Origin of the sequence: Mycobacterium sp. AZCC_0083 (assembly GCF_014202335.1) — a bacterium.
Classification (GTDB): domain Bacteria; phylum Actinomycetota; class Actinomycetes; order Mycobacteriales; family Mycobacteriaceae; genus Mycobacterium.
Genome location: NZ_JACHGP010000003.1, coordinates 1 through 57671 on the forward strand (window position 1 = coordinate 1; position 57671 = coordinate 57671).

Below are 57671 nucleotides of genomic sequence, written 5' to 3' on the forward strand. Positions count from 1 at the left end.
TCCGCCACCACAGCACCTACGACGAACACACCGCCTGGGCACACCGCCAACCCGCCAAAGCCGCTTGACACCTTACGAACCTGGGATGTCTAACCAGATCGGCGGCCGGGGTGCGGAACAAGATGTCGGCGGTAAGGGTATACACCGGCCGGTCATAGCCGAACCGTTCGTAGAAGTCGACGGCGAAGACCGGCATGTCCATTGCGATCACGCCCCCGGAATGGTTCGACACCACCAACGCTCCACCGGGCGGAATCGATTCCAGGCCCCGCGCCTCGGAGCGATGCCATCGCTTGGCAAGCGGTCGCACGATATTCATGAAGCGTTGAGTCAGCTCTGGGTCCGATTTGGCGATGTCGCCTTGGGCGGCGCGGGTGCCGCTCATCCTCGCACCCCCACGTCGCCCAGCGCCGGTTCGGTGACGAAGTCTGCCAACTCCGCATCGTGGGTCTTCAACCAGTAGTCGACGACGCGGTACGGCGAATTGTTGACAACCCGTCCTCGCTTGTTTCGGTAGTAGGTCGTCATCCCCGGATGGCTCCACACCATCTTCGAATGCGCTTCGTCGACCTCGTTCACCCAACCGTCGTGCGCCTCAGTTCGGCATTCCACTGCGCCGATGCCACGTTCGATCATCTTCGTGATGACATCAATGATGTAGCGGCCCTGCGATTCTCCGATGAAGAAGTATGAGCCGCCTGCACCGGAGTTCGTATTGGGGCCATACATCAGGAACAGGTTCGGAAAACCCGGCACCGTGATGCCTAGGTACGCGGTCGCGTCGTCGTCGCCCCAGATGTCGCGCAGCCGCTTGCCGCCTCGCCCGACGAACTCGATCGGCTGTAGGTAGCGGGTCGTTTCAAAACCGGTGGAGAACACCACGACATCGGTCTCCACCTCATCACCGCTCTGGCTGACGACACCGCGATTGGTAATGCTGTCGACACCTTCGGTAAGCAGTTCGACGTTGTCACGCTTGAGCGCAGCGAACCAGCCGTTGTCGAGCAGCATGCGCTTTCCGAACGGCGGGTATTGCGGTAGGCACTTCTCGATCAGCTCCGGCCTGTCTGCGAGCTGGCCCTCGAGATAGCGGGTGAAGTAGCGGCGATGGCCATCGTTGACGGCGTTGAGTGAGCGGCCCGAATGCTCCCATTGCGGGTCGATTTGCAATGACGGATGAACTCGATCGTTGAAGACCCACGCGAGCCGGAAGCGATACCAGGCCTGGTAGTACGGCACGTGGTCCATCAGGTAGTGCACATCCTCGGGTACGGGTGCGAAGTATTCTGCGCACGGTCCGACCCACTGGGGAGAGCGTTGGAACACGGTTACCTGTGAGACCTTGTCGGCAATCGCCGGCACCACCTGCATCGCGCTGGCACCCGTGCCGATCACCGCGACACGCTTCCCGGTGACGTCCAAGTTCTCCGGCCAGTTCGCCGTGTGGAACATTGGTCCGGTGAAGCGCTCCATGCCCGGGATGTCGGGGGTCTTCGGTTTGTTGAAGAGCCCGACGGCGCTGATGAGGAGGTTGGCGGAAACAGCACGCTCCGAGCCGTCACTGTCACGGGATGTGAGCTCCCATGTTTGCGTTGCTTCGTCGTACACCGCCCTGGCGACTTCGGTGCCGAAAATGATATGGCGCCGCAGATCGAAGTGATCGACAGCGTCTGCGATGTACGCCGCCATCTCGTTGCGCTTGGCAAAGTGGGTCGACCAATGTCGCGGGAAGAAGGAGAACGAGTACAAGTAGCTGGGCGTATCGACGCCTGCGCCGGGGTAGGTGTTGGTGAGCCAGACGCCGCCGACCTCCTGCTCGCGTTCGAGGATGACGAACGGGATTCCCAGCTCGCGCAACCGGACCGCGGCAATGATTCCCGAGATTCCCGCACCGATGATCGCGACCCGGAAGTCCTTGGGGTGTAGCGGTTTCGGCGGCACTGTTGGGACCAACCCCATCTCGTCACGCATGACCCGTTCATATTCGTCCGGAATCTCCTCGGCCATGCAGATACTCAACATCCGGCGCAGCAGTTCGGGATTCGGTATCGACACGGCCGCGGCCCGGCCGATGGACCAGGCCATGATTGCCGACGCGGCGGACGCGCGAATCTCTTCGGCGATCCCGGGCGGAAAGCCACCCGCGTCATTGGGACCCAAGCCCGAGGAGCGCACCGGGCGAAAGGGATCGTCGAGCCAACGCTGATCGCCAGTCAGCTGAAATAGCACCATCGTCAGCGTGGGCAAATTGGCAACACCCAGAGCCCGCTTCAACCGCGCTTCATCGACCGGGCAGTGCGGCTCAATCATCGACATGGCACGCCTTCTCCTCCGGTTGCCTGGGCCCGACCGACGGCCTCAGGTGCCTAATTTCAGTTAGATTTTACATTTATTGACGGTAGAGGACAACACGCTAATTGACGACTTTGGTCGTCCTATACAGGTGCTTTTCGTCACAGAACAACCACCTAGAGGACAAATCAGTCGTAGAAACCGGTGGTGTACTCAGCGGGACGGGTGGCCACGCGTCATGTGGGCCACGCGACGACACTCCAGCGGTCAACGCCCCAGTCGGCGCCGCCAGTCGTGGGCACCGAGCAGGCGCACCAGCTTGGCCTGGATCTTGCTCTTGCGAGGTGCATACGGGTACCAGTGCGGCTCCGCACTGAGATGGACCCGCTCGGAGACCACAGACTGTTGTCGGCAGAACTTGAGGATGCCGGCGGCACCGCCGGAGCGGCTGCCCACACCCGATTCCTTCCAACCACTCATCGGAATGGTCAGTTGAAAGGTGCTCATCATGACGTTGTTCTGGTTGACCGCACCGGCCTCGAGCTGGCGTGTGATCCGGTCGCAGCGTCGTGAGTCGCGCGTCCACACGCTGGCACTCAACCCGTAACGCGAATCGTTGGCCAGCCTCACCGCTTCGGCTTCGTCGGCCACCTTCATGATCGGCAGGGTGGGACCGAAGGTTTCGTCGCGCATGCACTGCATGCTGTGATCCACGTCGACGAGGACGGTCGGTTCGAAGAACTGACCGTCTCGGCCGCGCTTTCCGCCGGTGAGCACCCGCGCGCCCTTAGCCACCGCGTCGTTGACGTGTTCTTCGACGATGTCCAGTTGAGCCGGCGTACACATGGCCCCGACGTCAGTGCTGAAACTGCCGTCCTGGTCCATGCCTTGACGAAGGCTCTGCACCTTGCCGGTGACCTTTGCGACGAACTCGTCGAACACCGGGGCTTCCACGTAGACGCGCTCTACCGAGATACAGATCTGGCCCGAATTCCACATGGCGCCCCACGCTGCGGCGCTCGAGGCGCGATCGATGTCGGCATCGGACAACACGATCATCGGATCCTTGCCGCCCAGTTCAAGACTGCAGGGAATCAGTCGCTCACCCGCACGGGCGGCAATCTTGCGTCCCGTGTGCGTCGAGCCTGTGAACATGACCATGTCGACTTCCTCGACGACAGCCGCGCCGGTCTGTGGGCCGCCGGTCACGTTGGCCAGGACGGGGGGTGCCCCGATGTCCTCCAGCCAGCCTCTGGTGGCCTCCCCCCACGTCAATGGGGTGAACTCCGATGGCTTGAAAAGCACTGCTGCGCCTGCCATCAACGCTGCCACACCATCGAGCATCGGACCGCCCAGCGGGCCGTTCCACGGAGTGAGCATCCCCACGAGCTGATACGGGCGGGCAAAAACACGCAGTTTCTTGGTCAAGCCGCCAGCTCCCCAGCCAGCGATCTTGCGGTCGGCGAGGAATTCGGCGGCATGCCCGCTGTAGTAGTTGATCAGGTCCACCGCCATGGAAATCTCAAGCGAGGCGTCACCCCATGACTTGCCGGTCTCTTCCTGCATGATGCCGACCAGACGGGATTCGTTGTCCAGGATCCAGTCCAGGAAATTACGCATGTGGATCGCCCGTCCGTTCGGGCCGAGCGCCTCCCACGCTGGCTGGGCCGCCCGGAGTTGTGCGGCAGCGGCAGCTACAGCGGCGGGACCCAGATCGGGGACACACCCCACCACCCGCCCGTCAGCGGGGCAGCGAACCTCGATGACTGCGCCGTCGCCGGCGAGATCGCCCTCTCCGGACCGGGGATCTGCTTGTGTTGTAGCCACTTTCAACTCCTCTGCTATCGACATCACTGGCTGGCTTGGCTGGCGCAGAGCACCAAAGCGGCCCGCCGCGCAGTACAGACAGCTTCTCCCCGCTGGTTGCGGCCACGGTGCTCGAACGTCACCACTCCCTGGCCCGGTCGTGAGGTGGACAACCGTTTGTCGACGATCTCGGTCTCGGCCGTCAGGGTGTCCCCGGTGAAAACCGGTGTGGGAAAGCGGATCTCGGAGAAGCCAAGATTGGCGACAGTGGTTCCTTCGGTGAGGTCGGCGACGCTGAGGCCCACCACGGTCGACATGGTGAACAAGCTGTTGACCAAGCGTTGGCCGAACTCCTGGGTTTGCGAGAACGCCGCATCCAAGTGCAGGCTTTGGGTGTTCATGGTCAGGGTGGTGAACAGCACGTTGTCGGCCTCAGTCACGGTGCGGCCGGGTCGGTGCTCGTAGACGTCGCCGACGATGAGTTCTTCGAGATATTTGCCTCGGCGACGGTGGACGGTCACAACATTGCCTCTTCGTTAGATGCCAACGCCTGCCGGTGGTCGGGATGGGCGATGGCAATCAGTGCCTGTCGTCGCTCAGCCAAGCTTCGACCATCGAGGCGAGCAACTCCGTACTCGGTCACCACGATGTCGACCATCGATCGGGGGATGGTCACGGTGCCGACAGCGGCGACGATGCGTGACCGGGACCCGTCGGGTGTCGTTGATGGCAGGGCGATCACGCGCATACCGCCGGGCGAGCGGGTGGCTGCGTCAATGAAGTCGAGGCTGCCGCCGATGCCCGATATCTGGCGCCCACGGATCGTCTCACTGTTCACCTGACCGAGAATATCCACCTCGATCGCGGTGTTGACCGACACGAATCGCTCTGTCCGCCCCAGACCAACGGCATCGTGGGCGATCGAAGAAGGGTACACAGCCACCGCAGGGTTACGGTCGGCGAATCGCATCAGTCGCTCAGTGCCCATCAGTTCCGGGGACATGATCGCGGGCTGATCACCGCTAGCCTGGATGATTCCCTGATCGAACAAGTCCACCATCTCATCGGTGGCCATCCCCATGAACCGGACGCGCCCGAGATCCGCCTCGGCCAGTGACGCCACCACCGCCTCAGGAATAGCACCGATGCCAATCTGCAGCGTCGGATTGCTCGGCAACAGGTTCACCACATGTTCTGCGATGCGATCGCTGACGGCGCTGGGCTTGGCCGAAACATACTGGGGCGTAGGGTCGGCGGTGTCGACAAGGGCATCGAAGATCGATTCGTGGACCATGGTGTTGCCGAACGTCCACGGCAGGTCTGGATCGACCTCACCGATACGCACGCGCGCCAATCGGAGCGCATCGAGTCCGTATCCAGCGGAAGGCCCCAGTGAGTGGAAGCCGTGCCGGTCCGCCGGGGTGACCCGTACCAGCGCGACGTCCACGCCCCACGTTGCGAGCAGCGCCGCGATCCTCGAGGCTCGAACCGGCACGAAGGTGACGACGCCGTCGGCGACCAGTCCCTTGACCGGTGCTGTGACGTGCCATGTCCGGTACTGCAGTGCCCCACTGGTGACGGACCCGAGGAAGGGGTAGTCGCCCAGGAGCAACCCTGAGCTCAACGTCCACTCCCGCCCGGGGGCTTCCTTGTCGACTGTCTGGAGCATCGTTGTCGGCGCACCGCAGCCGGGCGCGGCGACGATATGTGCACCGTCGTCGACCAGCGTCATGGCTGTGACAGGGTCGACGGTGCGAGCGGCGGCGCGACTCATTACGGCCTTGCCGTTGCCGCCGCAACGGCGTCCTCGGAGAACGCCTCGTCGAAAGCAGTTCCGTCGAACTGGAATTCGTCAACCTCGATCACCCGACCGCCCGCAATCCGATACACCAGGCACTCCCGAAGCCGAACCGAGTTTTCGCCTACCTGAACGATGCCGTACTGATAGGCGGCGGCATAGTCAGCGCTGGCGGTGATGTCGATGACGTCGAATTGGGCTGGGCCGGTGAAGATTCGCTTCATCTTGCCGAAGAGGGTCAAGATCGCGCGGCGACCCTCGTAATCGCCGGACAGCACGTTGTGACCAGGCACCCGCCACACGCAGTTCTCATCGAGGACTGCTTCGATTTCATTGCGGTCCTGGTTCGACAACGCAGCCATTAGCCGGCGCACGACCAGGGCGTTGGGATGTTTAGTCACAGTGGCCTCCGATGAGTCAGATGCGGGCGCTGGCGCTGCCCGACAGCACGGTGACGCCGTGCTCGTTGGTGGTGACGATGTCGATCTCGGCGAAGCGGGCGTCCGGCGCATCACGCAGCTCCCGCACCGTCGCGACCGCGTGCAATGAATCACCGGGCCAGACCGGGTTTACGAAGCGGACCCCATAGCGAACCAGCCGCTCGCGGCCTATCCACTCGGCGAGGACTAGTTCGGTGGCAGCCATGGCTAGCATCCCGTGAGCCATCACACCGCGATAGCCGGCGCGTACCGCGTATGGCTCGTCGGTGTGGAGCGGGCTGTAGTCGCCGGAGGCGCCGGCATATTGCACGATCTGGGTGCGAGTTACCTCAGCGATGACCGTGCGTTGGCGGGTGGCTCCGACGACCAGATCCTCGCCCACAGACGCGGCCCCACCGCTCACTGTTCAACCTCGCGGACAGCGAACTCGGTCTCCACCAACACCATTCGTGATCGAAGTACGAGTTCGTCCGCGGCGTCGCGGTAATCCTTGAGGATCTCCCGGAATAGCAGGTCGCCCGCACGGCGGCTGTGCTTGCGCCAGGTCGCGTTCTCGTACTCGGTGACGGTCAGGTGGTCACCCACGCGCACGTGTGCGAAGTACTCAAACTCCTGCTCCGCGTGCAAGACGCTGCCACCGATGCGTGATGTGGTGTCAGCCAGTGCCCCGGACGCCCGCAGGCCGAGCATGTGTGTCGGGTCGAATTGCGCTGCGGTACTCGGGAAGGTAACCGGAATCACCGTTCCCGGTGCCGGTACGCCGTCGCCCATTTCTTCGTCGCCGACGGCGCGGGCAAACACCATGACATGACCCGGTTCGACTCGAAAAGTGCAGGTGCCCATTACGACTCCGACACCGTCGGCCGGAATCGCGGCAGCGCGCCGCCACCACCGGTGTCGGAGAACACCACCTCGACTCGCTGCCCGATGGCGAGCCCGGCTGGATCGCAATCGATAATGTTGGACACCATCTTCGGGCCTTCGTCGAGCTCGATCATTGCCAGGACGTACGCGCCTGCGTTCGCATACTCCAGAATCCCGCGACTGGTGACGGTGTAGCTGTATATGGTGCCCCGCCCCGATGCCTCGAAGTCGATCAGGTTGGTGGAGTGGCATTGCGGGCACACGTAGCGCGGGTAGTAACACGCCTGCTCGCAACCACCGCAGCGTTGCAACAGCAGGGTGCCGGTGAGGGTTGCCGCCCAGAACGCCGCCGTTTCCGGAGCGATCTCGGGAGTCGGTGCGGGCAACTGTGGGGTGCTCACGCGTCCTCCCGCCCGAGAATGACGGTGGCATTACCCATCCTCGTGGAGAGCCAGCCGCCGGTGCCGTGCGCCAGTGCCAGGGTGCAGTCGGGAACCTGCACTGCCGGATGCGCTTCGCCGCGAAGTTGTCGCACGGCCTCGATCATCTTGGTCATCCCGCCACGGTTGGCTGGGTGGTTGTTACACAGTGAGCCACCGTCGGTATTGAAGGGCAACCGACCATGCGGGGCTTGCAGAGCACCGTCCAACACGAACTTGCCACCCTCACCTTTCGCACAGAAGCCCAGATCTTCCAGGGCCAGCAAGACCGTGATGGTGAACGAGTCGTATAGACCGACGTAATCGATGTCGGCAGGACTTACACCGGACTCGGCGTAAGCATCCGCACCCGAACGCACGCCGCCGGTCACGGTGATGTCTTGCCAACCGCCCCTGGTGTGTTCCACGGCTTCCCCATGGCCCAGCACCTTGACGCAGTGCCGGTCCAGCTCCTTGGCGACTTCTTCAGCGACGATGACGAGCGCACCGCCGCCGTCGGTGACCACGCAACAGTCCAGCCGGTGCAGCGGGGAAGAGACCATCGGGGAGTTGACCACATCGTCGACCGTCACGACGTCAGGGAGCATGGCGTTCGGGTTGTGTTGGGCGTGTACCGAAGCAGCGACCTTGATCTCGGCCAATTGCTCACTGGTGGTGCCGTATTCGTACATGTGCCGCTGGGCGGCAAGGGCATACAGCGCGCTGACGTTGGCGCCGAAGATCGGCTCGAAGGCCTTTTCCGGGGGTTCGCCCATCAACTGTCCGGGCGCCCGCAGTGACGTCGTGCGTGGGCGGCCGCCCAGAGTGATCAGCGCGACCCGGCACTTGCCTGCGGCGACTGCGGCCGCAGCGTGCCCGACGTGTGACATGTAGACCGACCCGCCCATATCCGTGCTGTCCATATGACGCAGGGTCAGCCCGAGATAGTCGGCCATGGCCAGGCCGCCAAGGCCCGGCGCGTCCCCGCCGCAGAAATAGCCGTCTACGTCGCCAAGCCCGAGTCCCGCGTCGGCCAGCGCGCCGAGAGCGACCTCGGCGTGGATCTGCGGGATGGACGTGTCAGGAAGCTTGCGCCCCGGATGTTCGTAAGCCCCGGCGATGTAGGCCTTGCCCCTGATCGACATCAGGCAAAGGGGTTCGGCGGTGCGGCGTCGGTGATGGGCCGGAACTGAGTTTCGACTTCTTTGGCCAACCTTCCGAGGTCCCATGGCCCGTCAGAGGTCGTAGTGACCAGCGGCTGTGGATCGCTGTACAGCGACAGCTCATACCCACGCGCATGGATGACGTGCCCGTTGCACCAACCGGACTGTTCAGAGGCGAGGTAGGCGGCGATCGGTGCGATGCTGTCGGGCGACAGCTCGTCAGCCCCCGAACTGTACGCGTCGGCGTCCTTGAAGGTGGCCGTCATCCGCGTGGCCGCTGCAGGCGAGATGGCGTTGGTGGTCACTCCGTATTTCTTCAGTGCCACCGCACACGAGTAGGTCAGCCCGACGATCCCCATCTTCGCCGCCGAGTAGTTCGGCTGGCCCGGGGCTCCGTGCAGGCCGGCCCGCGAGGTGTAGTTGATGATCCGGTTCTGCGCGTCCGGGTCGCCGATCTTTCGCCAATGCGCCGCCGCCGGTTTGATCGTGTTGAAGTGCCCCTTGAGATGAACCCGGATGACGGCGTCCCACTCTTCCTCGGACATGTTGAAGATCATCCGATCGCGCAGGATGCCAGCCACGTTGACGAGGATGTCGAGTTTGCCGAACCGCTCGATGGTCCAGTCGATGAGGTCTTTGGCGGCGTTGTGATCCGAGATGTCGGAACCGTCGGTCACCGCGGTACCACCCGCTGCCTCGATCTCGGAAACAAGTGCGGCGGCTGGACTTTCGTCTGCTTCCAGCCCGCTGAGCGAGGCACCGATGTCGTTGACGACCACGGTGGCCCCCTCGGCGGCAAAGAGTTTCACCACGGCACCACCAATCCCGCGCCCACCGCCGGTGATGATCGCCACGCGTCCGTCAAGGGTTCCCATATCAGCGCTCCACACGGATCGGGAGGGCCACCGGCCCCCTGGCGAAGGATGGCCGATACTTGACCTCATGGCCGGGTTCTAGATGGAAGACCGCCAACTCACTGATGGCACGAACCGCGGCCTTTATCTCACGGCGGGCCAGGTGGTTGCCCAGGCAGCGATGAACACCTGCGCCGAATGCCAGGTGCGCCGAAGCGTTGGGCCGCTCGAAATTCAAGGTGTCGGGATCGGCGAATTTCTCCGGATCACGGTTGGCCGCAGCCCAATTGAGGAGAATCCGGTCACCCGCTTTCATCGGGCAACCCCGTAGCTCCGTGTCGGCGGTCAGCGTGCGGCCAGCGGTGGGAACCGGCGACTCGAAGCGCAGGAACTCCTCTATGTGGCGATCGACCACCTTTTCCGGCGCGTCGCGCAAGCTCTCCCGCAGAGTGTTGTCCGTGGCCAGAATGCGGGCGACGCTCGCCAATCCGCCCATGGTTGTCTCCATGCCGGCCATGATGGTCATGTTGAGCGTCTCCATCCTGGTCCGGTCGTCTAGCTCGAGTCCGTCATCGAACGTGCCGGTGCCCAGGTGTGCGATTACGCCTGCGAGATCGTCCGTACGACCTTCGGTGCGGCGCTTGCCCAGTAGCTCGGCACAGAACATGAACAGCTTGGGCGCTGCTTCCAGCGCCTTCTCGGGTTGCGTCATCAACACGTCAAGAACCTCGAGGACCCAGCCGATGTCCGACGCCTTCTGATCGAGGAAGGTCTCGAAGAACACGATCGGTGGCAGCTGAGAGGTGAAGGCGCCAACGAAGTCCACCGGGCTGTGCTCGACGCACGTGTCGATCAGGCCGTCGACCGTCGTCCGAATACTCGGCTCGGCCGCGGTCAGCGCCTCCGGCGCGAAGAACGGGTTCAAGGCCTTGCGCACACCGCGATGCAGCGGTGGGTCGGTTTCCAGCGGAACCATGCGCAGGATATCGAGGTCGAACTGAACGGGCGTTGCCCCCTCGGCGCTGCTGTAGCCGTTCCAGTCGACGGCTGCGTCCATGACTTCTTTGTAGGTGTTGATCACCCAGAATCCTGAGTTCTCGGCGCTCCAGTGTGCTGTGCTTCGCGCGACGGGGCACTTCTCCCGAAGCCCATTCACCCGCGGCCAGTAGTCATCGGCCAACTCCGGGTCCAAGGGATTGAAATCAACGGTCGGCGAACTATCCACCGAGGCCGACGCGACGACGTCGTGATCATTCATGATGCGGCTCCTGTCTGGACTCAACTCGCCGAGCGCACTAGCGCTCGGCCGGATCCGCCGCACTGCCCGGGCGTGCCCCGCGGCGGATCTAATTCTGCGTCGGATTAGAACTATGCCGTTTGTATCTCGCCTCCCCATAGATGTCAAGCACATCACACTTGTTGCGGTATTGACGCAGGACAAGCTATTTGGTGCCGAGCACGCATCACTGCAACCGCTGCGGCGCGCAGAGAATCCGATGGACAAAAATCGGTTTCGGTTTAGACTAGCCAAAAGCAGGAGAGGAGGGAGCGAGCCCGTGGTGAAAGTGACCTACCTGCGGCCAGGCGGCGAGGTAACCATCGTCGAGGTCGCCGAGGGGACCTCGGTGATGCAAGCGGCCACGGCCAACGACATTCCCGAGATCGTTGCCGAATGCGGCGGCACCCTGGCGTGTGCAACCTGTCACGTCTATGTCGACGACGATGACGTCAGCCACCTTGACCCGCCCAGCGCGGACGAAGAGGAAATGCTCGACTACACGGCATCGCCGCGCGAATCGAATTCCCGGCTGAGCTGCCAAATCACCGCGGGACCCGAGCTGGACGGGCTCGTGGTGCGAGTACCTCCGACGCAGTACTGATGTCGACTTCTACGGTCATCATTGCCGGTGCGGGGCAGGCGGGGTCCCGCACTGCCGCAAGTCTGCGGGAGCTGGGTTTCGCGGGTCGGATCGTGCTGGTCGGCGACGAACCACACCCGCCCTATCAGCGACCGCCGCTGTCCAAGGCTCACCTCACCGGCGCGGCCGCGCGCGACACCCTGTGGCTACACCCGAGCAGCTTCTACGAACAGCACGACATCGAGTTACTCCTCGGCGAATCGGTGCGCCACATCGATCGCATCGAAGGCCGGGTCGGGCTCGATGGCGGCGCGTTGCTCGACTACGACCATCTGGTGCTCGCGCTGGGTGCCCGCAACCGCACGCTGCCGCTGCCCGGAGCCGAGCTCGACGGGGTCGTTGGTCTGCGCACCCTCGCCGAAGCCGACGACATCCGCAACCGCATGGGAAGCGCTCGTCACGTCATCGTGCTAGGCGGCGGCTTCATCGGACTGGAGGTGGCCGCGACGGCGGCCAAACTCGGTCTCCAGGCCACCGTGGTCGAGATCTCCGACCAGTTGATGGGGCGGGTGCTATCTGCGGAAATGGCGGGCTACATCCTCGACGCACACCGTTCCCGCGGGCTTCATGTCGAACTCGGCACCAGCGTGGCCGCCGTGACCGGCACGTCAGGCCGGGTCAGTTCGGTAACCACGACCGATGGCCGCGAGTTCCCGGCCGACCTGGTTCTCGTCGGCGTCGGCGCAATACCGAACACGGGCATCGCCGAGGACGCTGGCCTTGAGGTCGATAACGGGATCGTCGTGAACGAGTACCTTGCCACCGACGACGAGCAGATTTCTGCGGTCGGCGACTGCACGTCGTGTCCCAATCCATTTGCCGGCGGCCGCCGGGTGCGGTTGGAGTCGGTGCATAACGCCACTGCGCAGCCGCGTTCTCTGGCCGCCCGGCTCGTCGGACGCCCCGAACCCTATGACAGTGTGCCCTGGTTCTGGAGCGATCAGGCCGATCTGAAGCTGCAGATCGCCGGGCTCGGCACGGAATCGAATGACACCGTGCTCCGCGGAGACGTTGACGGCGGCCGCTTTTCGATCTTCACATTCCACGACGGTGTGCTTGAAAGCGTCGAGTCGCTCAACCGGCCCGGTGACCACATGGCGGGGCGCAGGCTGCTCGCACTGAGAGATGGCCTCACGCCCGAACAGGCCGGAGACCCCGCTTTCGATCTCCGTGCCCATGTTGCGGCACAGTCGGGCGCACCGGTCGCGGCCGACCGTCGTGCGCCAACGCCGGGCTGAAGAGAATCAGGTCAGCGCGTTCCGATGCGGTTACCCGCCTGGACGCATGGTGGCAACGATGCGATCGCGAGGCGCGTTGGTTGCGCCAGCGCGGACGATGCCCGAACTCGATTTCGTCGCGTGGTTTCGTGGCTCGTCGTGCACCGCTACGTGCTCACGACCGAACGCTTCGTATGCGGCGATGATCAGCTGGGACGAGGCGTCGGGGTGAGCCTGCGCGATGGCTGATATCGCGTTGATCGTGTGCGGGCCTAGGCCCGTCGCCGTGATCACGACGCGGCCGGTCGTAAGCGAGTGATGCAACGACAACCGGAACTGCTCGCTCAGGTTAGTGGGCATGGCTGAAGCCAGCACGGCTCGTGCGGTCACACCGCGGGGAAGGAGGAATGCTCGGCTGGGCACGTCGAGCACGTTGCAGTTCGGCCATCTTGGATGCCTGTGAGACTTCAACGCCTGCGGCGGTCGGAGCGCGCTACCACGAGACCGAGTTTGTCGAAGTCGAGAGTGGTCGCGGTGATACCACGTTCGCGCAGCTTGAACTTTTGCACGCGACCGTTGACGTTGGCCGGCAATGATTCGAAAACCTCGAAGTAGCGCGGAATCGCGTAGTACGGCATCGACTTTCGGAAGAATTCGAACAGCTCCCGCGGTTCGATCTCCTTTCCCTCCACCAACACCAAACACGCTTTGACGTCGTCCTCACTGAGGTCGGACGGAACGGCGTGCACTGCCGCCTGTGCGATCGAGGGATGCGCACAGATCGCGGACTCGAGTTCGATCGAGGACACGTTCTCGCCGCGGCGGCGCAACGAGTCCTTCTTTCTGTCGGCGAACCAGAAGTACCCCTCCTCGTCGACGCGACCGCAGTCACCGGTGTGGTGCCAGAGATTTCGGAACGTGCGCACTGTCGCAGGGTCGTCGTTCCAGTACCCGGAGAAGAGGCGGAACGGTTCGTCGGGCCGCACGACGATCTCACCGGGTTCACCTGCCGCGACCTCACGATCGTGGTCATCGACGATCTTCACCTGCAGGCCACTGGTCAGCTTCCCCATACTCCCGGGGTGACGTTTGTCGCGCGGATCGCCCAGCAGCACCGGCCAGCATTCCGACTGGCCGAACACTTCGGCGAATGGGGCGATGCCGAAGCGCTTTTCAAATTGCTCGATGAACTCGGCTGTCGAGGGCATGAACGTGATGTGGCGCAGTTTGTGGTTGCGGTCGTCGTCGCTGGGCGGCTGCGCCATGATCACCATCCCCATCGCGCCCATGCCCATCGCGGTCGTTGCGCCGGTCTCGCGAATACGTGCCATGTACGTAGTCGCGTGGAAGGCGGGTTCCACGATGGCTGATCCGCGAACGGCCAACGCCGCTGCGACTAGCCACGTCTGGCCGCTGAAATGAAACAGCGGATTGGCCCCGAAGATGATGTCGCCCTTCTCATACCAGCCGTATTCGATGAACACGTTGATGAGATTGCAGTAGTAGCCGTGGGTGATGGTGCAACCCTTCGACGGACCGGTCGTACCCGAGGTGTAGATGATCGTGCATACATCACTGGGTTCGATGTCGGGCTTTGTGAAACCCGCAGGGGCGTATTCCAACTGGGTGTACAAGAGGTCGGGCTGCAGTGTTGGGCGCTCCTCGGGCTCCCCCACCAGAACCAACCGCGGCCGCTCGGTCAGAGTGGGAAGGATCGGCATCAGCAGGTCCAGCGCCGCACTGTCTCCGATGTAGAGCTTGGGGGTGGTCTGGACTAGCTGATGGCGAAGGAAATCGCCACGCAGGTAGGTGTTGAGTGGCACCTGGATGGCCCCTGCCTTGGCAACGGCGTAGATCAGCACGATGTACTCGAGGCGGTTGGGCAGATTGATCGCGACCCGGTCACCCTTTTCCACGCCTGCCGCGTGCAGCGCCGCAGCGACGCGGTCGGATCGCGCGTCCAGTTCGCCGAGACTCACCCAATCGCTGTCGCATTGGACGAACGGCCGACCGGGGTCAAGTCGGGCCTCGGCGGTGAGCCACGCGCCCAGGGTCAGACCGGGCTCGGAATCGTCGTCGGCCATCACATGCTCCGTTCGGGCACTCGCCGCGCACCGAGGATCAACTCGGCAGCGCGTTCACCGATCATCATCGACGGGGCGTTGGTGTTGCCTCGAGTGATTCGTGGCATGACACTGGCGTCCGCGACTCGCAGGTTCTGGATGCCATGCACCCGCAGTTCGGGATCGACCACGGCAAGGTCGTCGATCCCCATCTTGCAGGTGCCCACGGGATGATAGGACGGCACCACCGTCTGGCGTACGTACTGTTCCCAGTCGGCGGCGGTGCGGCATTCGGCCTCCGGCGCCAGCTGTCCATCGGTGATGGCAGTCATCGCCGGTTGCACCATCACGCGCTGCACTTCCCGCAGGCCGCGCACGCAGTCGCGTAGGTCGTCGGGATCGCTGAAGAACTGGTGCGCGATGCGAGGCATCGATTCCGGCGACGAGTCCCGCAGCGTGATCGAGCCACGAGCGCGTGGCTGCAGGAAGGTCGACGAAGCAAGGAACCCCTGTTCCCTGGCTGGCTGCACGTTGAACATGCCGTTCTCGTCGACTCCACGGGTGATGGCGAACGGAACGAACTGCAACTGCAGATTGGGTGCCTCCAGGCCAGGCTCGGTGCGCGCCATGCATTGGACCTGCACCATCGTCAAGGCCAGCAGGCCGCTGCCGTTGCGCAGATAATCGACCAGTCCCTTCGCCGCGGTTTCCACTCGCATCTTGTTGATGGTGGGGATCGTTGCCCGCCACCGCTGCATCAGGTACGGATGTTCCTGCAGGTTCTGCCCGACCCCGGGTAGATCGAGCGTGGTTTCGACATTGGCATCGGAAAGTGCTGCATGTGAACCGATCCCGGATAGCTGCAGCAGGCGCGGCGACCCGATGGAGCCCGCACTGAGCACGACCTCCTCGCGTGCCCGCACCTGCGTCACAGCGCCGTCGTGGCGATAGACGACACCAACCGCTGTCAGGCCTTCGAGCAGGATTCGATGGACATGGCTTTCCGTGCGCACGGTTACCTTGCCCTTGGGTGCGACGCGGCGCAGGTACTCGCGCGACGCTTGAGAGCGGGTGCCGCGGCGATGGTTCACCTGGGCGAGTGCGACGCCGTCCTGATAGGCGCCGTTGTAGTCGGGGTTGCGCTGGTAGCCCGCCTGCACGCAGGCGTCCAGATACGCCATGTTGGCCTGGCCGCGGTTGGTCTGCACGTTCACCGATATGGGACCGGAATTGCCGCGGAACTCGTCGGCGCCGCCTTCCCAGGTCTCCATTCGCTTAAATGAAGGCAACACCGAATCGTAATCCCAACCGGCACAACCCTGCTTGGCCCAACCGTCGTAGTCGGCCCGGTTGCCGCGGACGAACACGCATGAGTTGATCGAACCGCCCCCGCCCATCACCTTTCCGGCCATCCACGCCTCGGGACCACCGGTGCGGCTCGGGTCCGGCTCGGCCGGGTATTTCCAGTTCACTTTCTGATACGCGATACCGACCGCGGCCGGAATCCGCACATCGATGCGCCGATCGCTGCCACCGGCTTCCAACAGCAGCACGTCGGCGCCGCCCTCGGCCAGTCGGGCCGCGACCACCGATCCCGACGACCCCCCACCGACGACGATGTAGTCGAAAGTCTCACCGCTCTTGGTCACCTGTCGGCATCCTTCCTGAATAATACTGGGGCTAATAGCTTTTGGGCAGGCCGAGCACGTGCTGGCTGATATAGGCCAAGATCATCTCCTGTGGAATCGGCGCGATCTTCATCAGCCGCGCTTCGCGCCAGTACCGTGCGATGTGATACTCCTCGGCATAACCGAATCCACCATGTGTCTGCATGGCCGTGTCGGCGGCCTGGAAGCCTGCGTCGGCCGCCAAGTACTTGGCCATGTTCGCGTCTGGACCGCTGGCCAGCCCGCGGTCGATCATCCAGCCGGCCCGCCGCGTGATCAGTTCGGCGGCCTCGAGCCGGGCGTGGGCCTCCGCCAGTGGAAACGCGACACCCTGATTCTGGCCGATAGGCCGGCCATACACCACGCGTTCGTTGGCGTAACCGACTGCGCGTCTCAGCGCCGCCTGGCCGGTACCGATTGCCTCCGACGCGATCAATACCCGTTCGGCGTTGAGCCCATCAAGAAGGTAGTAGAACCCCTTGTCCTGCTCGCCGACCCGGTCAGCGACCGATACCACGACATCGTCGTAGACCGTCTCACACGAGGACACCGCGTTGCGGCCGGCCTTGGCGATCGGAGTGATGGTCACAGCGGGATCGTGCAGATCCACCATGAACAGGGTGAGCCCGTCGGTACGACGCTTGCATTCCTCGGCTGGCGTTGTTCGTGCCAGCAACAGCACCCGGTCGGCATCCTGGGCCTTGGAGGTCCAGACCTTTTGTCCCCGAATGACATACGAGTCGCCGTCTCGGACAGCGCGGGTTTTGATCGCCAGTGTTTCGGTGCCTGCGTCGGGCTCGGTCACTCCGAACGCCACATGCAGGTCCCCGGAAGCGACGCTAGGAAGATACCTCTGCTTGATGTCCTCCGAACCGTGCAGGACGAGCGGATGCATTCCGAAGATCGACAAGTGGATGGCGCTGCAGCCGTTCATCGCCGCGCCCGACGCGGCAACCTCCTGCAGGATGACTGACGCTTCCAGCAGCCCGCGGCCACTGCCGCCGTAGGCCTCGGGTATCGCGATGCCGATCCAGCCACCATCGGCGAGCGCCCGGTAGAAGTCCCACGGGAACTCGTGGCGTTGATCGCACCCGGCCCAGTAGTCGTCGTCGAACTTTGTGCAGATCGCGCGGATGCCTTCGCGAATGAGGTCAAGATCGGTGTCAGCGGCGAAGTCCACCAGCAGTTGCCTTCCCGGTCACGAGTCGGCCGGCGCTTGCTGCACGGCCTTGAGTTCGTAAAATTCAGCAAGGCCATGGTGGCCCAGCTCGCGCCCGTTGCCGGACTGCTTGTAGCCACCGAACGGCGCGAGCACGTTGAAGAACGAGCCGTTGATGTCGACCGCACCGGTGCGCAGGCGTTTCGCCACGTGCAGCGCGCGGTCGCGGTCGCCCGACCAGACAGCGCCGGCAAGGCCGTACTCGCTGTCATTCGCGATGTCGATCGCCTCGTCCTCGGTGTCATACGGCAGAATCACCAGTACCGGGCCGAAGATCTCCTCGCGCGCAATGCGCATATCCCGGTTCACATTTGAGAACGCTGCCGGCGTGACGAAGTAGCCACCCGGCACGTCGGTCGGCTGTTCCGCGCCGCCGTAGATCAGCTCGGCGCCCTCGTCGATTCCGGTCCGGATGTAGTCGCGGACTTTGTCGCGCTGCGCAGCAGAGGCAAGCGGACCCATCGTGGTGGCCGGGTCGAGTGGGTCCCCCAGCGTGTACGTGGCCAGCCGCGCACGCACCAGATCCTCCACCTCGGCAAGCCGACCGCGGGGAACCAACATCCTTGTCCAAGCGGTACACACCTGACCGGTGTTGGTGAAGCAGTTCGCCACCCCCACCTTGACGGCACGCGCGAGATCAGCGTCATCGAGGATCACGTTGGCCGACTTGCCGCCCAACTCCAGGGCCACCCGCTTCACGGTCTTTGCGGCTACCTCCCCGATCCGGCGACCGGCCGCTGTCGAGCCGGTAAAGGTGATCATGTCGACGTCAGGATGGGCGACCAATCGCTCACCAACGACCTGTCCGAGTCCTGAGATCAGATTGAAAACACCTGGTGGCAAACCGATTTCATGGATGATGTCCGCAACGATGAACGCGCTCAGCGGTGCCACCTCAGAGGGCTTGACGATAACCGTGCAGCCGGCCACCAGTGCTGCGCCTACCTTGCCGATCACCTGCTGTAACGGAAAATTCCATGCCGTGATCGCCCCGACGACGCCAATGGGTTCCCGCAATACCAGCGATTGGCCGATCTGCTCTTCCAGCGGGAAGTCGTCCATCAACTCGCGGTAACTGTCGAGCACCCGGCTTGGCTGTTGCACCTGCACCGGGCCCGAGACCCGCAGCGGGGTACCGACCTCCGCGCTGATCAGTCGGGTGAGTTCGTCGGACCGTTCGTCGAGCTTTTTCGCCAGTTGGGCCAGGACATCGAGCCGAATGTCGATCGGTGTCTGCGACCACGCCGGAAACGCTTCGCGCGCAGCCGCGACCGCGTCGTTGACGTCGTCGACCGTACCGTCCGGGATCCAGCCGAGCACCTCGCCGGTGATGGCCGAATTGACCTCGATAGTCCCGCCGGCCGAGTGCCGCCATTTGCCGCCGATGTAGATCTCGTCGCGACCATAGCTGCTCATGACGTCAGTCCCGGTGTCTTGGCGTGCAACCTGCGCATCTTCGCGATCCATTCGTCATAGTCGGCGGCCTTGCCGCGGAAGTACTTCTCTACCAACGGATGAGTGAGGATCAGGAACTGCTCTTTACTCATCCCGTCGACGACGCATTCGGCTGCTTCGTCGGCCTCGATCGCGCCCGCCACCGCGAACCATTCACCCTGCGCGCCTCGGAGCATGTCCGTCCGCACGCCTTCGGCAACGATGCATGACACCCGAATTCCGTTGCTGCCGTAGTGAATCGACAACCATTCTGTCAGCCCCAGCACGGCGTGCTTACTCGTCGCGTACGGGGCGTTCCCCAGTGCGGTCAGCAGCCCCGCCGCCGATGCATTCTGGATCAGATACCCCGATCCCCGCTCAAGCATGTGCGGCAACACAGCGCGGGCCGCATAGACCTGCGGCATCACGTTGACGTCCCACACGCGCTGCCATGCGGCGTTGGACGCCCAAGGGTTGCCCCGCTCGTGCAGCGGCGTCACCCCGTCGTGCGGTTCCCCCCACAGCACACCGGCATTAGACACGAAGACGTCGATCCCGCCGAGTGCATCCAGCGTCTTCTCGACCAGGCCGATCACCTGGGATTCGTCGGAAACGTCGGCGACGATGCCGAGGCCGCCGACCTCGTCGGCAACGCTCGCCGTGCCCGACGCGTCAACATCGGAGACGACGACCGACGCGCCCGCGGCGGCGAACCGCCTGCACATCGCCGCGCCCATACCGGCAGCACCGCCGGTGACGACGATGACCTTGCCTGCGGGGTCCACGGCGCTAGACCAGCTTCGTCAGTTTTACTGCGTTGTCCCACATCACTTTGCGCTCCGCGACCGGATCGTTGAGTTCGGTGGCCACCTTCTCGTACTGCCGGGGCTCAGCCAGGCCCTCTGGATGGGGGTAGTCCGAGCCGAACAGGACCTGATCGGCCCCGAGGTGACCGACCACCTCGACGAGGTCGTCCTCCCAGAACGGCGACACCCACACGTGCTGACGGAACTGCTCGACGGGGTCGGACGCGAAATACCCGGGACGCTGGAAGCCCGCCCGGTTGAGCCCCGAGATCAACAACGGCAGGAACTCCGCCCCGTTCTCCACCGACGCGATGCGCAGATCCGGGAAGCGCTCGAACAGCCTGTCGCAGGTGAGCGCCGCCAGGTAGTTGGCGATGGCCCGCTCATGCCCGACCGCGATCTGCAGCGGTGAGGCGATGTCGCCGATGATGTTGCCGTGGTAGTCGGTGTACTTGTCCAAGCCGGAGCCGCCAACCTCACCGACATGCACGACCACCGTCACGCCGGCCTCCTCAAGCCGCGCCCAGATCGGATCGAACAGTGGGTCACCCGGCGAACGCCAGGCTCCGTCGGTGTAGGTGGCCTGGGCCCGCACCACGAAGATCCGGGCATCGTTGGCCAGCCCGTGCTCGACTTCGCCTAGCGCCAGGTTGATATCTCCGAACGCCAGGTACGGCGAGCTGAAGATGCGGTTCTTGTAGTTGTAACCCCAGTCATCGAGCAGCCACCGGTTGAACGCCTTGAACGCCTGCCCCGCCGCCTCGGGGTCGAATTGCATGGCCTCCTCGTAACCCATGCCCACCGAGGGCAGCATCCACACCGCTTGTAGACCCTGCTCGTCCATCTTGGCGATCCGCGCGTCGCGGTTGCGGTAGTGATCGGGGATCGGCTCGCGCTCGGACAGGATGTCCAGCAGCGACCGCTTCTGCGGATTGCCGCGGAAGTAGTCGGCCATCGCGCCCGGCTTGACGATGGGGTCGAAGGTCGGGTTGGTGACGGTGTTGTTGATGACCCCGCCGATGATCTGGCGGGTGCGGCCCTCGATGACGGCGGTCTGCACCGTGCGCTCGCGCCATTCCTTGGGACGGTGACGGGTGAATGCGTCCAGAGGCTCGTAGTAGTGCTGGTCGACGTCGAGCACGGGGGGTGGGTCGATGGCGGTCACGTGATCCTCCAATTGTTGACGGGCTTTGGCATGCGCATCGCAGCGCGTCGCGTTCGCTGCGATACCGCTCTTTGTTATCTAAATCTACTAAGAATTTGATTGTTGGACAAGAGCTGGCACCGCTGCTCGGATGCACAGTGCGTCAACGACTGTGCCGCCGTTCTTGTCGACGATTGCGGGGTTTATCTCGATCTCTGCCAGCTTCTGTTCGGTGAGCAGATGACCCATCCGATTCAGCGTTTCACCAATCCATGATTGATCTACCGGGTCGCTGCCACGGAAACCGAAAAGCAATTCGGCTAGTCGCAGCCGGGTCAGCGCCTTGTGCAGGGTGTCGGGATCGCACGGCAGCGGAACATGCTCGACGTCACGGTGTATCTCCACAGCCGCGCCGCCAATCCCTACGGTGCCGAACACGCCGAGGTCGTCGGCCATGCGCACGGTCAGGATCAGCTCCACTCCCCCGGTCACCATCTTTTGCACGAGCCAGCTGGGGTTCGGGGCCTCACAGCTAGCGGCCATTCGTGCCACCGCATGCCCCACTTGGCCGGCGTCAGACAGGTTGACCGCCACGAGGCCCAACTCGGTGCGGTGCGTGATGTCCTCGTCGGCAGACTTCACGACCACGGGGTAACCAAGCGCCTCAGCGGCAGTCACGGCGTGTGCGCTGTCGCACACTGTCATCGGCGCAACGTCCAGGCCGTGGTCAGCCAGCAATTGCAGTGCTTGAGCGCCACCGATCGTGGCCGCACCCGCCGCCGACTCGCCATGGGCGGCCGGTGCCGTGTCCAGCACCCGTTGGGACCCCAGCAGCGCCCGAACCAGTCGACCTAGGTCCGACGGGCTTTGGGCAACCAATACCCCACCCTCGCGTAGCTCCTTGATGTAGGGATCGACGGCGCGGCCCCCGTACCAGAGCACAACAAAGGGTTTCCCGGTGTCACGGCGCACCGCCAGGATGTCGGCGACGCTTTGCGCATTCCATCCCCGGGCACCCATCGGCAGCGGCACGCACACCGCCTGGACGGCCGGATCCTCGGCCACTGCCGCGAGGTAGCCGCCGAAGTGCACGGGCATCGACCCCGGACCGACATCGAGCGGATTGGGAATGGATGCGAAGCTCGGCAACTGCTCCTTGAGTCGTTGAGTCGTCGCGGTCCCGAGCGGCGGAAACACTACCCCGGCACTGGCCAACTGTTCGGTGGCCAGCACCGCCATGCCGCCCGAGTAGGCCACCATGCCCCAGCGCCGCGGGAATTGCTGCTGTGCGGGCGCTGTCATCGCACCCAGCACCCACAAGTCGTCGGGATCGTCGACGACGGTCACGTCAAGCGCGCGTAACAGCGCCAGCTCGAGCGCGCCCCGGCCGATGATCTTGCCCGTGTGACTGGCCGCCGCCTGTTCGCCCGCGGCCGTGCGGCCACCAAGATAGGTGATCAGCCGCTTGTTCGCGGTGTGCAGCTCCTCGACTGCGGCGGCGAAGCGCCCTCCGTCACGAATCGATTCCATGTACAGCGCGACGGTGTGGACCTCGGGCAGCCCCGCAAAGTAGGAGATGAAATCGGGGATGTCCATGTCGCGCTGATTGCCGGTGCTGACGATGTGAGAGATACCGACCCCGGCATCGCGCGCCCGTTCCACGACGGTGCTGCCGATCGCGCCGCTTTGCGCGATCACCGCGATCCCACCGGCAGTGATCGGCACGCCCTCGGTGAGCACCGAGGTCATGCTCATGGCGAGGCCGGTGCGGACGTTGACCAGCCCGGTGCTGTTAGGCCCAACGACGTTGATGCCGTTCTGCTTGGCATAGTCGAGCAACGTGCGCTCCAGCGCGTGCCCGGTCTCACCCATGTCGGCGAATCCGGCCGTGAGGATCAGCGCCTGACGCGCCCCGACGGCGGCACACTCCTCCAATACGCCCAGCACCGCGGCCGCGGGCACCGCGATGACCACCACCTCGGGCACAGAAGCCATCGCGCTCAACGACGGCACCGCCGAGCGCCCGTCGACTTCAGTGGCGGTGGGATGGATCACCGTCACTTCGCCGGCGTAGCCGTAGATCCGTAGATGCTCGAGTACTGCCCGCCCACCGGCCTTGTATGCCTGACCGCTGCTGGTGGACACCCCAACGATGGCGACCGACGGAGGCTCGAGGAAAAGCTTCGCGACGTGCGCCCGGGGGGGCGCCAGCTCCAATGACTCAGTCACGCCAGGTCCTGAACGGAAGCACTGACAGGCTTCGGGTCTGACCGCCATAGGCGGCGAGTTCGGCATTCTCCGGCACCGAGAAGCGCGGAATCCGCCGGAAGATCTCCTCGAACGCGATCGCCAGTTCTAGGCGCGCAACGTGGGATCCGAGACAGCGATGGCTACCGGCACCGAAGACCATCGACTGCCGCGGTGCCCTGTCGATCTGTATCTCGTCGGCGTTGGGATACGCACCTTCGTCACGGTGCGCTGATGCCAGTGGCACCACGACCCGGTCCCCGGGTTGCAGTTCAACGCCGTTGATCACGGTGGCCTCGGTGACGGTGCGACTGGCGTGCACGATCGGCTCGTAGCGCAGAAGTTCCTCGATAGCCGCGGGGATCAATGAGGGATCTGCAGCAAGGCGGTCCTGAAGATCGGGCCGACGGGCTAGGTGCAGGATGCTGAAGCCGATGGCGGTGGTCACCGTGTCCAGTCCAGCGAGGACGAGCACATACGCGAAATTCAGGATCTCGCGATAGTCCAATTTGCGCTGGCCGGGCATTTCGGCAGTGATCAGATACGAGATGATGTCGTCGCCGGGATGCTCCAGCCGGTCATCGAGGAGCCCACGCAGGAAATTGTTCAGCTCTTTTCCCGCACCCAGCCTCGCGGCCGTCTGGGCCTCGACGTCGCCGTGTTCGGCTCCGTTGGTGGTGGTGTGCAGGATGGTGCTGGCCCAGTGGCACAGCTGGTCACGCTGCTCGACGCTGGACTCCAATCCGACCAAGCGCAGGAACACCGCGCTGGGGAAAGGCTGGGCGAACTCGGCCATGAAGTCGAACTCGCGCTTTTCCAGCATCCCGTCAACCAGCTGGACTGCATGGGCGCGGACCGAATCGGCTATGTACTCAATGGCTTTCGGCCGGAACAGCGGGTCGACGATCGTGCGGTAGCGACGATGCTCGGGTGCATCGACTTCGAGTGGGATGAGCGCTCGGGTATGGCCCGGAGTCGGCGGGGTGTCGGCCGGCCACGACGAGAAGGTCTTCGCGTCGTGCAGCACCGTCGAGATGTCATCGAACTTCGTCATCACGTAGAAGCCGCCGTAGTTGTCCGTATGCGCCACAGGGCATTTCGCGCGCAACGTCGCATAATCGGCGTGCGGGTCGAGCGCGAAGGCGGGATCGTAGTGGTCGTACTCGTGTCCCAGCGCTTGCAGCGCAGTGCAACCGCTACTACGGGGTGTGGATGGTTCATCACTCATGTGAGCTCACCTCGATCGTTGAAGTGGTGGGCAGGGACGAGTCAGCCCCGGCTGGGGTGAGGTTGTGGTCGTCGCGATCGCGGCACAGCTCGGCCAGCGCGCTGGGATCCTTGTAGTGCACGTCGACGCGCACGATCTTGCCCTCGCGCAGACGGTAGATGTCGACACACTGGACGGGCATGCTGCGTCCAGTGCGCCGCGATGCGAACGTGCCGTGGACCACGACCGCGACCCAATCGTCAATCCCGGCGATCTCCGGTGGCTCCAGATCTACCAGGAAGTCGCGGCCCACCGAGCGCAGCAATTGGCGGAACCCGTCGACGCCGACGTAGTCACCGCCGAACGGCAGGCTGGCGGCCTCGGAAAACACGTTGGCGTCGTCGAGCAATGTGCCGCAGACGCCGATATCCCCGCTACGCAAACCGTCGGTAAACCTGCGCACGATGTCCACGTTGTCTTGCCCCGGCACCAAACCACCTCTCATGACTTGCTCGATCCGGTTGATCATCCTGTTGACAGCTTTTTCTACACAGATTTTGGTAGTTAGTCAACGGTCACAGCCCCTCAATGAGCAGGATAGTCTGTGCTAAATTAGGTTGAGCTTTGAGGACGGGAGAACACCCTTGACGTTCGCGCTCACTGATGAGCAGCACCAACTGCAGCAGCTGGTGCGCAAGTTCTGCGAGTCCAAATCGCCGATCGCCGAGGTGCGACGGTTGATGGAGACCGAGGACGGTTTCGACCCCGCGGTGTGGGATCAGCTCGGCAGCGAGCTGGGGATCCAGTCGCTGGCCATCCCCGAGCGGTTCGGCGGCGCCGGCTTCTCCTTGGTCGAACTTTGCCTGGTGATGGAGGAACTCGGCCGCGCGTTGCTATGCGCGCCGATCCTGTCATCGATTGCCCTGGGCGCCAACGCAATCCTGATGGGGGGCACCGACGAGCAACGCGAGTCCCTGCTGCCCGGCATCGCCTCCGGTGACGTGCGCGCCGCTCTCGCCTTCGCCGAGCGAACCCACTCATGGGCTCCATACGACGTCGCCACCGAGGCCATTGCCGACGGCCCGCACTACCGGCTGCGCGGGACGAAAACCCTTGTCGTCGACGGTCACTCCGCCCAGCTGCTCGTCGTCTCAGCACGGCGGCCCGACACCGCGACGGTGTCCCTGTTCACAGTGGATGCGTCCGCCGCGCAGGGCCTGCGGCGTACGCCGCTGCCGACCCTGGATCAGACCCGCAAGCTGGCCGAATTGCAGTTCGACGACACACCGGCGCAGCTCCTGGGCAGCACCGGCGATGACGGCGCCGCGACATTGCGCCGCACCCTAGAGCACGCACTGGTGTGCCTGGCCGCTGAGCAGCTCGGCGGGGCCGCTCACTGCCTGGATACCTCGGTCGACTATGCGCGGATGCGGACTCAATTCGACCGGCCCATCGGCAGTTTCCAGGCGATCAAACACCGGTGTGCCGACATGCTGGTAGACGTTGAATCGGCGCGCTCCGCTGCCTATTACGCGATGGCCGCGGTCGCCGACGACACCGATGCGGCCCTCGCGTCTTCGCTGGCCTACGCGCACTGTTCGGAAGTGTTCTCCCGGGCAGCCGGCGCGATGGTCCAGATCCACGGCGGCATCGGATACACCTGGGAACACGACGCGCACCTGTATCTGAAGCGAGCCGCGGCCTCCGAGGCATTGTTGGGCGGCATCGGCTACCACCAGGACGTGGTGGCTGACTCGATGAATCTGTGAACTGACTACCTCGGGCGAGACAAAGTGCGCCTCACGTCCATTTCGGCGGCCGTCGTTCCTGGAACGCCAGCATCGCCTCGCTGACGTCGCCGGTGTACGTGCTGAGCACCTGAGTCCGGTTCTCGAGCTCCATCCCGGCCCGCAGGCTTCCCACCTCGAGTTGGGCCCACATGACCTCCTTGGTCATCCGCACCCCCCAGGGGCTGTTCGCCGCTATCAGCGCGGCGGTCTCCAGCGCTTCGTCGAGCAGCTTGTCCTCTGCCACCACGCGGTTGGCCAGCCCGATCGCGACCGCCTCGTCGGCATCGACCTTCCGGCCCGTCAGCATCAGCTCAAAGGCGCGTCCGGTGCCGACGGTGCGCGGCAACAGCCAGGACAACCCCAGGTCACAACCCGACAGACCGACCTTGACGAAGGCCACGACGAAGCTTGCGCGCGTGCTGACGATGCGCATGTCCGCGGCGACCGCCAGCGCCATCCCGCCACCGGCGGCAGGCCCGTTGACCGCGGCGATGACCGGTACCGGCAGGTCGATCAATGCGGTCACCGCAGCGGCCAGGTGTTGCTGGACGGCGTAGTTCAGCCGCAGTTCACGGGGGTCCTCCCACCCCCGCGGCGTGCCGTATCCCTCGAGGTCAGCTCCGGCACAGAATCCGCGACCTGCCCCGGTGAGCAGCACAGCGCGACAGTGCCGGTCGCGACGGACGGCATCGAGGGCGTCGAGCAGCGCGTCGATGAGCTCGCTGTTGATGGCGTTGAGGCGCTCCGGGCGGTTGAGTCGCAGCACAGTGACCCCGTCGGCAGGATGCTCAGTCAATACCGCGGGCTCGGTCGTCGCGTCGGCCGGCTCGGCGCCGAGTTCAGTGCTTGACATCGGCGATCTCCTTGCACGCGGCGACAAGTCCGGCCCAACGCTCGGGCTCGGGACGGTAGGGCGCGTAGAGCGAGACCCGGTCGATGATGTCTCCGTAGCGCTCCGAGATGATCGAGGGCAGCTCGTCGATCGCGCCCCGCACCGCGAAGGCATCGACAAGTTCGGCGGGCAGTCGTGCACCCATTTCCTTCCAGCGACCATCCTTGGCCATGGCCTGCATCTCCGGTTGGATTGCGCCCCATCCGTGTAGGTCGAGGACCGGTCGATAGGCCGGCGTCGCGGCGTAGAAGGCGATCTGCTCGCGTACCGCCGCATCGGCCGTCTCGAATTCGGCCTCGTCCTGCCCGGTGATCACGAACAGCGGATACGACAGCTCGACGTCGACCCTGTTGCGACCGGACTTGCGCAGGCCGCGTTCCAATGCGGGCAGGGTTCGCTCGCGCAGGTTGCGCTCGGTGCTGAAGCCGTGCACGAACATGCCGTCGGCGACCTCTCCGGCGACTTCGGTCATCCGCGGTCCGACGGCCGCGACGAAGAGCCGCGCCGGCCCGTGGCCGCTCGGGCCCGGGTCGAAGAACGGCGTCATCAACGTGTGGCGGTAGAACTCGCCCTCGAACTTCAGCGGTGTGCCGTGCTCCCAAGAGTCCCAGATCGCGCGGATGGCGAGCACCAGCTCGCGCATCCGCGCCGCCGGGCGTTCGAACGAGGCGCTGTATCGGCGTTCAACGTGTGCCTTGACTTGCGAGCCGAGCCCGAGGATGAAGCGGCCACCGGAGTTCGCCTGAAGGTCTCGTCCGACCTGGGCCAGGTGCATGGGGCTGCGCGGGAAAGCCACCGCGATGGAGGTCCCGAGATCCAACCGCTCTGTCGCTGCCGCGGCCAGCACCAGGGGGAGGAAGGGGTCCTGTGTCAGTTCCGCGGTGAGCAGGCCGTCGAAGCCCAGCTCCTCCATCCGCCGTGCGGTCGTCCCCACCTGGTCCCACGACGGAGCGGGCAGGATGCCGTCGAACTTCACACGATGCCCTGCTCGCGCAGTGCCTGAATGTCGTTGGCGGAGTAGCCGACTTCGGCGAGGATCTCATCGGTGTGCTCGCCGAGGGTCGGGGCGTGGCGCTCGACATCGAAGGACTGGCCGTCGACCGGCGCCGGCCAGCCGACGGTGGTGAACGGGCCTGCCACCGGGTGGACCGATTCGTGGATGATCTCCCGCGCCCGCAAGTGCGGATCCCGCAAGGTGTCCTCCACGCTGTTCGCCGGGCTCAGCGGAATGTCGTATTTGGTCGCGATATCCATCCACTCGGCCAGAGTCCGCGAGGCCATGATCGGTCGCAGAATGTGCGCGAGATTCTTGTCACCGCCCTGGTTGCGGAAGTCCACCGGAGAGTCGAGGTACTTCATCTCCCGCAAGTCGGGCCGCTCGATCACGTCGCAGAAGTTGTCCCAGAACTTGTGCTCGATGGCGGCGAGCAGGACGAACTTGTCGTCCTTGGTGACGTAGAACGCGTACTTGGGACGCTCGGCCGGGTCCTGGCCCACGGTGGGCGGCAGATTGATCCCGCGCTCCGTGCGGGCACGGTTCCACAGGACCGAAGCATCGAGCGATTGCGCGGCAAGAGTGGCGTCGGTACCCGAAGAGTCGATGTAGCAGCCCTTGCCCGTCTCGTTGCGGTAGTTCAATGCAGCGATCGCGGTGAAGGCGCCGAACAGGCCTCCCAACAGCGGGCCGTCGACGTACCCGGGAAAGTTCAACTCCCTTGGCTCGACGACCTCCTGGACCAGCCCGTCCTCGCGCACCCTCAGCTGCGTCGACCCCGCGGTGGCGCCCATCATGTAGCCGTGAACGGGGATCTGACCGTAGGGACCGCGGGTGCCGAAACCGTTGGTCTGGCAGTAGATGATGTCGGGCTTGACTTTCCGTTGGGCCTCGTAGCCGACGCCGAGGCGTTCGCACGCGTCGCCGGCGAAGCCGTCCACGAAAATGTCGATGGTGGGCAGAATCTTGTAGAACACCTCGCGGCCGGCGTCGTGACGCAGGTTCAGCGTGATGCTCCGCTTATGCCGATTGATCAACATGTGGGTAGTGCTGTGCCGGGGGGCCATCATGTCGCCGAGGTCACGGATGTAGTCGCCGATACCCGGCTGTTCCACCTTGATGCTCTGGGCCCCCAGGTCACCGAGAAAGCGCCCCGCCTGGTCGCCGGTCGGCAGCACCGTGCATTCCAACACGCGCACATTCCGCAAAAGCTCGATCATGACACCATCCTTGGAGTTGGGGACCCACGTCCCGGCGTTACTTCTTCGGTGCTTCGCCACGTCGGCGCGGACGCAGTCCGGCGTACAGCCGACCGGGCACGACTCCCGAAGTGCGTTCGTCCGAGGGCTGAATCCGGCGGCCAGAGCTGGGTCCAGTGAGCTGACGTTCGGCCTGCTGTGACATCTCAGTGAAGTGACCGCGTTTGTATCTAAATCAATTCTGATTCTGATGTTCACGACGAAAGAAGTCAAGGATGGCCTTGACGATAAGATAGCTCCTACATCCCCGTATGGCTTGATGTTCCATGGTCGACAAGCCCGGAACCGAGCTCCGGATCAGGGTCAGAATCGCCGTAGAAAACAAGCATCATTCAAGATGCGGATTGCTTCGCGCGAGACGCTTTCTACCAACTCGGGAGACGCCACAACAGTTCGCCGAGGTCGCATGCGAGATCGCTGCCTACGGGCATGCGGGCCGTTGCTAGACGACGCCCCGCTCCTGCAATTTCGCCAGTTCTTCCGCGCTGTGACCAAGTTCGGCAAGGAGCTCAGCCGTGTGCTCACCGAGCGCAGGCGCGTGCTGGTGGGTCTCGTAGTGCTGGTCGCGGATCACAGCCGGCCACCCGATGGTGGTGAACGGACCCGCGACCGGGTGCACCGACTCGTCGATGATGTCGCGCGCCCGCATGTGCGGGTCGTCGACGAGATCGCCCCGCTGGTTGGCCGGGCTCAACGGAATGTCGAATTCCACTGCAGCCCGGACCCATTCGGCCTGTGTGCGATTGAGGAAGACTTCCTTCAGCACATCGATCAGGTCGGTACGACCGTCGTCCTGCACCTGAAAGTCGACGAGCACGGAGGTGTCCTTTACGTCGCGCAGGTCGTCCCGGTCGATAGCGCGGCAGAAGTTGTCCCAGAACTTGTGCTCGATCGCGGCGAGCATGACGTACTTCTCGTCCTTCGTCTTGTAGAACGTGTACTTCGGACGCTTTCGTGGATCCGTTTGAGACGGCGGTGCGTTGTTGCGCGCCTTCTCGATTCGACCTGTGTTCCAGTTGATGGTGTTGTCGATCCACTGAGTCGCGGCGATCGAATCTGACCCGGAGTTATCGATGTAGACACCGTTGCCCGACGAGTTCCTGTACTGCAAGCCGGCGAGTGCGGATACCACCGCCCATACGGCGCCGACGGTGGGTCCGTCTAGCTGGCCGGCGAAATACGAGTCAGCCGCTGGTTGAACCTGTCGGACCAGGCCGTCCTCGTCCTCCCCCAGCGGCAGCGCACCGGCAACGCCACCCATCATGTAGCCGTGCACCGGGATCGGACCGTACGGACCCTTGACCCCGAAGCCATTCGACTGGCAGTAGACGATGTCTGGATTGACCTTCACCTGCTCGTCGTAGCCGACACCGAGTTTGTCGCAGGCGTCGTTGGCAAACCCGTCAATGAAGATGTCCGCGGTGGCGAGAAGCTCCCAGAAGATCGAGCGTCCCTCCTCGGACCGCAGGTTCAACGTGAGGCTTCGTTTGTTCCGGTTGCACATCAAGTGAAACGGGCTCTGATGCGGCTGGCCGCCCAACCTGCCGCCCAGCTCACGCAGGTAATCCCCCACCCCGGGCTGTTCAATCTTGATCACGTCGGCACCGAGATCTCCAAGCAGGCGTCCGGTCGTATCACCGGTCGGGAGCACGGCACACTCCACGACCCGGACGCCTTGCAACAGCTTGATCATTGAGGCCCCTCATCGGCTCGTGTTGACCGCGGGCGTCGAGCCCATGAACCTAATAACCTAATCTAATTTAGGTCCGATTACTATCGTTTGCGTCGATATTGGGCTGCGCACCGTCAAAGGGGATCCGTGTCCGCCTCCTACATCCGGCTGCGCCAACCGCAGAGTTCACCGGCCGCATCGGGTGCTGCGCTATTTTGTCGGCCCACAACGTCGCGCAGTTCACGCATATGCACAGCAGGACCTGTCAACATTTCTAAACTAAATCAGACACGGTATCCGGGACGGCCGACGGCGCCGCCGAAGGGAGCGGCCCCTTGACTAGAGCCGCGGGCTACGGGAGGTTGTCTCAAAGAGGGCACTATTTTGGATCGAGCAGTTCGGTCCGTGGGTTACGAGGAACTGAAGGAGCGGCCGATGTCGTCTGCATTGGACCAACTGATCGCCTATCTCGACGCGGAGGACCCCTACGACTATCGCTTGCCGGACCTGCATGCCCTCCAAATCGAGGCCGCTGACGCTCGGCTGCGTGAAGTTCGCCAACAGATGGCGGTGCTCGAGCGCCGCGCCGCCGACACCGGCGTGGGCGAAGTTCGCAGGCTCGACGACATCATCCCGCTGCTGTTCTCTGATGCCACCTACAAGAGCTATCCTGAATCCTTTCTGGCGCAAGGCAAATGGAACGCCCTCGCCGCGTGGCTCGATGCCTTGTCGATGTCATCAGGAGCGGCCGACATCGATATGACCGGAGTCGAGGACATCGACGACTGGCTCGCTCGGCTGCGGGACCACGGTCACCTCGTTTACGTCTCCAGCGGCACTTCGGGGCGATGCTCGATGGTGCAGGTCAGCGAACGGGACCGACAACTCGACCTAGCCGATTTCCATGCCGTCTGGCGGTGGAAGGCGGGCGCGAAACCCGACGGGAACCACGCGGTCTTCGCCCTGTTCCCGTCGGCCGGTTCACACCGGATGGTCGACACGTTCGGCAAGATCGTCGAAGGGTTCGGCCGGGCGGACGCCACGTACTACCTGTCGGATGAGCCTCTGCGGGTTGCCGAGGTCAACCGGCTCAGCCGCCTCAACAAGGCGATCGCCGACGGAACAGCTTCCCCGAGCGAGATCGCCACGGCCCGTGCCGATACCCCCGAGAAACAGTCCAGCATGGCCGAGGTGATGGCCCGGCTGGGCGAGGCGGTATACCGACACCGGGCCGAGCGGTCGGTATTCGTCGGCACCTGGGGTGCCCAACTTGCGCTCGCGCAGGCCGCGCGGGCGGCAGGTCTCGACGCCGGGGTTCACCCGGACTCGCTCTTCCAGATCGGCGGAGGTCTCAAGGGCACCACACTGCCTGAGGACTATCAGGATCAAGTCGCCGGCATCCTCCAGCTCGATCCCTCGCGATACATCTCGCTCTACGGGATGACCGAACTGACCACGTTTCTGCCGGAATGCGCCAGTGGTCGCTATCACTACCCGCCGTGGGTGATACCGCTCATCCTCGACAAGAATGGCGAGAGCCGCGTGAAGCCGAGGCAGGGCGAGCTCACCGGAAGGCTGGGCTTCTTCGACCTATCCCTCGACGGCCATTGGGGAGCAATGGTTTCCGGAGACCACGGCACGCTGCGTCTCGATCCCTGCGGTTGTGGAAGGCCGAGTCCTTCACTGGGTCGCGACATCGTGCGGTACAAAGATCTTCCCGGCGGCGACGACAAAGTCACCTGCACCGGCACGATCGACACCTACGTGCGCGGAATCGTCGCCGAGGCGGACCAGTGAGCACCACGATCAAGATCCCGCACGTCGTCCGAGGCCGTGTTGTCCACGACGCGGAAGTCGAATACACGACTCGGGTGGGTGCATCGTTCATGACGCCGCGCCTTGACCTCGACGAGTTGATCTGGCCACGTTCACAACCCGGACCCGCCTTTGACATCCCCCTCACCGAGGTGCTCGACTTCCTCGGCGAAACCGCGAAGCACCTCGACCTGGACACCAACCCGTACCTGCGCGAGGCCGTCGACGAAATGACATCGATCAGCCCGCACAGCCGGCGACTGGTGGAGAACCAGTACCGCTCCCTGGGCACGATGTTCGAGCCAGAAGCGCTGGGCTACCAGGTGGAGCGCGAACTCGGCGCCGGGCTCATCGACGGATGGGTGCCGGTGCATCGGCCCGGGGTGCCTCGCTGCAGCGTGCGCGCCTTCCCACCCCGCCTGGTGCACGTCATGGCGGGCAATGGCGCGGCGGCAGCGGCAATCACCATCATCCGGGGTGCCCTCACCAAGGGGGTCAATCTGCTGAAGCTACCTTCGAACGACCTGTGCACAGCGACGGCGATCTTGCGGACGATGGCCGACATCGATCCGAATCACCCGACCGTGCGGTCGTTTTCGGCCGCCTACTGGCGCGGTGGCGACGCGGATGTCGAGAGCGTGCTGTATCGGCCGCAGTACTTCGACAAGCTCGTCGCGTGGGGTGGTGAGGACACCATCAGACATGCGCTGCGCTACGTCGGACCCGGCTTCGAGCTGGTCGGGTTCGATCCGAAAGTGTCGATCTCCATGCTTGGCCAGGAGATCTTCGCCGACGATGACACGCTGCGCCGAGCGGCTGACCTAGGCGCCGTCGATGCCGCTCTGCTCAACCAGGAGGCGTGCGCGGCCAGCCGTCACCAGTTCGTCGAGGGCGACCCGGAACAGGTCGACCTATACTGCCAACTGCTCGCCGATGCGCTCGGCGCCGACCGAGACTGGACCGACGGGCAAATCTGGCGCACTCCGGCCGATATCCGCGACGCCGTCGAAGGCCTGCGCTACACCGGCGAACATGGCATCTGGGGCGGCTACGACGGGCGCGGCCTTGTAATCAGGTCCGCGGAGCCCGTCGACTTTCACCCAATTGCGAAGACCGTCAACGTAATCCCGGTGAAGAGCCTGGCCGAGGCCACCCGGTTCGCGACCGTCGCGACCCAGACGGTCGGGGTGCACCCGCCAGCCAGGAAGGCGGAGTTGCGGGATCAGTTGGCGTGCGTCGGAGTTCAGCGCGTGGTCTCCCTCGGCGCCGCATTCGGCCTGGCAACGGTGGGCCAAGGGCTCCCCCACGACGGCTTCTACCCACTACAGCGCCTGATGCGCTGGGTCAGCGACGAGGGGGCGGCATGAGATTCGTCCTGGTGCACGGCGGGTTCCACGGCGCATGGTGCTGGGAACGTCTCATCCCGGAGCTCACCGCGCGCGGGCACGAAGCAGTGGCGCCAGACTTGCCCGGACATGGTGAACGTCATTGGGAGACAGCGGGTTTTGATGCGTACCGAGAGACAGTCGCCGAGGTCGTCGAGCCGGGCGATGTCCTGGTGGGGCACTCGATGGGTGGCGCGGTGTCCACCGGCGCGGCCGACCTCGTCCCCGACCGGGTCGGCAGGCTGGTCTACCTCGCCGGGGCCGTTCCCATCGAGGGCAAGCCGCTGATCGAGGCTCTCCCGTTCGCCGCCGAGCTTGCCGGCTTGGAGTTCAGCGAATCCGCCTTCTGGCCAAAGGATCTCGCCGCCGCTACCGAGCTCTTCTTCCACGATTGCGACGTCGAAACGGCCCGTTGGGCCTATCACCGCCTTCGCCCCCAATCGCTGGCCCCGTTCCTAACACCGGTCAACCTGCCCAACTTCTGGACCGCCGAGTTTCCGCGCAGCTACATCACGTGCACGGCGGACCGCTCGGGGATTCTCGCGTCGACGGAAGCGCTCCTCGCCCGCCTCGGTCTGGACAACGCGCATCCGTTCTGGGCGTCCCACTCACCCTTTCTGAGCCGGCCCGCCGAGCTCGCGGACCTTCTGGTGCGAATCGCCTCCGAAGACACAGAGCCACTGCAGCAGAACCAGTGCACCACCAGGCGAGGAACCGACTGATGACGACGACCGCAGCCTTGACATCCGCATTCGACCTGACCGGAAAGGTCGCCCTCGTCACCGGCAGCAGCCGGGGTCTGGGCCGCTCGATCGCCGGAGCGCTGGCCGCGGCCGGCGCCGATCTCGTCATCGTCAGTCGCAACCAGGACGCCTGTGATGTCGCGGCCCGCGAGATCACGGAACTGACCGGGGTCCGGACGATGGCCCACGCTTGCCACGTGTCGCACTGGGATGAGCTCGACTGCCTGGTGGACGCGGTCTACGAGCGCTTCGGGCGGGTTGACGTCCTGGTGAACAACGCGGGGAAGTCCCCGCTGTACGAATCTCTGCTCGACATCACCGAGGAGTTGTGGAACTCGGTGCTCGGGGTGAATCTCCTTGGGCCGTTCCGCCTCTCGACGCTGATCGGCACACGGATGGCGGACGCTGGCAGCGGCTCGATCATCAACATCTCGACGGTGGGTTCGGTGCTGGCCGAGCCGTCGTACCTGCCGTACGCGGCCGCAAAGTCGGGCCTCAACACCATCACCCGCGCCTTCGCCAAGTCCTTCGCGCCCGCCGTGCGGGTCAACTGCATCATGCCCGGACCGTTCCGCACCGACATCATGGCCAGCTGGTCGGACGATCAGATCGCCGGGATGTCGAGGCGCCTCCCTCTCGGCCGCGTCGGCGAACCGGCCGACATCGACGGCGCCGTACTCTGGCTCGCCGGTGGCGCGTCTGCCTACGTCACAGGGCAGGTATTCGCCGTCGACGGCGGGATGTCGGCGTGATCTCGCAGCGGCCCGTTGCCACACCGCTCGATCACGACGAACTGCGCGACCGCCTGGCGACCGGTCTTGCCGGGCTCGGCGTACGCCTGGACGAGCTGAGCCAGCTTCCGGCCGCCCCCGGCGGCGGCAACTCGGGCATCACCTGCCTTGCCAGGGTCAGCGGAGGCGGCGTCGGCGAGCACCTCGTCGTCAAGGTCGCTCCCCCGGGGCTCGAACCGGTCCGCAACCGCGACGTCACGCGTCAGGCCCGGCTGCTCGAGGCCCTCGGGCGGGAAGGCCGGGTGCCGGTGCCAGGCGTTGTGCTCGTCTCGCCCGGCGACCCGCCCGCGTTGCCACCAGCGGTCGTCATGCGTTTCGTCGACGGTGAGGCGGTCGAACCGGGCCTGGAATCCACCCGCCCCTCAGCCGACATCGTGCGGGCCCGCTCGCTTGCGGCGGCTCGCTTGCTCGCGGTCCTGCACGGTCTGAACGCCGCCGCGATGAGCCTCGATAGCGAGGCCCCGATGAGCCTGCGCGACGAACTGGACAAGTGGGCGCGGGCATTTGCCTCGGTGGAGCCCAGGTACCAGGCCGGGCATGGCGCGATCCTTCCGTTGCTGGTCGCGAGCATGCCCGAACCCGTGCCTGCCGCGGTCTGTCACGGCGACTTCCGGCTGGGCAACATGCTGTGCTCCGGTCCGGACATCGTGGCCGTCATCGACTGGGAGATCTGGTCGCGCAGCGACCCGCGGCTCGACTTGTCCTGGTTGCTCTGGATCACCGACCCCACCCACCCGAGCGCCGTCGGTCCGGTCGCTGGCATGCCGTCACCTGATGAGCTGATCGCCGCCTACGTCGATGCCGGCGGGCACCCGATCGAGGCGCGGGAACTCATCTGGTTCCGGGCGTTGACATGCTACAAACAGGCGGCCACCGTGGCGCTGCTGGCGAAGCACGGCCGGCGCAAGCAGGACGGCACCGCGCCCCAATACGAGGCGCTGGCCCCTGAGCTCATCGCCCGGGCGCGCGCGCTGCTCGAGAGCCGGGACAGCGTCGCATGAGTTGGGACTTCACTACCGACTCCGAGTTTCAGGCCAAGCTCGACTGGGCCGACCGCTTCGTCCGGGAAGATGTCGAGCCGCTCGATCTGGTCCTGCCCGGCCGCCGTTTCGAGATTCCGACCCCCCGCGTGCGGTCGGTCATCGACCCGCTCAAGCAGCGGGTCCGCGACGAGGGATTATGGGCTGCGCACCTGGGTCCCGAGCTCGGCGGCAGCGGCTTCGGCCAGCTCAAGCTCGCCCTACTCAACGAGATCCTCGGCCGCTCGGAGTGGGCGCCGGTGATCTTCGGGACGATGGCCCCCGATACCGGCAACGCCGAGATCCTCGCTCATTACGGCACCGAGGCCCAGAAGGCCGCCTACCTGCAACCGCTGCTGGACGGCGAGATCTTTTCGTGCTTCTCGATGACCGAGCCCCACGGCGGATCGGACCCCACGCAGTTTGTCACCCTCGGGGTACGCGACGGCGATGGCTGGGTGCTCAACGGTGAGAAGTTCTTCTCCTCCAACGCCAAGACCTCCGCGTTCCTCATCGTCATGGCGGTGACTGACCCAGACGTCCCCAGTTACCAGGGCATGTCGATGTTCCTCGTCCCGACGGACACACCGGGCGTGAACATCCTGCGCAACGTCGGCCACAGCGGGACCCCGATGAACTCCGGCATCCACGGCTGGATCCGGTACGAGAACGTCCGGCTTCCCGGCGACAGCGTCCTCGGCGGACCAGGCCAGGCGTTCGCGATCGCCCAGACGCGCCTCGGCGGCGGGCGCATCCACCACGCGATGCGCACGATCGCACGCTGCATACAGGCCATGGACATGATGTGCGAGCGTGTGCTGAGCCGGAGAACGAATGGCACCCCGCTGGCCGAAAAGCAGCTAGTGCAGACGGCAATCGCCGACTCCTGGATTCAGATCCAGCAGTTCCGGCTCCTCGTGCTGCACACCGCGTGGCTCATCGACCAGAACACCACCGCTGGAGCCCGCCGCGAAGTCGCGGCCTGCAAGGTGCTGTGCGAGCAGGTGTTACACGACGTCGCGTGGAGGGCGATGCACATCCACGGCGCGCTCGGCATCACCAACGAAATGCCGCTGATGCCGATGATCGAGGAAGCCGCTGTGATGGGACTCGCCGACGGGCCCACAGAGGTCCACAAGGTGACGGTGGCCCGCCAGGTGTTGCGCGACCACACTCCAACCGACGGGCCATTTCCGTCGACGTGGCTACCGCCGCGCATCGCCGCGGCTCGTGACCGATACGCCGACCTCCTCGGGCCCGAGCTGGTCGATCCGTGATCGAACGTCCGCCGTAGCGAAGCAGCCACGGCAGATGGTGAGCCGTTTCGCGGAGTTGCCCAACACCCCTTGATAATAGGGCACTATTTTGTGAGACTGGGCCAACTCGACGGCGAGCGCCAGCTCGGAAGGACGGACTGACCATGGGCGGGCTGCACGGCAAGGTCGCATTCATCACCGGCGGTGCCCGCGGACAGGGCAGGGCGCATGCGATCCGGCTTGCGCTAGACGGCGCGGACATCGTCATCGTGGACAACCTCGCCGACATCGCGACCGTTCCGCGATCCGGCGCCACCCAGGCCGATCTCGACGAGACGGTGAAGGCAGTCGAGCACCTGGACCGGCGGATCATCGCCAAGCAGGTCGACGTGCGCGATCTCGACGGTCTTCAGTCCGCGATCGACGAATCCGTCGCTGACTTCGGCCGGCTCGACATCGTTGTCGCGAATGCCGGGATCATGGCGCAACCCCGCTTCTCCTGGGAATTCTCGGCTGAGGAGTGGAACACCACGCTCGACATCAACCTGACCGGGGTGTGGCAGACGACCAAGGTCGCCATCCCCCACATCCTCTCCGGCGGGCGGGGCGGTGCCATCGTGCTGACGAGCTCTGTTGCCGGCCTCAAGGGCTACCCGACCTACTCCAACTACGTGGCGGCCAAGCACGGCGTCATCGGGCTGATGAAGACTCTCGCGCAGGAGCTCGGGCAGAGCAACGTTCGGGTGAATGCCCTGTTGCCGTCGACCGTGAACACCCCGATGGTGCAGTACGAAGACTTTTGGAAGGCGATCCGTCCCGACCTCGAGAACCCGACGATCGAGGACGCGAAGGAAACGTTCAACGAGTGGGTGCTGCTGCCCAACGCTGGTTTCGTCGAGCCGGAGGACGCCGCGGCCGCGGTCGCCTGGCTGGTCTCCGATGAAGCCCGTTTCGTCACTGGCATGGACCTGCGGGTCGACGGGGGGTTCTTCGTCAAGTGACCGGTTTCGACGACATCCTCGGCGGCCTGGAGGACTTCCTCGTGCACGAGGTCGATCGACTTCACGACGACAACGAGTGGCTGGACGATCCCCGTCGGGTCTACGACACGAACGGTCACCATTCCGCCGACACCCTCGCCCTACTCAAACAGGTGCGAACCCGGTCGGCCGCGGCCGGCTACTACACGATGGCGCTGCCCCCTGATGTCGGCGGATCCGGCATCGGATACGAAGGCATGCTGGTGGCCTGGGAGCGGCTGTTCTCCCATTGCGGACCCAAACGGTGGCTGGGCTACGTCGCGATGGCGCACTGGTCCAAGGGCGCAAGCCCGTTGCTCCGGCACGCCACCCCAGCCGCCCGGGAAAAAGTACTGCAGGGCCTCGTCGCCGGGGAGCAGACGATGTGCTTCGCGATGTCCGAGCCCGACGCAGGCAGCGACGCCTGGAACATCCGTACCAGGGCGACGCGCGTCGACGGCGGCTGGTCGATCACCGGCTCCAAGCAATGGATATCCAACGGCGCGGGCGCCGACGTGGCAGTCGTGGTGGCCGTGACGGAGCCAGAAACGTTCGCCCAGCGCAAAGGCGGTGTCGGTGCGTTCCTGGTCGACACCACCACGGCGGGCTTCAGCGTCGCCGGGGTGTCGCCGATGTTCGGCAACCTTGGCTCCGACGAGACGATCCTGCACTTCGACGACATGTTCGTTCCCGACGATCAGGTGCTCGGTGAGCCCGGGCAAGGTTTCACGATCGCGATGGAAGGCGTGAGTTTCGGCCGGGTGTACAACTGCGGCAAAGCCGTCGGGATCGCACGATGGGCGCTGGACAAAGCATTGGAGTACACCAAGGTTCGTAAGGCCTTCGGACGCGAGATCGCCCAGCACCAAGCGATCAGCTTCCGGTTGGCGGACGCGGCGATCGGCATCCAGTCCGCTCGGCTCATGGCACTCAATGTGGCCCGTCTGCTCGACGCCGGTCGGCCGGCGCGCAAGGAGCTGGCGATGGCGAAGGTGCTCGCCACCGACAACGCCTTGCGGGTGATCGATTCCGCGATGCAGGCGCACGGCGCCATGGGATTCACGAACGAGGTCGGATTGGCCAAGGCGCATCAGATGATTCGGACCCTCGAGGTCGCGGACGGCACCAGCGAGATCCTGCGCCGCCAAATTGCACAGCAACTGCTGCGCGGGGACACGTCGCTGTGAACACCACGATCTTTCAGGGCGACGACGTCTCCGCAGTCATCCACGACCGCATCGCGACGATCTCGCTGCACCGCCCGCCGGTCAACGCCATGCGTACACAGACCTGGCTCGAACTGGGCGAGGCCCTCTACGAGACGGCAGGCATGCGACGTGCAAGCGTGCTCGTCATCCGGTCCGGGGTGAGCGGCATCTTCAGTGCGGGCGCCGACGTCAAGCAGCTTCCGATGACACCCGAACAAGACGAGCACAGGCAGGAACTCACCCGGCGGGTGCTTGCCGACATCGGCACGCACCCGGTCCCGGTCATCGCCGTGGTCGACGGGGCAGCCGTCGGCGGTGCGTGCGCGATCATCGCGCAGTCCGACATTCGGATCGGGAGCCACAACTGCCGATTCGCGATCCCCGAGATCGACGTCGGCCGATGCGGTGGAACCCGTCATCTGCGGCAGCACCTCGACGCCGGAACCGTCCGCTGGATGGCGTTCACCGGCGGTTGGCTCGACGCGCAGCAGGCGTGCGAGCGAGGCCTGCTGACGTGGCTCGTCGAGGATATCGACACGGCCGCAACCGATCTCGCGCAGTGCATCGCAGACAAGAGCCCCACCGCACTTCGTCTGACGAAGCAGTCGATCAGGTTGGCCGAACAGCTCGACACCGAAGCCGGTTACGCGGTTGAGCAACAGTTCAGCCTGCGGCTCGCTCGGACGCCCGACGCCGCCGAGGCCGCAGCGGCATTCGTCGAGAAACGGCCGCCGCGCTGGGCCCATTTCATCGCGACAGGAGGACCGGCGTGATCGACTTCTCCCTCACCGACGAACAGACTGCGCTCGTCGACACCGTGCGCAGCCTGATGAGCAAGCACGCCCCCGAGGAGTACATCGCCCGGCTCGACGCAGCTCAGGAATACCCCTACGAGCTCTGGGACACGTGGGCGGAAGCGGGGCTGCTCGGACTTCCCTTCCCCGAGGAGTACGGCGGTCAGGGCGGCTCGGTGATGGACTTCGTCCTCGTCGCCGAGACTCTCGGTTACTGGGGCTACGACATGATCGGGGTGTACGGGACGCCCTTGTTCATGGGCCTCAACATTCTGCACAACGGCTCGCCCGAGCTCGTCCAACGTTGGCTGCCACCGCTTCTCACCGGCGAACGGCGGTTCAGCGTCGCGATGACCGAACCGGAAGCCGGATCGGACGTCGGGAAGCTGCGAACCCGGGCGGTTCGCGACGGCGACCACTTCGTGCTCAATGGCGAGAAGATCTACGCCAGCGGTGCCGGCGTCCGAGATACCACGATCTGTCTCTACGCCCGCACCGACCCGGATGCCCCGCATCAGCGCGGCATCACCTGCTTTCTCGTGCCGAACACGGCCCCGGGCTTGGAGATCCGACCAGTCGAAACGATCGGACGACACCTCTACCCCACCACGTCGCTCCTGTTGACCGACGTACGTATCCCGGCACACCAGATCGTCGGCGACGTCAACGGCGGATGGGACGTGCTGCTGTCCGGGCTGCGTCTGGAGCGGTTGTCGACCTCGGCCGCGTACGTGGGCAACGCGCGGGCGGTCGTTGACTACGCCATCTCATATGCCAAGGAACGCAAGCAATTCGGGCGGCCGATCGGCGACTTCCAAGCGATGGCACACATGCTCGCCGACATGCACACCTCTGTGGAGGCCGCGCGTTATCTGATGCTGCACGCGGCCTGGAGTTACGGGCGCGACGGCGACGGACTCCTCGACATCTCGATGTCCAAGCTCTTTGGCTCGGAGGTGTTCGCTGACGTGGCGAACAAGGGGATGCAGGTTCTCGGCGGTTACGGCTACACGATGGAGTTTCCCATGCAGCGACACTTCCGCGCGGCCCGCGGCGCCACCATCACTGCGGGTACATCGCAGATGCAGCGTCAGCTCATCGCCCGCAAACTGGGGCTGAACCCGTCATGAGCCGCCCAGTAGTCGACCTGCTGAACGCGGCGGACTGGGTCGTCCCCGACCTGGACGTCGCAGGACGCCGGCTCGTCGAACTCTTCCCCGAACTGAAGTCCACGGGTGTGTCCCACATCCCCGAGCACGACTTCGACTCGGTCTTTCTGCGCGGACGGGCCGATCAGGCCGCTGCCCCGACCCGCTTTCAGTTGGTGACGCTGCCCACGCACCCCATCGGTCCGGCCGATGGCTGTGCGTGGGCGCCGTTCCAGCCGATGCAGTCGATCCAGGGACTCGGCCGGCGGCAGCGCATCCACGGCACTGTCCTGGCCGTACACAACTTCGAGGAGGCCGTGGACGGCTTGCTGACGCGCGGTATCGCGGTGCACGTCGAACACGAGTGCGCACATCTGCCGTACCGCCGAGCCTGGATCGGCTGGTCCGGACGGGAGCGGGTCGAGGGTGTCGACGGCGGCCTCTTCGTGGAGTACATCCCGATCGACGTCTTCCCGAGATCCGTTCGGGATTCAGTCGAGTTGCCCCGCGCCGACGAACCGACGCTCCGAGTCAGCGGGCGGACCAACCTCATGCTCGACCTCGACGAATCGGTGCGTCAGCTCGCCGAGGTCGTCGGCCTCGGCGAGCCGGAGTTCTACGACGACGATCTGCTCGGCATCCGCGCCGCGAAGTGGACGTTCCGCCATCCGGGCAGCGCGGCGCTTATCGTCGCCGAGCCCGCGGGCACCGGTCCCGCCGCCGAGTACCTCGCACAGGCCGGCCCGGGATCCTGGCTCACCACTCTCGGCTGCGCCGACGCCGCAGCGCTCGCCGAGACCGCCGGACGCCACGGCGCCGTCACCGACCACCGCGACACGGACCGGATCCTGCTGAATGATGTGGTCACCGGCATTCGATTCGAGCTCAGAGCTGGAGGGTGGTCGTGAAGAACGCCGGTAATCGTGAGACTGTCCGAGACCGCTTTCTGCACTGGGCGTCGGTACAGCCCGACAAGCCTTTTCTGCAGTGCGGTGGGGACTGCGTTACCTACGGGGAGATGGCCGATGCCTCCGACCGTGTCGCCGGAGGACTGCAGCGACTCGGTGTGGCGAAGGGCCAGCAGATCGCCTTTGTCCTGCCGAACCGCATCGAATTCGCCACGCTGTTCCTGGCCTGTGCCCGGCTCGGAGTGCTACAAGTTCCGCTGAACCCGTTCCTGCGTGGCGAGTTCCTGCGCTACCAGCTCGCGGACTCCGAGGCCGCCACGATCGTCACGGACGCGCTCGGCCTGGAGCAGGTTCGCCCACTGGCGCAGCGCCTGCCGGGGCTGCGGCAGATCGTCGTCGTGGGCGAGCTTCCGGTCGGCTCCGACAGCGGAATTCCCGGCGTCGACCTGCTCGGCTACTCCTCGATCGACCGACCAGGGCCGTCGCCGACCTATCCGGAGCTCGCCCCGGGCGACCTCTGCTCGATCATGTACACGTCCGGAACTACGGGCATGCCCAAGGGCTGCATGATGAGCAACGGGTACTACCTGACGATTGCCCGCGAGCTCATCACCGCCGAGTGGATCGAGCACAGTGACGTCCTCTTCACCGCCTACCAGCTCTTCCACACCAGCGGGCAGATCTACGGTGTCACAACCGCGTTGAACGCCGGTGCCTCGCTGGTGCTCGAACCCGAGTTCAGCGCGAGCCGCTACATGGCCCGGGTCCGCGAGACCGGCGCGACCGTCCTCTACGGGGCTGGCGCGATGGCCCTGGCCCTGCTGGCCCAACCACCTCATCCATCCGATTCGGACAATCGGCTGCGGCTGGCCATGTGGCTGCCGATGACGGCCGACAAGCAGCTCGAGTTCGAAGGGCGTTTCGGCACGCGGGTGACTGCAGAGATCTACGGGCAGACCGAGGCGCTCATTCCGGCGATCAGCGCCCTGTCCGACGAGCGCCGGCCCGGCACGGCCGGACGAGTGACCCCCTACTTCGACGTCCGTTTGGTCGATGACGACGACGAGGACGTCCCCATCGGCGAGGTCGGCGAGATCACGGTGCGTCCCAGGGGAACCAACGGGATGTTCGGTGGATATTGGCGCAAGCCCGATGCCACGGCGGAGGCCTGGCGGAATCTCTGGCACCACACCGGCGATTGCGGTCGGCTGGACGCCGACGGCTACCTCACCTTCGTCGACCGCAAGAAGGACGCACTGCGCCGTCGAGGGGAGAACGTGGCGTCCGTCGAACTCGAGCGCGCCATCCTGGCGCATCCGGAGATCGGTGCCGTCGCGGTACACGCGGTGCCGTCCGAGCTGAGCGAGGACGAGATCAAGGCATGCCTGGTTCCCGCCGGCGGCGCCGAACTGAAGCCGGCCGAGCTCTTCGAGTTCTTCAAGCGCAACCTTCCGTACTACGCCGTGCCCCGCTACGTGGAGATCGTCGACGAGCTCCCCACGAACGTGATGGGCCGAGTCCAGAAGTTCAAGCTCGTCGAGCGTGGGATCACCGAGCGCACCTGGGATTTCGAGGCACTCGGACACGCGATCGAGCGAAACAAGCGGAGGACCTCATGACTGAAAGGACCGAAATGACCGGCCAGAACGCGCCCACCGTGCACTTCGAGCCGCTCGACCCCAGCCTGGCCAACGAATACCACGAGGTGTCGGCCGACATTCGGGAACGTTGCCCCGTCGCGTGGAGCACCGGTCATTGGTCGGAGCGGGACACCGGGTTCTGGCTGGTCACCGGATTTCCCGAAGTCAACGCGGCCGCGCTGGACCACAACCGGTTCTCGTCGCAACAGGGTGCCACGCCGGTCCAGTACGACCTGGACATGCTCCGGCTCATTCCGCTCGAGAACGACCCTCCGCTGCATAAGCGGCTGCGGCTGAAGCTCAACCCATTCTTCACGCCGAACGCCGTGAACGGGGTGGAGCAGGACGTCGCCCGCATCGTCGACGAAATCCTGGCCGATTGCCTCATCCAGGATCCTTGTGACCTGATCGGTAGCTTCGCGACCGTGCTCCCTCCGCGGGCGTTCTTCGAACTCTTCCTGAACCAGGACCCGAAGGATCTGGGCCACGTCTTTGAGCTAGTGGACGCCATGCAAACCCAACCCGAGCGCGCGCTCGAGGTGGTCCCGCAGATCCTCGGATGGTGCTCCGGTCTGCTGGAGACGGCACGAGCCGAGGGCCGGCGTGACGACTTGATCGGCACCATCGCGCACGCCGGTCTCGATGACGCGGACGACGAGGTCCGGATGACGGAACCGGAACGCATTCAGATGATGTACCTCATGGTCGTCGCGGGCATCGACACTACCCAGTCCGCCCTCGGCAGTATCTTCCATGAGTTGGCCCGCGACCCAGACCTGCGCAAGCGGATCGCCACCCTCGACGACGACGGTCTGGTCCAAGCCGTTGAGGAATTGCTCCGCTACACCTCACCGGTGACTCTCGCCGGAAGGACGGTGACCGAGGATCTCGAGCTCGGCGGTTGCCCGATGACCAAGGGCGACCGCGTGAACGTCAACTGGACCAGCGCGAACCGCGACCCCAAGACATTCCCCGAGCCCACGAACATTGACTTGTCTCGGGCGAACGCCAAGCGCCACTTGGCCTTTGGGGCCGGTATACACGCTTGCCTCGGTAAGGACCTCGCTCGCCGCGAGATCCGACTCGCGGTCCGTGCGGTGTCCCGGCTGCGGCGCTTCGACCTCGCGGCCCCCGAGCCGATCCCATACCGCTCGGGATTCACCCGCGGCCCGCTCCGGCTCCCGGTGCACCTGGAGCGCTAGTCCGACTCTCCCGCATCGGGAAATCCGACCTCGGTCATCGCCTCGAAGTGACGGAGCATCCTTCGCTGCGCGGTCCTCGGGTCCAGGTTCGCGATCGCTTCAACGATCCCGTGGTGCGCATGCTCGACGCTGGACGGGATGTGGCTGGCCGGCTCATGATCAAGCATCGCCTCGGTCAATTCCGTCACCACCTGGACGAACAGGTGAATCGCCGCGTTACCCGAGAGCTCGGCCACCACGTTGTGGAACTCCGCCCCCCGGTCCGCGATCTGCTGCGGGGTTGGTTCGGTTGGGAGAGCCGCCAGCGCCCGAAGGCGCGCCACGTCGTCGTCCTTCGCCCGCGACGCGGCGAGACGCACCGAGGTCAGCTCGAGGGCCTGCCGCACCTCGAACAGATCGCGCACGCTGACTCTGCGATACCGCAGAAACAACGACACTGCGTCCGCGATGACGGCGGGATCGGGCTCGGCCACGAACAATCCGCCGCCGCGGCCGCGTCGACTCTCCACGATCATGCGGTGCTCGAGCAGCCGGATGGCCTCGCGGAAGATCGACCGACTCACGCCGTAGCGTTCCATGAGCTCGACCTCGCTGCCGAGCTGGTGGCCCACGGGCCAGCCCATCGCAATGATGTCAGTCTCGATCTTGGAGGCGAGCAATCCCGCTCTCTTGCTGCCGCTGTCTTTCCCCAGTCGTTCCGGTGCCGAGGCACCGGACCAAGGGGCGGAGTTGGTCGGGTCGGGCAAGAATCACCTCGCAGCAGCGTCGGACACGGTGACCTTACTGCAGATTCGCCCCCGTACCGTCGAGCGGATTCGCGAGTTGTCCGCATCGCGACCGACTGATCCTCACTTGTTCGTGGCACCTGCATCGACCGGCAGTGCGACACCGGTGACGTAGCGACCCTCGTTCGAGCACAGGAACACCACGGCGTTGCTGATGTCCACCGGCTGGATCATCTCTACCGGCAGGGCGTTGGACATGGCCTCGGCGACGCCAGGAGCTTCCGTCGTGGTGAAGGTGCCGAACGCCTCGTTCATGACCATCGGCGTGGCGGTTCCCGTCGGGTGCACCGTGTTGACGCGGACATTGTGGGGCCCGAGCTGGTTGGCCCAGGCGCGCATGAGGCCCACCACGCCGTGCTTGGCGGCGACGTAGGACATGCCACCAGGGGTGATGAACATGTTGAAGCCGCGGAGCCCGGCCGAGGAGCTGGTGATGATGATCGCGCCCCCGTCACCCTGCTCGATCAGGCTCGGAATCGCGGCGTCGACGGTGTTGAAGACGCCGGTCAGCATGACGCCGATGCCGTCGTCCCACGCTTGCCCGGTGCGCGCCGCGGCGCCGATGATCGGCATGATGCCGGCGTTGGCCACCACGAAGTCGACTCGGCCGAGTTCCGCGAGACCCTCCGCGAGCACGCCTTCGACCTGCGAGCGCGCCCGCACGTCGGCCTTGCGCGCGACGATGCGCCCGCCCGCCTTCTCGACGAGCTCGACGGTCTCGGCCAGGTCCTCTTCGGTGGCCAGGGGGTACGCGCACGAGTCGAGGTCCTCGCAGACGTCGAAGCCGATGACGTCCGCTCCCTCCTCGGCCATGCGTACGGCGTGCGACCGACCCTGGCCGCGGGCCACGCCGGAAATGAAGGCGACCTTGCCATCGAGCCTGTTCATCGTTTTCTCCTCGGAATCTTCAGGCGCGGGGTGGAATCCGCGCGGGGGTTGATCAGTTCCCGGGCTTCGCGTTGAGCTCGTCCTGGTACTTCTTCATGACCATCTCCACACCGGCGAAGCTGTCCTGTACGAAGGCGGCCCGTGCCGTTCGTGCCCGCGCGCGGGACGCCATCGTCGCGGTGCCCTGGCCCTGGAAGTGCGGCATCACGTGGCGGGCGAAGAGTTCGTGGCTGTGCAGGGTGTCGGCCGGCGACGCCCAGCTATGGGCCATCAAGAGGTAGCAGCCGAAGCCACCACGGGACTGCTCCCACACCCGTTCGATGAGAGCGATGGCGTCGTCGGGGGTACCGATGACACCGAGACCCGACTCGTTGACCGCCTCGGCCAGCTCCTCCACCGAGCCGAGGGAGTCGCCGACGCCCTTGACCGCAAACCCCGCCGTGTTCTGGTTGTAGTCGTTGAAAGTCTCAATGCCGTACGCGACCTCGCGGACCGCCTGCTCGCGGGTCTCGGCGAGATGCATCTGCCCCACCAGACGCCAGGCACCGCGATCGACGGTCGCCCCGTAATGCTCCGCGCGCTCCTCCATCACACCCCAGTGCTCGCCCAGGGCGTCGAACCCCGCCTCAGTGGAGAGCCCAAGCGACAGCAGGCCGTGCCCGTAGCGCCCGGCGAGGCGCGGGCCCGACGGTGAGGCCACTGCCGCGATCACAATCTCGGGGCCACCCTCGGAATAAGGAGCCAGGTGCGTCCTCGCCTCACGCAGGTCCCATCGGGCGTTGGCGAAGGTGACGGGCTCGTCGCTGCGGATCAGCTGCGTGATGACCTCGACGGCATCCTCGAGCAGGTTGCGGGTGTCCTTCATGTCGAGGCCGATCATCGCCGCGTCGCTGGGCAACGCTCCGGGTCCGAGACCCAGCACGAAACGCCCGCGTGACATGTGGTCGAGCTGAATCGCCCGCTCGGCGACCCAGAGCGGGTTGTGATAGCTCGCGCTGATGACTCCGGTCGCCAGGGTGATGCGATGGGTCCGCGACAGCGCCGCCGCGAGGAATATCTCCGGAGAGGAGATGATCTCGGTGCCGGCCGAGTGGTGCTCCCCCACCCAAACCTCGTCGTAGCCCAGGCGGTCGAGGTGCTCCACCAGCCCGAGGTCGTCCTCGAGAGCGGCGGTCGGGTTGACGCCAGCCGGGTGGAATGGGGCGACGAAGGATCCGAATCGCATGGGCGCCATGCCGAAAAAGTACCCTATTTAACGCTTAAGAGTGCCCTATTTAGAGAAGAAATCGTCCGCCACTCCTGACGGGCTGGACTACAGGCCCAGGTCGCGGCCGATGATGTCCTTCATGATCTCGGTGGTCCCCCCGAAGATGGTCTGAACCCGGGCGTCCACATAGTCCCTGGCCACCTTGTATTCGTTCATGTAGCCATAGCCGCCGTGCAGTTGCACGCAGGCGTCGACGACCTTCTTCGCCAGCTCGGTGCACCACCACTTGGCTTTCGCGGCTTCGACGGCGGTGAGTTCCTTCGCGACCACCGCGAGCAGGCAGCGGTCTATGTACTGCTCGGCGATCTCGAGCTCCGTGTCGAGTTCGGCAAGCACGAAGCGATTGTGCTGGAAGCTACCGATGGGTTGCCCGAAGGCTTTGCGGTCCTTGGCATATCGCAGTGTCTCGCGCCAGGTTTCGCGGGCGCCGGCGACCGCGGCAATCGCGATCGACAGCCGTTCCGAGGGCAGGTTGTGCATCAGGTGGTAGAAGCCGCGATTCACTTGACCCAGCAGGTTGGTACCTGGAACCCGCACGCTGTCGAAGTGCAGCTCAGCTGTGTCCTGCGCGTGCATACCCATCTTGTCCAGCTTGCGCCCTCGAGTGAAGCCGTCCATCCCGCGCTCGACCACCAGTAGCGAGAAACCTTTGTGGCCTGCGTTGGGATCGGTGCGGGTCACCACGATCACCAGATCGGAGTTGTATCCGGCGGAGATGAATGTCTTGGAGCCGTTCAGGATCCAGTCGTCGCCGTCGCGCACCGCGGAGGTGCGAATACCGGCGAGGTCGCTGCCGGCCCCGGGCTCGCTCATCGCGATCGCGCCGATGAGCTCGCCGGCGATGTAGCCGGGTAGCCAGCGGGCCTGTTGTTCCTCAGTGCCCAGCGACGAGAAGTACGGCCCGACGATGTCGTTTTGCAAGCTCAGCGACGGTGCCGCCGATCCGAATTTCGCCAGCTCCTCGACGATCACCGCGTTGAACCGGAAGTCGTCGGACCCGCCACCACCGTATTTCTCAGGCATGTTGAAGCCGATCAACCCGTACTTGCCCGCCGCGACAAAGGCGGAGCGGTCGACGATGCGGTCGCGTGCCCACTTCTCCGCGTGCGGCGCCACCTCGTGCTCGACGAATTGGCGGGCGGTCTCCCGCACCTGCTCGTGTTCGGGTTCGAAAACCAGTCGTTTCATCTCGAGCTCACTTCTGTGTCTGAGCACGCCGGTGACCAGCACCCACGTTCAATCCAACCTGTCGCGTTCCAAGATTCTAACTGGATAACGAATACTGGTAACGAGCAGATTGCCGCAATATGGGCGACGCGTGCCGGATTTACGCAGTTCTATCTGGACATCGCCCATCCAGTGGAGCTCCGGTGGCGCGACACTTTGACCAAATTTCAACCAGAATTTGTAGTACACGAGGGCAGCCACGCCGTGCGCGCGACAAGGATCAGCCGCGGCCCGCTCATCCGCCCGGCATGGGGCTGAACGCAACTCCCGGCAGCGGCGCGAAGTGGTGGATCTCGATGGTGCGGCGACTAATGCGCCACCGGCCCGACCGGCGGGAGAATTCGTCGTGATACGTGGCCGCCACGACGATCGCGGTGCCGTCGGGGGCGCTGCCCTGGAAGGTCAGGTTGGACATGCCGGTCGCTACGTCCGCTTCCGCTTTCACGTCGAGCACCAGGTTGACGGTCCAGTGGTGCAGCGCCGAGAAGACCGGCCACATCGACTCCTTGAGGCCCCGCTCGATGTCGACCAGGCCGGTGTAGCTGCCGAACGGACCGCCGGTGTCCCAGGTCGCGTCCTCGTCCCACACGGAAAGGAAGCGCTCGAGGTCGTGCCGGTCGATGCCGTGGCAATAGTCGTAGACCAGCCGGGTCAGGTCACGCTCCGTCTCGAGCCGCTCGACACGGGCCTCCAGATCGTTCATCAGACAAGTCCTTTCGCTTGGAGGAGAGGGAACTGCTCCACATAGGGAGCGAAGGCTGCACGCACCTGCTCCTCGGTGAGTCCGCAGGATTCGAGCGTGTACTGATGCTTGCCGAACTTGTGCTGCGGGTTGTCCTGCTCCCAGCCGACGAAGGACTTCTCGGCTTCGGGCGTGAGAATGCGGCCGTGCTGGTCGTAGACGCAGCGGATGACGTCGAGTGGGTTGGCAACGATGTCGTCGTAGTAGACGTCCACGATGCGCGGGTCGTCACCAAGGCGACGGCGCTGCTCGAGACCCTTGACCATCTCCTGTGACCACAGGTCCAGCATCACGGGGCCGACCTTGCGAGGGTCCACCGAGTTGCCGAAGAGGCCCCAGAAAATCTCGAAGAGGCGGACGAACGATGGGACGACGACCGTCGGCTCGCGGTGACAGAACGCGATGGTCGCGTTGGGAAATGCACTGAGGATGGGTTCGAGGCTGCCGACGTGCGTCGGGGACTTGAGCACCCAGGGCCGGCCGAGCCGCCCCCCGTCTTGCCATTGCATGTAGCGCAGGATGCCGGCGAGGTACTCGTAGCTCAGGCGCTGATCTCGAGCCTGCACCCGCTTGACGAAGGAGGGGATGTAGCCGACGCTCCCGCCTGCCAGGTGGTCGAACGTAAGCCACAGCAAGAGCGAGTCCTCGTCGGGCTCGTCGGCGATCCACGCGTGGGCTGCCATGAACTCCGGCGACTGGGACGCCAGCGCATCGACGTAGTTGCGGGCAACGGCGATGCGAGGATCGGGCTCCCCAGGCACAGCACCGGGCAGCGGCGCCACGTTGAGCAGACGCCAGAACGTGAGCTCCTGGACACCAGGGTCGGTCGAGAGCATCCGCTGCAGCTTGGTAGTCCCGGTTCGGAAGAGTCCCGCCACGACGATCGGGTCGCTGACGTCCTCCAACGCGATCTCGGGGTGGGCGACGAGGTCGGCGTGGTAGCGGAGCCGGTTGACCAGCAGTCCGTGCACGAGGTGCTGCAAACCCAGCCCACCGGCCGGGCTGATATCCGCCTCGGTCGCAATGGCGTGGAGATAGGCGCGCACGTTGTCGATGAATCCGGGGTCGCCGAAGTCGTCTGACCCGGCCTCGGCCACCGCCGCAGCAATGCGGTGCTCGGCGTCGAAGTCGGCGATGGGCATCCCCTGCACCGTCTGCTCTGACATGACAACTCCTCGATCGTCCGGGCTTCGGGGTTGAAAGCTACCGGCCAACGCTCCTCCAGGGGCCAAAATCGGCGCAGATTCTGAATTATTCTGGCGACGTAAACAGTGGAGATGCGGTGTAGAGAACGGAAGTAGAGTTCGAAACACAGTTAGAAGAACAGGCGCGGCCTAGGCCAGGTTGGCTGGCACGCGGTGTTGGGGTAGATAGCCAAAACTACCTTCTAGGCATCTGCTTGTAGCGCATGCTACCTTCGGGGTTCAGGCGACCTTGCGCAGAACGGAAGGCTGAAGGTGTCACATCACCAACCCGCGCCGGCGGCAGTTCGTAACGGCACGAGTGCGCAAAGCAAGGTCCGTCGATCCCCCGAGGAAGTCGATCGAGTCGTCTGTGACGCGGCGCGGCACCTGTTCGCGGTGAAGGGCTACGCCGGCAGCACGACCCGAGAAATCGCCGCACTGGCTGGTGCGCACGAGCCGCTGCTCTATCGACGTTATGGATCGAAAGCCGGCCTTTTTCGCGCCGCGGTGTTGGTGCCGTTTGGCGAGGTGATCTCGTCGTACTTGAAGACCTGGGAGACCCAGGTCGATGAACCGGCGCCGCTGCGAGATCTGGTCCAGGGGTTCATCGATCCGCTGTATCGGTTGTTGCGCGAGCATCGCGAGCTCGCGATGGCGCTGGTGCAGGGACACCAACTGCTCCCGAACCCGACCGATCCCTCGGAAACCGGTGCCTCCTGGCCGGCTGAGATCGCCGCAATTCTGCAGCAACTCGTCCCTCAGCTGGAGCTCGAAGGCGCGCGGCGCGGCCTTCACGTGGACCCCAGCACCACCAACATCCTGGTCTTGGGCATGGTGGCCGGACTCGCACTCTTCGACCCGATTCTGTCAACCAATGCAGTCAACGCAACACCGTCCCAGCTGAGTCAAGCCATGGTTGACCTTGTCCTGCACGGTGTTTCGCCCAGTGATGCCACCGAACCCGATCCCCCACCCGCCGACGCTCCGGTCACGACCGAGTTGCTCATCGAACTGCACGAACGGGTCGTCGCTGCGGAGCTGCGGGCCGCTCAAGCCGAGTCGGCACTGGCCCAGCACCTCAACGTCGCTTGGGAAACGCGATCCGTCGACTGACCCTGGCGATACCAGACGGCTCGCCACACGACACAGAACCCGAGGAGAAAAGCTAATGGTCGATGTCGTTCGCCCCGAGGACGATTACTTCCACACCACCACGATGACCGACAGCCCGTTCTGGAACGAAAGTGCCTGGTTTCCGTTCTATGTGGCCGAGCGAGATCTCAGCGGATTCGTCTATATGAATCACCGCCCCAACATGAACTTCTCGATGACCGGGGTCGCGTTGTGGGACCCCTCGGGAGAGGAAATGTATGACTGCCTCTACCACGATTGGCATGAATTCGCGCCGCTGAACCCCTCGACCAACACCGAGATGTTCGACTACACCACGCCCAACGGGCTGACCGTGCACTGCCTCACGCCGCAGAAGGCGTTCACCATGCAGTACGACCGCGACGGCTGTCAGTTCGATCTGCGGTTCGACGCGACGATGGAGGTCGCCAACGCCGGTTTCCCTGACGGCTCCGAGGAATGGGGACCCCACCACTACGAGCAGGCCGGCCGCGTGACGGGAACGGTCCGCATCAACGGCGAGGACATCGCCGTTGATTGCGGATCAAACCGCGACCACTCCTGGGGACCACGGCTCTACAAGGACAACCCCCGAGGCGACTTCCCCTGGTTCAACGACGGCAAGGGCTTCGCGTTCCAGATGTACAACATGGGCACCGACCCCCAAGACACCGACCCAATCGTCGGGACCACCGAACCGGCAATCACCGGCTGGCTGCAAAAAGACGACAAGGTCGCCAACGTGGTCACCGGCACCCGCAAGGTCGTCGAACGACGCCCCGACGGTGTGCCCTGGCGCCTGGTCATCGAAGGCACCGACGAGCTGGGCCGCACGGTGCACGCCGAAGGCCGCTGCAAGAACGTCCTGAAATGGGTGCCCTGGGCGCGCTACCTGCAGTACTGGTCACTATGCGAGTGGACCCTCGACGACGGCTCCATCGAATACGGCGAAGCCATCGAATGGTTCCCCGGCATCCAGGCCCGAAAGTTCCTACGCGCACAGACCGCGGATCAACGTCAATGATCAATCATCCATCCTGCGAACAGCTGGTTCAGTTGGTTCGCGAACACCTGGAAACGTCGGTGGGAGCATCGATCACCGACGTCCCGACGAAGACCGTCCTGGCGATGATCGACTCCATCCTGGCGAACGTGGCCAGCCGTTGCGGCCACGAAGTTGCCTGGATGCACGAAGAGGTCGCCGTCGTACTCGCAGAGGCGGACGACTACGTGGACAACGGCCGACCCGGAGCGCAGCTGGTCGCCGAGGCCCTCGCAGTCCTGAGAGAGTTGGATTCGAGCAGCCTGCACTTTGACGACGTGCAGCGGCGGTACGACGCGGCCGGTGAGGTTCTCTCGCGACTGCTCGAGAACTGCCGGACGGCCGGCGAGACAGTACGACAGCGGGTGGAACACCTGCTCGAACAGCGGCTGCACCGCGAGTTGCACATCCGCGGGTCCTTCGAGTTGGCGGGCCGGTCATGAATGAACCAAACGAGATCTGCCGGCGACTCGAGCGCTTTCTCTCCAGCCGAATGCCACAATCTGCCACCGTCAAGGTGGACAACTACGAGGTCATCGCCGGTGGATACAGCCGGCACATGGCGCGGTTCACCGCACACTGCGACGGATCGACCCGCAATCTGATCATGCGGGCGGACCCGCTCGACGCCAATGTGACGATCGAGAGCGACCGGGCAAGGGAGTGGGCACTCCTGCAAGCACTCACCGAGAAGACCGACGTGCCGATGCCTCGTGCGCTGCACTACGACGAGGACGGCTCCGCCCTCGGCAGCAAGACGATCATTCTCGAGGAGGTCCAGGGACGCTCCTTCCTCGCGGAGATCCGCGGCGGCGAAAGTGAGTTGGTTTCCGATCCGATCGATGCGTTCGCCGAACTCGCCGCACACATCAATCGCACCGACCTCTCGGTACTACCGGAGGCGATCGAACGGCCCGCCAGCTGGGACGACTACGTTGACGGACGGATCGAGGAATGGCGCAGGTCCGAGCAGCAACAGCTCGACCGCAACCCGCTGTTCCGGTATATCGCCGGCTGGCTTGAGGACAACCGTCCAGAGCCCGCTCCGTTCTGCTTGGTGCACGGCGAGCTTCAGCCGAGCAACATCATGGTCGACGAACAGGGACAACTGTTGGCCGTCGACTGGGAGATGGCGCGGATCGGCGATCCTCGCGAGGAGTTGGGCTGGTGTACGTGGGTTGAGTCCATGCAGCCGCCGCACACCATCACCAAGGATCCTTCTCGACTGCGGCGCCTTTACGCAGCCAAGTCCGGACTCGACGAATCGCTCGTCACTCCGGAGGCAATCCGGTATTTCACCGTGATCGCTGGCCTGCAAGGCTTGCAAGGGCTCTACACGCAGGTTCGTGAGCTGGCTGAGGGCCGGAATAAGTCACTCCTACCCGCGTACCTGCTCAGTGCCCTCACGACGGCCCACGAGCAATGGTGGCTAGCAACCCGACAGCAGTGACCCCCACCGGTACTTAGAGAGTGAAACTACCGATAATCGACCGCCTAAGAATCAAAATCAGCGTAGATTTATGCAAACTTACAACTACGCGAACAGTGGAGATATGGTGGCACGTACCAATCACAGATTCGAAATCTTATTAGAAGATCTGACGGCGACCTTTGGTCACGTTGGCTCGCATGTGGTGTTCGGAGACCCCCGTTTTGAGAAGGAGCCGTTCAACCGTGACGGCGATCTGCTACGCGGCGAGGCCCTGCGCTACTTCACCCGGTTGTTCGCCGCGGGCCTGACCGCCGAAGTCGAATTTCACAACCCGGCTTACCCCAACCTCACTAGCTTCCTGACCCCCTGGCTGAACTGGGGCTACCCCAACCCCGATGGCCGCTACCACTGGACGATGCTCTCCGGCGAGTACACGTATCGCGTGTGGGGCAACCGCGGCACCCACCGCCTCCTCGACATCGAGGTGTGGGAGGGCGACCTCGCCAACATGAACCTGTGCTCACCTGTCGGCGGCTATCGCCACATCTACGGCGGCAAGACCGACCTGGAGGTCTCCGAAGACGGGTCCTTTGAAGTCATCCTCAGCCGCGACGAGCATCCGGGCAACTGGGTGCCGCTGCCCGAGGGCAAGGGCCACATCTACATCCGAGAGTGGTTCTACGACCTCGCCACCGAGCAGCCCGGCGCGTACTACATCGAGCGAATCGGCGCCACCTATCCCCCGCCCGCTCCGGTCGCTGCCGACTACGAGGACGCCTACCGCCGATTGATCGACTTCCTGCGCAGCCAGCCCGACTTCCTCCAGCGCGGCATCAACATGCACTACGAAGCCCCAGCCGACACCGTCGCATTCCCAGCCAACCTGCTGAGCATGGACTCCGGCCGCGAGGTCGCGTTCCGAAACCAGGTCTATGCGCGCGGCACCTTCGAATGCGAGCCCGACGAGGCGATCATCATGGAGGTCGAGCCGCCCGAGGCGCAGTACTGGCTCTTCGTCCTCATGAGCAATTTCTGGGAGCACTACGACCGCCGGGGCCGACAGATCTCGATCAACGGCAGCGAGGCCGTCCTCGACAGCGACGGCAAATTCCGCGCAGTCATCAGCCACACCGATCCCGGCGTGCCCAACTGGCTCGACACGTACGGCCACGTGCAGGGCCTGGTGGGCGGTCGCTACAACTGGACCGAGACAGTGCCCGAGCCAACCTTGAAGAAGGTCAAACTCAACGAACTCTTCGACCACCTGCCGGCGGACACCGCGCGCATCACCCACGAAGAGCGGCAAACCGTCCTGCGCGACCGCCTCATCAACGCCCGTCGCATCGGCATCGACGCGTAACCATGGCGATACGCGCCCCTTCCCGACGGCCGGGCACGCCATGGACCGAGACCGACATTCCAAACCTCGCCGGCATGACTTCGGTTGTCACGGGGGCGAATTCGGGTGTCGGCCTGGAAACGGCCGTGGCACTCGCGACAGCAGGAGCCCACGTCGTGCTCGCATGTCGCAACGACGGCAGGGCCGCGGTCGCAGCCCAAACCATCCGTACCCGCCACCCCGCGGCTCGATTGGATCTCGTCCGCATCGACACCTCTGACGTTGACTCGGTACGCGCTGCAGCGGCGGACATCCTGCATCGCACCGATCGGCTAGACCTCTTGATCAACAACGCGGGGGCGGCATGGCCGCCGTACGCATTGAGCCCCCAGGGCGTGGAGCTACAGCTGGCGACCAACTATCTCGGTCACTTCGCCCTCACCGGACTACTGATGGACCGGCTATTGGCCGCCCCCGCCGCGCGCGTGGTATCGCTCACCAGCCTCGCCCACCGTGTGGGGCGTCTGCACCTCGATGACC

At 64.7% G+C, this 57671-nt stretch carries 54 protein-coding genes (1 of these 54 running past the window's edge); 22 read left to right on the plus strand and 32 right to left on the minus strand.

What is annotated here, in order from left to right:
• Positions 1–16: 16 nt before the first annotated feature.
• From HNP02_RS07040 to HNP02_RS07095, 12 genes are all read right to left on the minus strand, one after another.
• Positions 17–385, minus strand: coding sequence for a 1-acyl-sn-glycerol-3-phosphate acyltransferase (locus tag HNP02_RS07040; protein WP_184436620.1), 369 nt, complete (start codon positions 383–385; stop codon positions 17–19).
• Positions 382–2316 (minus strand): NAD(P)/FAD-dependent oxidoreductase, encoded by a 1935-nt coding sequence (locus HNP02_RS07045; protein ID WP_309241453.1) that lies wholly within the window; start codon positions 2314–2316, stop codon positions 382–384. Before HNP02_RS07045 ends, HNP02_RS07040 begins: the two co-directional genes overlap by 4 nt.
• 243 nt (positions 2317–2559) lie before the next feature.
• Complete coding sequence (locus tag HNP02_RS07050; protein WP_184436622.1) at positions 2560–4143, minus strand: aldehyde dehydrogenase family protein; 1584 nt, start codon at positions 4141–4143, stop codon at positions 2560–2562.
• On the minus strand, positions 4143–4619 hold the full coding sequence (locus HNP02_RS07055; RefSeq protein WP_184436624.1) for a MaoC family dehydratase: 477 nt from the start codon (positions 4617–4619) through the stop codon (positions 4143–4145). The genes HNP02_RS07050 and HNP02_RS07055 overlap by 1 nt, the downstream gene beginning before the upstream one ends.
• Positions 4616–5830 (minus strand): acetyl-CoA hydrolase/transferase family protein, encoded by a 1215-nt coding sequence (locus tag HNP02_RS07060; protein ID WP_184436626.1) that lies wholly within the window; start codon positions 5828–5830, stop codon positions 4616–4618. The genes HNP02_RS07055 and HNP02_RS07060 overlap by 4 nt, the downstream gene beginning before the upstream one ends.
• Before the next feature lie 41 nt (positions 5831–5871).
• Entirely contained in the window at positions 5872–6297 is a 426-nt protein-coding gene (locus tag HNP02_RS07065; protein WP_184436628.1) for a nuclear transport factor 2 family protein, read from the minus strand.
• A 16-nt stretch (positions 6298–6313) separates the two neighbouring features.
• On the minus strand, positions 6314–6739 hold the full coding sequence (locus HNP02_RS07070; RefSeq protein ID WP_309241455.1) for a MaoC/PaaZ C-terminal domain-containing protein: 426 nt from the start codon (positions 6737–6739) through the stop codon (positions 6314–6316).
• Positions 6736–7140, minus strand: a complete 405-nt coding sequence (locus HNP02_RS07075; RefSeq protein ID WP_255506308.1) for a MaoC family dehydratase N-terminal domain-containing protein — start codon at positions 7138–7140, stop codon at positions 6736–6738. The genes HNP02_RS07070 and HNP02_RS07075 overlap by 4 nt, the downstream gene beginning before the upstream one ends.
• Before the next feature lie 38 nt (positions 7141–7178).
• Positions 7179–7601 (minus strand): OB-fold domain-containing protein, encoded by a 423-nt coding sequence (locus tag HNP02_RS07080; protein WP_184436640.1) that lies wholly within the window; start codon positions 7599–7601, stop codon positions 7179–7181.
• A complete protein-coding gene (locus HNP02_RS07085) occupies positions 7598–8764 on the minus strand; it encodes a thiolase domain-containing protein (protein WP_184436642.1) in 1167 nt (388 codons plus the stop codon). Before HNP02_RS07085 ends, HNP02_RS07080 begins: the two co-directional genes overlap by 4 nt.
• Entirely contained in the window at positions 8764–9657 is an 894-nt protein-coding gene (locus HNP02_RS07090; protein WP_184436644.1) for an SDR family NAD(P)-dependent oxidoreductase, read from the minus strand. The genes HNP02_RS07085 and HNP02_RS07090 overlap by 1 nt, the downstream gene beginning before the upstream one ends.
• Position 9658: 1 nt before the next feature.
• Entirely contained in the window at positions 9659–10894 is a 1236-nt protein-coding gene (locus tag HNP02_RS07095; RefSeq protein WP_184436646.1) for a cytochrome P450, read from the minus strand.
• A gap of 298 nt (positions 10895–11192) precedes the next feature.
• Here HNP02_RS07095 and HNP02_RS07100 point away from each other — a divergent pair, with 298 nt between their 5' ends.
• Together HNP02_RS07100 and HNP02_RS07105 are read left to right on the plus strand one after the other, a co-directional pair.
• Complete coding sequence (locus tag HNP02_RS07100) at positions 11193–11516, plus strand: 2Fe-2S iron-sulfur cluster-binding protein (protein ID WP_184436649.1); 324 nt, start codon at positions 11193–11195, stop codon at positions 11514–11516.
• Positions 11516–12793 (plus strand): NAD(P)/FAD-dependent oxidoreductase, encoded by a 1278-nt coding sequence (locus tag HNP02_RS07105; protein ID WP_184436651.1) that lies wholly within the window; start codon positions 11516–11518, stop codon positions 12791–12793. The genes HNP02_RS07100 and HNP02_RS07105 overlap by 1 nt, the downstream gene beginning before the upstream one ends.
• 30 nt (positions 12794–12823) lie before the next feature.
• Here HNP02_RS07105 and HNP02_RS07110 read toward each other — a convergent pair whose 3' ends face one another.
• The 10 genes from HNP02_RS07110 to HNP02_RS07155 all read right to left on the minus strand — a co-directional run bounded on the left by HNP02_RS07110 (position 12824) and on the right by HNP02_RS07155 (position 25049).
• Complete coding sequence (locus HNP02_RS07110; protein ID WP_184436653.1) at positions 12824–13132, minus strand: hypothetical protein; 309 nt, start codon at positions 13130–13132, stop codon at positions 12824–12826.
• A 107-nt stretch (positions 13133–13239) separates the two neighbouring features.
• Entirely contained in the window at positions 13240–14856 is a 1617-nt protein-coding gene (locus HNP02_RS07115; RefSeq protein ID WP_184436655.1) for an AMP-binding protein, read from the minus strand.
• Complete coding sequence (locus HNP02_RS43655; protein ID WP_184436657.1) at positions 14856–16484, minus strand: GMC family oxidoreductase; 1629 nt, start codon at positions 16482–16484, stop codon at positions 14856–14858. The genes HNP02_RS07115 and HNP02_RS43655 overlap by 1 nt, the downstream gene beginning before the upstream one ends.
• Before the next feature lie 31 nt (positions 16485–16515).
• Positions 16516–17682 carry an acyl-CoA dehydrogenase family protein gene (locus tag HNP02_RS07125; RefSeq protein WP_184436659.1) on the minus strand — a complete coding sequence of 389 codons (1167 nt, stop codon included), beginning with the start codon at positions 17680–17682 and terminating at the stop codon, positions 16516–16518.
• Between the two features lie 18 nt (positions 17683–17700).
• The gene (locus HNP02_RS07130) at positions 17701–19137 is read right to left on the minus strand and encodes an aldehyde dehydrogenase family protein (protein WP_184436661.1); all 1437 of its coding nucleotides are present in this window, start codon (positions 19135–19137) and stop codon (positions 17701–17703) included.
• Positions 19134–19940 carry an SDR family oxidoreductase gene (locus HNP02_RS07135; protein ID WP_184436663.1) on the minus strand — a complete coding sequence of 269 codons (807 nt, stop codon included), beginning with the start codon at positions 19938–19940 and terminating at the stop codon, positions 19134–19136. The genes HNP02_RS07130 and HNP02_RS07135 overlap by 4 nt, the downstream gene beginning before the upstream one ends.
• Positions 19941–19944: 4 nt before the next feature.
• Positions 19945–21126: an amidohydrolase family protein gene (locus HNP02_RS07140; protein ID WP_184436665.1), complete on the minus strand. Its 1182-nt coding sequence runs from the start codon at positions 21124–21126 to the stop codon at positions 19945–19947.
• A gap of 87 nt (positions 21127–21213) precedes the next feature.
• Complete coding sequence (locus HNP02_RS07145) at positions 21214–23334, minus strand: acetate--CoA ligase family protein (protein ID WP_221317321.1); 2121 nt, start codon at positions 23332–23334, stop codon at positions 21214–21216.
• On the minus strand, positions 23327–24580 hold the full coding sequence (locus tag HNP02_RS07150; protein WP_184436669.1) for a cytochrome P450: 1254 nt from the start codon (positions 24578–24580) through the stop codon (positions 23327–23329). The genes HNP02_RS07145 and HNP02_RS07150 overlap by 8 nt, the downstream gene beginning before the upstream one ends.
• Positions 24573–25049, minus strand: coding sequence for a nuclear transport factor 2 family protein (locus HNP02_RS07155; RefSeq protein WP_309241456.1), 477 nt, complete (start codon positions 25047–25049; stop codon positions 24573–24575). The genes HNP02_RS07150 and HNP02_RS07155 overlap by 8 nt, the downstream gene beginning before the upstream one ends.
• 154 nt (positions 25050–25203) lie before the next feature.
• Here HNP02_RS07155 and HNP02_RS07160 point away from each other — a divergent pair, with 154 nt between their 5' ends.
• Positions 25204–26328 (plus strand): acyl-CoA dehydrogenase family protein, encoded by a 1125-nt coding sequence (locus HNP02_RS07160; RefSeq protein WP_184436673.1) that lies wholly within the window; start codon positions 25204–25206, stop codon positions 26326–26328.
• Between the two features lie 31 nt (positions 26329–26359).
• Here the strand turns inward: HNP02_RS07160 and HNP02_RS07165 are convergent, their stop codons facing one another.
• The 4 genes from HNP02_RS07165 to HNP02_RS07180 form a co-directional block, all read right to left on the minus strand.
• The gene (locus HNP02_RS07165) at positions 26360–27202 is read right to left on the minus strand and encodes an enoyl-CoA hydratase/isomerase family protein (RefSeq protein ID WP_184436675.1); all 843 of its coding nucleotides are present in this window, start codon (positions 27200–27202) and stop codon (positions 26360–26362) included.
• The gene (locus tag HNP02_RS07170; protein ID WP_184436677.1) at positions 27189–28217 is read right to left on the minus strand and encodes a TIGR03617 family F420-dependent LLM class oxidoreductase; all 1029 of its coding nucleotides are present in this window, start codon (positions 28215–28217) and stop codon (positions 27189–27191) included. Before HNP02_RS07170 ends, HNP02_RS07165 begins: the two co-directional genes overlap by 14 nt.
• The gene (locus HNP02_RS07175) at positions 28214–29455 is read right to left on the minus strand and encodes a CaiB/BaiF CoA-transferase family protein (protein WP_184436679.1); all 1242 of its coding nucleotides are present in this window, start codon (positions 29453–29455) and stop codon (positions 28214–28216) included. Before HNP02_RS07175 ends, HNP02_RS07170 begins: the two co-directional genes overlap by 4 nt.
• A 481-nt stretch (positions 29456–29936) precedes the next feature.
• Positions 29937–31187, minus strand: a complete 1251-nt coding sequence (locus HNP02_RS07180) for a CaiB/BaiF CoA-transferase family protein (RefSeq protein ID WP_184436681.1) — start codon at positions 31185–31187, stop codon at positions 29937–29939.
• A 414-nt stretch (positions 31188–31601) separates the two neighbouring features.
• On the opposite strand from HNP02_RS07180, the gene HNP02_RS42565 reads away from it, so the two are divergent.
• From HNP02_RS42565 to HNP02_RS07240, 13 genes are all read left to right on the plus strand, one after another.
• On the plus strand, positions 31602–32963 hold the full coding sequence (locus HNP02_RS42565; protein WP_255506310.1) for a hypothetical protein: 1362 nt from the start codon (positions 31602–31604) through the stop codon (positions 32961–32963).
• Complete coding sequence (locus tag HNP02_RS07185) at positions 32960–34348, plus strand: acyl-CoA reductase (RefSeq protein WP_309241457.1); 1389 nt, start codon at positions 32960–32962, stop codon at positions 34346–34348. The genes HNP02_RS42565 and HNP02_RS07185 overlap by 4 nt, the downstream gene beginning before the upstream one ends.
• Entirely contained in the window at positions 34345–35088 is a 744-nt protein-coding gene (locus HNP02_RS07190; protein ID WP_184436685.1) for an alpha/beta fold hydrolase, read from the plus strand. Before HNP02_RS07185 ends, HNP02_RS07190 begins: the two co-directional genes overlap by 4 nt.
• Entirely contained in the window at positions 35088–35861 is a 774-nt protein-coding gene (locus tag HNP02_RS07195) for an SDR family NAD(P)-dependent oxidoreductase (protein ID WP_184436687.1), read from the plus strand. Before HNP02_RS07190 ends, HNP02_RS07195 begins: the two co-directional genes overlap by 1 nt.
• On the plus strand, positions 35858–36901 hold the full coding sequence (locus HNP02_RS07200) for a phosphotransferase family protein (RefSeq protein ID WP_184436689.1): 1044 nt from the start codon (positions 35858–35860) through the stop codon (positions 36899–36901). Before HNP02_RS07195 ends, HNP02_RS07200 begins: the two co-directional genes overlap by 4 nt.
• Positions 36898–38196 carry an acyl-CoA dehydrogenase family protein gene (locus HNP02_RS07205; protein ID WP_184436692.1) on the plus strand — a complete coding sequence of 433 codons (1299 nt, stop codon included), beginning with the start codon at positions 36898–36900 and terminating at the stop codon, positions 38194–38196. Before HNP02_RS07200 ends, HNP02_RS07205 begins: the two co-directional genes overlap by 4 nt.
• A gap of 143 nt (positions 38197–38339) precedes the next feature.
• Complete coding sequence (locus HNP02_RS07210; RefSeq protein WP_184436694.1) at positions 38340–39176, plus strand: mycofactocin-coupled SDR family oxidoreductase; 837 nt, start codon at positions 38340–38342, stop codon at positions 39174–39176.
• Positions 39173–40381 carry an acyl-CoA dehydrogenase family protein gene (locus HNP02_RS07215; RefSeq protein ID WP_184436696.1) on the plus strand — a complete coding sequence of 403 codons (1209 nt, stop codon included), beginning with the start codon at positions 39173–39175 and terminating at the stop codon, positions 40379–40381. The genes HNP02_RS07210 and HNP02_RS07215 overlap by 4 nt, the downstream gene beginning before the upstream one ends.
• The gene (locus HNP02_RS07220) at positions 40378–41175 is read left to right on the plus strand and encodes an enoyl-CoA hydratase/isomerase family protein (protein ID WP_184436698.1); all 798 of its coding nucleotides are present in this window, start codon (positions 40378–40380) and stop codon (positions 41173–41175) included. The genes HNP02_RS07215 and HNP02_RS07220 overlap by 4 nt, the downstream gene beginning before the upstream one ends.
• On the plus strand, positions 41172–42326 hold the full coding sequence (locus tag HNP02_RS07225; protein WP_184436700.1) for an acyl-CoA dehydrogenase family protein: 1155 nt from the start codon (positions 41172–41174) through the stop codon (positions 42324–42326). Before HNP02_RS07220 ends, HNP02_RS07225 begins: the two co-directional genes overlap by 4 nt.
• Positions 42323–43252, plus strand: coding sequence for a hypothetical protein (locus HNP02_RS07230; protein ID WP_184436703.1), 930 nt, complete (start codon positions 42323–42325; stop codon positions 43250–43252). The genes HNP02_RS07225 and HNP02_RS07230 overlap by 4 nt, the downstream gene beginning before the upstream one ends.
• Complete coding sequence (locus tag HNP02_RS07235) at positions 43249–44871, plus strand: AMP-binding protein (RefSeq protein ID WP_184436705.1); 1623 nt, start codon at positions 43249–43251, stop codon at positions 44869–44871. The genes HNP02_RS07230 and HNP02_RS07235 overlap by 4 nt, the downstream gene beginning before the upstream one ends.
• The gene (locus HNP02_RS07240; RefSeq protein WP_184436707.1) at positions 44868–46094 is read left to right on the plus strand and encodes a cytochrome P450; all 1227 of its coding nucleotides are present in this window, start codon (positions 44868–44870) and stop codon (positions 46092–46094) included. The genes HNP02_RS07235 and HNP02_RS07240 overlap by 4 nt, the downstream gene beginning before the upstream one ends.
• On the opposite strand, the gene HNP02_RS07245 is transcribed toward HNP02_RS07240, so the two are convergent.
• The 6 genes from HNP02_RS07245 to HNP02_RS07270 all read right to left on the minus strand — a co-directional run bounded on the left by HNP02_RS07245 (position 46091) and on the right by HNP02_RS07270 (position 52169).
• The gene (locus HNP02_RS07245; protein ID WP_184436709.1) at positions 46091–46840 is read right to left on the minus strand and encodes a FadR/GntR family transcriptional regulator; all 750 of its coding nucleotides are present in this window, start codon (positions 46838–46840) and stop codon (positions 46091–46093) included. The two genes, HNP02_RS07240 and HNP02_RS07245, sit on opposite strands and share 4 nt — an antisense overlap.
• Before the next feature lie 102 nt (positions 46841–46942).
• Positions 46943–47767: a mycofactocin-coupled SDR family oxidoreductase gene (locus tag HNP02_RS07250; protein ID WP_184436710.1), complete on the minus strand. Its 825-nt coding sequence runs from the start codon at positions 47765–47767 to the stop codon at positions 46943–46945.
• 52 nt (positions 47768–47819) lie between these two features.
• Positions 47820–49001, minus strand: a complete 1182-nt coding sequence (locus HNP02_RS07255) for an LLM class flavin-dependent oxidoreductase (RefSeq protein ID WP_184436711.1) — start codon at positions 48999–49001, stop codon at positions 47820–47822.
• Between the two features lie 78 nt (positions 49002–49079).
• Positions 49080–50222, minus strand: coding sequence for an acyl-CoA dehydrogenase family protein (locus tag HNP02_RS07260; RefSeq protein ID WP_184436712.1), 1143 nt, complete (start codon positions 50220–50222; stop codon positions 49080–49082).
• Between the two features lie 274 nt (positions 50223–50496).
• The gene (locus HNP02_RS07265; protein ID WP_184436713.1) at positions 50497–50964 is read right to left on the minus strand and encodes a nuclear transport factor 2 family protein; all 468 of its coding nucleotides are present in this window, start codon (positions 50962–50964) and stop codon (positions 50497–50499) included.
• Entirely contained in the window at positions 50964–52169 is a 1206-nt protein-coding gene (locus HNP02_RS07270) for a sulfotransferase (RefSeq protein WP_184436714.1), read from the minus strand. The genes HNP02_RS07265 and HNP02_RS07270 overlap by 1 nt, the downstream gene beginning before the upstream one ends.
• 291 nt (positions 52170–52460) lie before the next feature.
• Here HNP02_RS07270 and HNP02_RS07275 point away from each other — a divergent pair, with 291 nt between their 5' ends.
• From HNP02_RS07275 to HNP02_RS07300, 6 genes are all read left to right on the plus strand, one after another.
• The gene (locus HNP02_RS07275; protein ID WP_309241458.1) at positions 52461–53300 is read left to right on the plus strand and encodes a helix-turn-helix domain-containing protein; all 840 of its coding nucleotides are present in this window, start codon (positions 52461–52463) and stop codon (positions 53298–53300) included.
• 55 nt (positions 53301–53355) lie between these two features.
• On the plus strand, positions 53356–54342 hold the full coding sequence (locus HNP02_RS07280; protein WP_184436716.1) for a hypothetical protein: 987 nt from the start codon (positions 53356–53358) through the stop codon (positions 54340–54342).
• A complete protein-coding gene (locus HNP02_RS07285) occupies positions 54339–54803 on the plus strand; it encodes a hypothetical protein (protein WP_184436718.1) in 465 nt (154 codons plus the stop codon). Before HNP02_RS07280 ends, HNP02_RS07285 begins: the two co-directional genes overlap by 4 nt.
• A 50-nt stretch (positions 54804–54853) precedes the next feature.
• Entirely contained in the window at positions 54854–55810 is a 957-nt protein-coding gene (locus tag HNP02_RS07290) for a phosphotransferase family protein (RefSeq protein ID WP_184436719.1), read from the plus strand.
• A 184-nt stretch (positions 55811–55994) separates the two neighbouring features.
• Entirely contained in the window at positions 55995–57152 is a 1158-nt protein-coding gene (locus HNP02_RS07295; protein WP_184436720.1) for a DUF1214 domain-containing protein, read from the plus strand.
• Positions 57153–57154: 2 nt separating this feature from the next.
• Positions 57155–57671: the 5' portion of an oxidoreductase gene (locus tag HNP02_RS07300; RefSeq protein ID WP_184436721.1), read on the plus strand. 428 nt of this gene lie beyond the right edge of the window; the window shows 517 of its 945 coding nt (coding positions 1–517); the start codon lies at positions 57155–57157; its stop codon lies off the right edge, out of view.

Excerpts from the sequence above, each read along its gene's own strand:
- HNP02_RS07205 (WP_184436692.1), top strand. The coding sequence starts at position 36,898 with ATGAGTTGGGACTTCACTACCGACTCCGAGTTTCAGGCCAAGCTCGAC.
- HNP02_RS07085 (WP_184436642.1), bottom strand. The coding sequence starts at position 8,764 with ATGTCGATCAGGGGCAAGGCCTACATCGCCGGGGCTTACGAACATCCG.
- HNP02_RS07180 (WP_184436681.1), bottom strand. The coding sequence starts at position 31,187 with ATGATCAAGCTGTTGCAAGGCGTCCGGGTCGTGGAGTGTGCCGTGCTC.
- HNP02_RS07190 (WP_184436685.1), top strand. The coding sequence starts at position 34,345 with ATGAGATTCGTCCTGGTGCACGGCGGGTTCCACGGCGCATGGTGCTGG.
- HNP02_RS07280 (WP_184436716.1), top strand. The coding sequence starts at position 53,356 with ATGGTCGATGTCGTTCGCCCCGAGGACGATTACTTCCACACCACCACG.
- HNP02_RS07165 (WP_184436675.1), bottom strand. The coding sequence starts at position 27,202 with ATGTCAAGCACTGAACTCGGCGCCGAGCCGGCCGACGCGACGACCGAG.
- HNP02_RS42565 (WP_255506310.1), top strand. The coding sequence starts at position 31,602 with ATGTCGTCTGCATTGGACCAACTGATCGCCTATCTCGACGCGGAGGAC.
- HNP02_RS07110 (WP_184436653.1), bottom strand. The coding sequence starts at position 13,132 with ATGCCCACTAACCTGAGCGAGCAGTTCCGGTTGTCGTTGCATCACTCG.
- HNP02_RS07105 (WP_184436651.1), top strand. The coding sequence starts at position 11,516 with ATGTCGACTTCTACGGTCATCATTGCCGGTGCGGGGCAGGCGGGGTCC.
- HNP02_RS07095 (WP_184436646.1), bottom strand. The coding sequence starts at position 10,894 with ATGAATGATCACGACGTCGTCGCGTCGGCCTCGGTGGATAGTTCGCCG.
- HNP02_RS07240 (WP_184436707.1), top strand. The coding sequence starts at position 44,868 with ATGACTGAAAGGACCGAAATGACCGGCCAGAACGCGCCCACCGTGCAC.
- HNP02_RS07255 (WP_184436711.1), bottom strand. The coding sequence starts at position 49,001 with ATGGCGCCCATGCGATTCGGATCCTTCGTCGCCCCATTCCACCCGGCT.
- HNP02_RS07175 (WP_184436679.1), bottom strand. The coding sequence starts at position 29,455 with ATGATCGAGCTTTTGCGGAATGTGCGCGTGTTGGAATGCACGGTGCTG.
- HNP02_RS07075 (WP_255506308.1), bottom strand. The coding sequence starts at position 7,140 with ATGGTGTTTGCCCGCGCCGTCGGCGACGAAGAAATGGGCGACGGCGTA.
- HNP02_RS07050 (WP_184436622.1), bottom strand. The coding sequence starts at position 4,143 with ATGTCGATAGCAGAGGAGTTGAAAGTGGCTACAACACAAGCAGATCCC.
- HNP02_RS07265 (WP_184436713.1), bottom strand. The coding sequence starts at position 50,964 with ATGAACGATCTGGAGGCCCGTGTCGAGCGGCTCGAGACGGAGCGTGAC.
- HNP02_RS07090 (WP_184436644.1), bottom strand. The coding sequence starts at position 9,657 with ATGGGAACCCTTGACGGACGCGTGGCGATCATCACCGGCGGTGGGCGC.
- HNP02_RS07210 (WP_184436694.1), top strand. The coding sequence starts at position 38,340 with ATGGGCGGGCTGCACGGCAAGGTCGCATTCATCACCGGCGGTGCCCGC.
- HNP02_RS07260 (WP_184436712.1), bottom strand. The coding sequence starts at position 50,222 with ATGAAACGACTGGTTTTCGAACCCGAACACGAGCAGGTGCGGGAGACC.
- HNP02_RS07250 (WP_184436710.1), bottom strand. The coding sequence starts at position 47,767 with ATGAACAGGCTCGATGGCAAGGTCGCCTTCATTTCCGGCGTGGCCCGC.
- HNP02_RS07115 (WP_184436655.1), bottom strand. The coding sequence starts at position 14,856 with ATGGCCGACGACGATTCCGAGCCCGGTCTGACCCTGGGCGCGTGGCTC.
- HNP02_RS07040 (WP_184436620.1), bottom strand. The coding sequence starts at position 385 with ATGAGCGGCACCCGCGCCGCCCAAGGCGACATCGCCAAATCGGACCCA.
- HNP02_RS07195 (WP_184436687.1), top strand. The coding sequence starts at position 35,088 with ATGACGACGACCGCAGCCTTGACATCCGCATTCGACCTGACCGGAAAG.
- HNP02_RS07285 (WP_184436718.1), top strand. The coding sequence starts at position 54,339 with ATGATCAATCATCCATCCTGCGAACAGCTGGTTCAGTTGGTTCGCGAA.
- HNP02_RS07060 (WP_184436626.1), bottom strand. The coding sequence starts at position 5,830 with ATGACGCTGGTCGACGACGGTGCACATATCGTCGCCGCGCCCGGCTGC.
- HNP02_RS07290 (WP_184436719.1), top strand. The coding sequence starts at position 54,854 with ATGCCACAATCTGCCACCGTCAAGGTGGACAACTACGAGGTCATCGCC.
- HNP02_RS07230 (WP_184436703.1), top strand. The coding sequence starts at position 42,323 with ATGAGCCGCCCAGTAGTCGACCTGCTGAACGCGGCGGACTGGGTCGTC.
- HNP02_RS07130 (WP_184436661.1), bottom strand. The coding sequence starts at position 19,137 with ATGAGCAGCTATGGTCGCGACGAGATCTACATCGGCGGCAAATGGCGG.
- HNP02_RS07150 (WP_184436669.1), bottom strand. The coding sequence starts at position 24,580 with ATGAGTGATGAACCATCCACACCCCGTAGTAGCGGTTGCACTGCGCTG.
- HNP02_RS07045 (WP_309241453.1), bottom strand. The coding sequence starts at position 2,316 with ATGTCGATGATTGAGCCGCACTGCCCGGTCGATGAAGCGCGGTTGAAG.
- HNP02_RS07270 (WP_184436714.1), bottom strand. The coding sequence starts at position 52,169 with ATGTCAGAGCAGACGGTGCAGGGGATGCCCATCGCCGACTTCGACGCC.